The following is a 57329-nucleotide window of genomic DNA, read 5'->3' as shown; positions in this document are numbered from 1 at the left end:
ATTTCACGCGTGTCAGGTTATGGCTTTCGAGACGTCTATCAATATTGAGACGCAAAAGATGCGCCACATCATGAATAAGGGTTCCCAGCAAATCATCATGCTTTGTAATCATATCGATCATTTAATATGCATACATATGATATGCAAGCGACCTGCATTTTAAATTTGTAGAACAGCAGTGTTGTTGTGGGTTTTAAGGAGTGAAATATGCCCCAACCCCGCATTTATAAAAAACATAATCCCCACTTATAAAACCCGTGTCATATTAACACTCGTTCTTTCAGACACGGGACAGGTAGGACGTCATCTGCCGGTTTGAGAGAGGGTGTGCCTATTGGCTCGGTTTGACATCCGGGTTGAGGGGCCCAGCCGCGAGCGCCTGACGGGTTGTGACACCCGCAGTCAAGTAAGGCCGCCGTTGGAGCCGCACCGCCGCGTGGTAGTACAAATGGCGTAAGCCATATGTACACAGCGTCAGGACTTCGCCGCTTGGAAATGGTGGGGTTCGAGATTTGGAAACGTAACGGTATCGCCGACCCATTTCACACTCTCATGCGCTGGACATTCGGATAAAACACTTAGAACTTTGGTCTCCATTCCGGATGCCACCGCGCGGACAGTCCCATTTTCAGGGAAAATACGCCAATGCTGACTCCAAGATGGGCGGTCGCAGGTTCCGCTTGGTTAAATCGCTATCTTACCTCGGACGCAATCATCATAATCCGTGGCAAGGGTCTTTGTGGTCTCGCCAACCACGTAATGCATCCCGTCAATTTCGCGCACGGGCGTTACTTCGGCGGCGGTGCCGACGACGAAACACTCTTCGAAATGCGGCATTTCAGACGGATGGATATCGCGCTTATGCACTTTAATGCCCCGCTTTTCGGCCAGTTTGATGACCGTGTCATGGGTGATACCTTCAAGGAGGATATCATTGGTCGGGGTATGCAATTCGCCGTTTCGGACAAAGAAAATATGCGCACCTGTACATTCGGCAACACGGCCTTTGAAATCATACATCAGGGCGTCATCCCAGCCCGTGGCGGCGGCCTTATCCTTGGCAAGGGTGCAGATCATATAGAGGCCGGCGGCCTTGGATTTACAGGGTGCAGAGCGCGGGTCAGGACGAATCCAATCCGAAATACAGAGACGGATGCCCTTCATCTTGTCCTCAAAATAACTACCCCAATGCCAAGCGGCCACGCCGAAATGGATCTGATTGTTTTTGGAGGCGACACCCATCATATTCGATCCACGCCACGCAAAGGGGCGGAGATAGGCATCGTCCAACCCCGTCTTCGCCAATGTGTCGAGACAGGCTTGGTCAATTTCATCCCGCGTATAAGGAATTTCATAGCCGAGGAGATTGGCCGAATTGATGAGGCGCTGGCTATGGTCAGACAGGCGGAAAATCTTCCCGCCATATGCGCGATTGCCTTCAAATACGCAGGACCCATAATGCAGCGAATGCGTCAAGACGTGAATTTTTGTCTCGCGCCAATCCACAAAATTCCCGTCCAGCCAAATTTCGCCGTCGCGGTCATGATAAGCTTTCTCGATCATTGTCTCTCTCGTCTTTCCAACATGAAGCAAGCCGTGAAGCCCGCCAGTCTTGCAAGCGTCTTCGTTACAAGTCATCTATCGTCTATGCCAAGAAAAATATATGCGAATTTTGGGGAGTTGCACGGATGAGTACCACATATTTGGATCGTTCCGACACGCATGTCCTGATTGTCGATGATGATGACCGGATCCGTGACTTGCTGTCCCGCTACCTCATCAAGCAGGGTTACCGTGCGAGTACAGCCGGCAGTGCCGATGAAGCGCGATTGAAAATGCAGGGTCTGAAATATGACCTGCTGATTTTGGATATTATGATGCCGGGGGAGGACGGCTTGTCCCTGACCAAATCATTGCGGGAACATCACGATGTGCCGATTATCCTGCTGACGGCTTTGGGCGAGGCAGAACAGCGGATTGCAGGTCTGCGGTCCGGCGCGGATGATTATCTGCCCAAGCCGTTCGAGCCGGAGGAATTGCTACTGCGCATCGATAATATTTTCCGCCGGACGGGGAGAGAACTGACAACGGATAAGGTCGTTTTTGGGCCGTATGAATTTGATCTTGCGAAGGGATTGCTGCGCAAAAATGGAAAGCAAATGCGGCTGACGACGGGGGAACAGACCTTGCTCGCTTTGCTGGCTGGGCAATCGGGAGCGGTCGTTTCGCGCTACATTCTGTCCGAGAATATAAAAGCGCAATCGGAACGAGCCGTTGATGTGCAGATGACACGCCTGCGCCGGAAACTGGAAAATGATCCGTCCGAGCCGCAGTATCTTCTCACAGTGCGGGGCGAGGGGTATCGCCTCGTCTCTGATGTTGCGTAAGTTGTGAAACCGAGCTTACGAAATATCCTGCCAAAGTCGATCTTCTGGCGCGCTTTTCTGATTATCATCCTGCCGATTGTCGTCATGCAAATGGCGGTGGCCTGGTTCTTCTTCAACGCGCATTGGGCGCGGGTGACATCGAACCTGTCCGATTCTGTCGCGGCGGATGTCGCGGTGGCGGTGCAGCTATTCCAGCAAGACCCGACAGATGAAAATGCGAAGTCACTGGACGCGCTGCTGCGGCCGGATATGGAGCTCTCCGTGGTGCTTCGCCCGGATGAGCTTCTGCCAACATCTAATCGAAATGCGTTTTTCTCCACGCTGGATAAGACGCTCCGCCGATCCCTGAACGAGACATTGGATGAACCGTTCTGGTTCGACACGACGCGTTATCCCAATCACGTCGATATTCAGGTGAAGGTCGATCAAGGTGTCTTGCGATTTATTGCGGCGCGGGAACGGGTCTTTGCGCCGACGGGATACGTCTTCATCTTCTGGCTGATTACCGCGACGGTCCTACTCTCGCTCATCTCAATTTTATTCATTCGGCGGCAGTCAGACCCGATTAAAGAACTCGCGGATGCTGCGACGAGCTTTGGTAAGGGGCAGGATATTTCCGATTTTAAGCCGCGTGGAGCGTCAGAGGTGCGTATGGCAGGACAGTCTTTCCTCAAAATGCGAAGCCGGATCAGACGGCATTTAGAGCAGCGGACCCTCATGCTGGCAGGCGTGTCGCATGACCTAAGGACGCCTCTGACGCGGCTCAAACTCCAACTCGCCATGCAGGATGATACGGAAGATACGCGCGCAGCTCGGCGGGATGTCGACGAGATGGAGGCCATGCTGACGGGCTATCTCGACTTTGCGCGGGGCATGGGGACGGAAAAGCCAGACACTGTGCGATTAGCTGATTTCGTTACGCAAACAATGAAAGGAAGGGACGATGTTGAGGTGTCTGATTTTGAAGATCGGGATATTTCAATTCGTCCAGTTATGTTGCGGCGGTCGCTCGGGAATCTCATCAATAATGCGCGGAAATATGGGTCGAATGTGGATTTACGCATTGAAGACACGGAAGATTTCCTGATGTTTCACGTCGAGGATGACGGTCCAGGAATTCCTATTGAACAACGTAGTGAGGTCTTCAAGGCTTTCCAGCGATTGGACGGAGCGCGGAACCAGAATATCGAGGGCATCGGTCTGGGCCTGTCCATCGCGCAGGATATCGCGCAATTGCATGGCGGGACGATCCTGTTGGCGGATAGTCCGAAAGGTGGGCTTCGGGCGACGCTGAGATTACCGCTTTAATCAGCCTGCCAATTCCTTCGCCCGCGCAAAGGCGGCGCGCACGGCCTGCAGCATCAAACGGGAAAGGCCGTTTTCCGACATAAGCTCGTCCAAGGCTGCCTGTGTCGTGCCATTAGGGGAGGTGACGTTCTTTCGAAGCGTGCCCGGCGTTTCAGAGCTGTCCTCCAGTAATTTGGCGGAGCCGATGATCGTCTCGCGCGCCAGTTCTGCGGCGATTTCTTTGGGCAATCCCAGATCGCGGGCGGCGGCTTCGAGTGTTTCGACGAGGTGAAAAACATAAGCAGGACCGGAACCGGACACGGCTGTAACGGCATTGAGTGCGGATTCGCTTTCAACGCGTACGACCTTGCTACCTGCGGTGAGAAGGGCTTCAGTGAGATCCAGATGTTCTTCCGAAACAGTTGGATCGGCGAACATAGCGCTTATACCGGCGCCAATTGCGGCGGGTGTATTGGGCATGACACGGATAATTGTACGCTCACCCAGGTGTTTGCGGAGGGTCCGAAGGCTTGTTCCCGCAAGAATCGAAACAATAATCGCTTTCTCAGGCAAGCTTTCGCCGAGTTCAGGGCCTAGCTGTTCAAATATTTGCGGCTTAATCCCAAGCAGGACAGTCCTGACAGATTTCGGGATATCTTGGGGCGCGTGAAGATGCTTCGCGCCTTTCTCAATTGCGTAAACGGCCTCCGTCCCGGGGTTTGGGTCAAGGATGCACAGATTGCGTCGGGACACCAATCCGGATTCAAGCCAGCCCTTAAGTAGTGCGCCGCCCATCTTCCCCGCGCCGATGAGAAGGTGTGTCTGCGCCATTACGGATTTGCCGCCAAGTCAACGAGGGCAGAGGTGAGGGCATCTTCCGGTGATTTGCCCGCCCATGTCACATATTGGCAAGCCGGATAGCCGCGCTCCGCCGCATCCAGGGCGAGAGAGAGAAGGTCTAAACCTTGTTCTAGCCCAAGTTTCGCACCGCCACGCAGGGAGACCGAATCGCGATAAACGAGGCAGCGTGTCTTGTCCCAATAATCAAAGTGTCCGGAGACGAGCCGTTCATTCAACAAGCTCATCAGACGACAAATATCATCAGACCGTCCACCCGGAAGTTTACCATCAAAAACAAGAAAGACCTGAACCTGCTCTGTGGCCGGATTCCAGCTCAGGGACACATCATGCTCGCACCACAGGCCGGGCAGGGTGATGTGAAGCTCGTTTATATCCATACGCTCATTGTCATAACCTTCGGCCAGGCAGATGCGTGTAAACACATCCAGCGGATTTTGGCGCAGGCCCACAGCACTCGACAATGTCGGGTTGGGGCGAATTTGACGTTGGTCAGCGTATGACATCAGGGTCCAATGAATCACTTGTCTCTTTAAGGATAGGCTATGGATGTGGTGGGGGCTGGCAAGATGGATTGTGTCCCTGCGTGTTGATAACCGCAAATCGGTCCGCTTATCAGTGACTATACTCTTAATCTCAACAGGCTGACGGGAGAGGCCGTGTCATTCCGGCGGCGACCAGAGGGGATATTTCTCCATGATCGCTTTGAACAGATCGGATGTGATGCAGTTTTTCAGCCAATCCCGCATCTTGGGAAGTCCTGACTCGTTCGACCACCAATCGGGCTCGACAGCTGCAAATTGGCGGATGAAGGGAAATGTCGCGATGTCTGTGGGACCCATATCGGCGCCCGAGAGAAAGGTCTGTATTTCCAAAGTCCGTTCGAAAGGTTGCAATATTTCAACAGCTTCCGCGCGGTGGCCGAGGTCGACATCGCCGCGTTTCGCTGTTTCGTCATAGCGCGATGCATATTTATAACGGTCCAGATGGTGTTTGAACGGGCCGTCTATTTGCGCGACAAATTCCATCTTCAGGGCGGCATCAGGTATTGCCCAGCGGAGAATATCGAGGCTTTGATCAATGACCTCTTCATTGGACGTCATGAAAACAGGAACAGACCCTTTGGGTGAGGCCTCCAACATGGCCTCGGGCTTGTCGCGCAGGCTGACTTCGCGGTGCTCATATTCCGTTCCCGCGAGATAGAGCGCCATCCGCGCCCGCATCGCATAGGGGCAGCGGCGGAAAGAATAGAGAATATGTCCGCTCATGCCTTGCGCCCGATATGGTCTTCCCCGCGCGATTTGGCGAGGGCAATCTGCTTTTGCCGCTCTGCAAAGCGGGCTTTCTGGTCGTCGCTCATCTCTGCGTGACAGCGATGGCACGATACGCCGAGAAGATACTCGGGACGGTCCATATCTTCGGGCAGGAGCGGGCGGCGGCAGGCAAAGCACTGGTTATATTCGCTCTCTTCCAAGCCATGTGTAACGGCGACTCGCTGGTCGAACACGAAACAATCGCCTTCCCACAGGCTTTCGGATTGTGGCTGGGTTTCAAGATATTTCAGGATGCCGCCCTTGAGATGATAGACATCGTCAAAGCCGTTTTGTTTCATAAAGGACGAGGCCTTCTCGCAACGGATACCGCCCGTGCAGAACATGGCGACTTTAGGCTTGTTTAGGTTGTCGCGATTGGCTTCGACCCAAGCGGGGAACTCGCGGAAGGTTTCTGTTTCAGGATTGACGGCGCCTTTAAATGTGCCGATCTCGACTTCATAATCATTGCGTGTGTCGATCAAGATAGTGTTGGGATCGCTTATCAGCGCGTTCCAATCGGCAGGATCGACATAGGTCCCGACGGTCTCGTTCGGGTCAATCCCGTCCACGCCCATCGTCACGATCTCTTTCTTCAAACGCACTTTCATCCGATGAAAGGGTTGGTCCTTGGCCGTGGAGAATTTGGCTTCGAGATCAGCGAGTCTCGGATCGGCGCGCAGGAATGCGAGCATATCCGTGATGGATTTTTCTGAGCCAGCAACCGTACCGTTTATGCCCTCAGAGGCCAAAAGGATTGTCCCCTTGATCTCCAACAGGTCGCACATATCCTGTAAGATCGGGCGCAAGGCGACGTAATCGGGGAGAGACGTAAATTGGTACAGGGCTGCGACGTGATAGGTCATGAGCGCGACCTAATTTCAGAGCGCCCCGCGGTCAAGGCGAGGACACTGTCGCGAGGCTTTATGAAGACGTCTCTGGTTCGGCGATCCCGGAGATCAGGTCCTGATATATTCCGAAGGATTCGATTTGAGAGATAAAACTGTCGGACACGCCCTGACGCTCAAGCAAGCTCCGCATGCCATCGGAGATAATTTCCGGATCATTGCAGGTTTTCGCAACTGTTCGAAGATCCTGAATACCCTTGCCGTTTTTCAATTCTTTCTCAAGGCTCCCCAATGCGCGGGACGCCGCAAGCGATTGGAACAAGCCGGGCGTTTTGCCCTCTGCTAGCGTTTGGGAGGCCGCCGCCAAAGTCTTGATGGCCCGAGACGCTTTCTTCTCGATTCGCTCGACGGCGCGGTCGGCGCGCGGGGCAATCCATTCCGCCGTGCAGACCTTGGCCGGATTGGGCGTTGAGGCACAGGCCGAGATCATAATCGGCAGGATCGAGAGCGCGGCAATTTTCGAAATAGAGTTCATAACGCTCTGTTATGTCGGACATGCCGACGTAGCAAGCCCACGATATTGAACAACAAATCAGAATCGGGACAATTTTACCCAGTCGATCTGTTGCAAGTCGGAGATTACACGCGTAGGCCTCCATTCAAATAATGTGGGATTTAGGAGCGCTATGTCTGCTGCAATGTCAGCTATGACTGCCATGCCCGGTCCTGATGAAGATGCGCAAGCGGTTCTCGTCAGGCAGGCCTTAGAACTTATCTGCGAAGACGCCCTTTTCCGAGATACAACCCGCATGAAACGTTTCCTGCGCTTTGTCGTCGAGGAAACATTGGAAGGACGCGGCGATCGTTTGAAAGGCTATACAATTGGAGTGGAGGTCTTTGACAGGCCTGACGATTTTGATCCGCAGGCTGACACCATTGTTCGTGTGCAGGCCGGACAATTACGCCGCCGTCTGGATCTTTATTATGCGGAACATGCGAAAGACAGCCAGGTCAGGATATTGATCCCAAAGGGGCGTTATTCACCGATTTTTGAGATGCGTCAAAATATACCCGATGATGCGACGCTTGAGGCCGGGGATGTTGCTAAGGCTGTGACGGATATAAAGACTGATCCGCGTCCGTCAATTGCCGTCCTGTCTCTCGATGATTTAACCCCAAATGAAGGCGAGGGAGCCTACTTCACCGATGGTTTGACCGCAGAAATTGTAAATGCGCTTGTCCAGTTCCGATCAATGCGAATTGTTACAATGACGGCGAGTGTCGCGACGCATTTGAAGGAGCGATCCGTTCGAGAAGTCGCGGAAGAGTCCGGGGCGGAGTTTGTCTTATCCGGAAATGTGCGTCGGGACGGCGATGTTTTTCGCGTTATGGTGCAACTCATACGGGCCGATACAAATGAGCATTTGATGTCGCGCGTCTTTGATAGGGAATATTCACCGGGCAGTCTTTTCAATTTACAAGAGGATATAGCCTCATATACGGCGGCGGCCGTTGCCGCTCCTTTTGGGGCTGTGAATAGATATAATCGGCGACGGCTCATTCGTCAGGATGCGTCTATTCAAGCTTATGAATGCGTCTTGCGGTTCTACGATATTCAACTTCGGCCTACCCGAAATAAAGCGAATGAGTTGCTAAAAACGGTTGAAGCCGCTACTTCAGAAAATCCGGGGTTCTCGTCCGGTTGGGCAATCCAAAGTTTAATGCATGCATTCTTGGTGTCGCAATGTTTTCCTGTCGCGGATCCGGTCAAACATTTGAAAGAAGCTGACCGGTGCGGGCGATTGGCCATTGAACTGGATAATCAAAATGCGCTCGGCTATTTTGCGCTCTATCAGACTTATTATCACCGCGGCGAGTTTGAAAATGCCAACCGTATGATTCGACGAGCTATGGCTCTCAATCCTAATAATTATTCGATTCTTGCTTACCATGCTGTCTGTTTGGCTTTACGCGGTTATAACAAGGAGGCCTTGACGATGCAGGCAGCGGCTCTTCGGCTCATTGGTCGTGCGCCGCCGTGGTTTTATGTGCCGCAGATGATTGTCGATTATCGGGAAGGCCAATATGATGCCGTTGCCGCGTGGTTGGGGCGTGATCCTTTGAATTTACCCGCGGCTTTCCAAGCATTTGGGTTGTCCGCGCTCGTATATCTGGATCGCATTGACGAAGCGAAAGTTCTCATAGCTAAATTAGATGAAGAGTTCCCAGGTTTCCTTATCGAAACGGGGCGGTCTGCTTGTCAATGGCATCTGGCAAGTGATTTGACTGAGAAATTAAAACGTAGTGTGGAAATAGCTGGTCTTGACATGAGAGATATTGCGTCCTCTATATGACAGCGATGTCATACCCGTTAAATTGGGTGTGTATTAGCAACGAGATCGGATAAAATCCGACCGCATAAAGGGACCCCGCCCATGAGCCAAGTGACTGCCGACATAGAAAGTGAAGCTCGTGTGCCCATCCGCATGGGCATGGTTGGCGGGGGTGAGGGCGCTTTTATCGGTGAAGTTCATCGGCTGGCCGCGCGGTTAGATGGGAAGATCGAACTCGTCTGCGGCGCCTTCTCCCGCGATGCGGAAAATACGAAGCGTACAGGTGCGGGACTCGGGCTCGATGCGTCGCGCTGCTACTCAGATTTTGAAGCCATGATGCAGGCCGAGGCGGCTTTACCCGCAGACCAACGGATGCAATTCGTCTCAATTGTAACGCCCAACCACGTTCACTTTCCCGTTGCAAAAGCTGCGCTTGAGGCGGGCTTTCATGTGCTGTCGGACAAACCTGCAACATTGAATTTGAAGGAAGCGAAAGCGCTTCAGAAAATTGTTGAGAAGACTGGGCTGAATTACGGTCTGACCCATACTTACCTTGGCTACCCGCTCGTGAGTGTCGCGAAACATATCGTCAATACGGGTGGTATTGGGCAAGTCCGAAAAGTCTTTGTTGAGTATATCCAGGGATGGCTTGCGACCGAGGTTGAAAACAAACAAGCGGATTGGCGCACGGACCCATCCAAATCCGGGGGCTCCGGTTGTATGGGCGATATTGGTACACACGCGCACAACCTAGCGGAATTTGTCACGGGGAAGCGGATGACGCATGTCGCCGCTGATCTCTCTATTTTCGTGGATAGTCGCCGTCTTGATGATGACGGCTCCGCGCTGTTCCGGATGGAGGACGGCGTGAAGGGCACGTTGTCGGCCTCGCAAATCTGTGTCGGGCAGGAAAACAGTCTGTCTATTCGTGTCTATGGCGAAATGGGCGGCCTCATCTGGAATCAGGAAGAACCGAACACTTTGCTGCGGACTTATGCGGACCGCCCGACTGAAATTATCCGGTCTGCGCAAGGCTATTTGCCAGTGTCAGCGCAAGAGGGGTTCCGCACGCCGCCCGGTCATCCGGAAGGCTATTTGGAAGCCTTTGCAAATGTCTATCTCGACTTCGCGAACTCGCTGAAATCCGATACGCCCGTCACGACGGGTATAGAAGGTGGCGTGCGAGGCATGGCCTTTGTCGAGGCGCTGCTGAAATCATCTTCCAAGAATTCAAAATGGGTGGAAATTAAATCATGAAAACGCTCAAGGGTCCCGGAATTTTCCTCGCGCAATTTATGGGGGATGCACCATTTGATACACTGGATAATGCCTGCGCTTTTATGGCGGATGCGGGCTATAAGGGGGTGCAGCTTCCTTCTGACATGCCGGTTGTTATGGACCTTAAGAAATGTTCGGAAAGCCAGACTTACGCAGATGAACTTAAGGGGCGGATTGCCGAACACGGTTTGGAAATCACCGAGCTGTCCACGCATATTCAAGGGCAACTCGTCGCCGTCCATCCCGCTTATGATGAAGCCTTCGATGCCTTCGCACCGGCGCATCTGCACGGGAAACCGTCAGACCGACAGGAATGGGCGGTGCAGCAGGTCAAATATGCGGCCACCGCGTCTCGCCGACTTGGCCTGGATCGCTCGGTTAGTTTCCCGGGCGCGCTTGTCTGGCCATTTATGTATCCTTGGCCTCAGCGCCCGGCCGGATTGGTGGAAGAGGGGTTCAAAGAACTCGCCCGCCGCTGGCGTCCGATCCTCGATCACTATGAAGACGAAGGCGTCGACGTCTGTTACGAAATCCATCCGGGTGAAGACCTACATGACGGAATAACGTTTGAGATGTTCTTGGAGCAGGTCAACAATCATCCGCGCTGTAACATTCTCTACGACCCCTCGCATTTCATCCTGCAACAGCTCGACTATCTCGACTTCATCGACATCTACAAAGACCGCATCCGCATGTTCCACGTGAAAGATGCGGAATTCCGTCCGAATGGCCGTTCCGGCGTTTATGGCGGCTATCAGGGCTGGGTGGATCGTCCGGGACGATTCCGAAGCCTCGGCGACGGGCAAATCGATTTTGGCGCGATCTTCGCGAAAATGGCGGCCAATGATTTCGATGGCTGGGCCGTCGTCGAATGGGAATGCGCGTTGAAACACAATGAAGACGGCGCACGCGAAGGCGCACAATTCGTCAAAGATCACATCATCCGCGTGACCGATAAAGCGTTTGACGATTTCGCGGGTGGTACGGCGGACAGGGACAGCAATCGCCGGATGCTGGGTTTAACTTAGAAAATAACCGTCACCGGAAATGTCCGGGACAGAATAAAGGGGATTAAAATGGTAGCATCGACATTGGAGCGACAGGCGGAAGCCCTGCCGGCGCAGAGATTATTCCTGTTAAGCTGTATTGCACTAACAGTAACGGCGATGACATTTTCAATTCGTGCTGGAATGTTGGGCACTCTGGGGCAGGAGTTTGCACTTACGGCACGGCAGGCGGGTATTACCGCCGCCATGGCTGGTTTCGGCTTCCCAGTTGCGACCGTTTTAGGGGGACTGATTTACAATCGGGTCGGACCTAAAACTATTATGATTATCGCATTTCTGGGTCACCTATTAGGGCTGGGCTTGACAATTATATCGGGCGGATTTTGGGGGCTGGCGATCTCAACATTTTTTATTGGTTTTGCAAATGGCGCAGTTGAAGCGGCTTGTAACCCGATGATCACCAAAATGTATGATGATAATAAAACAACGATGTTGAACAAATTTCATGTCTGGTTTCCGGGCGGTCTGGCCATTGGCGCATTGGCGGCATTTGCCATCCAAAAAATGTTTGGAGGATCAGGGCGACCTACATGGCAGCTTGAAATCGCGATCATGATTGTTCCCACCCTAATTTATGGGTGGATGGTATTCACGACAAAGTTCCCCGATATCGTTTCCGATAAAACTGATGAGACGGACACAATGCATAATTTGAAGTCTATGTTTTCACCGCTCTTTATCGTTATCGCGCTTATTATGACGGTTACAGCGGCTACGGAATTGGGGACAAATCAGTGGGTCGGATCTTTGCTGGAAGCGTCCGGCGCTGTTCCACTCGTCGTGCTCGCGCTAGTCTCGGTCATTATGGCGCTGGGGCGTTATTTTGCTGGACCGCTCGTTCACCGTTTAAACCCTATTGGCGTTCTTTTAATGTCGGCGATTTTGACTTCAATTGGGATATTCCTACTCTCCGTTGCAACGGGCGGCGTGACCTATCTGGCGGCCATCGTGTTCGCCGTTGGTATCTGTTATTTCTGGCCCACAATGATCGGTGTTATCGCTGAATATAAACCCGAAACAGGCGCATTGGGAATGTCCGTTGTCGGCGGCATGGGCATGGTTGGATTTACAATTTGGACGCCAGTTATTGGCGGCTGGATTGATGCTGCACGCTCTAAGGCCCTGGCTGCAGGCTTGTCAGACGCAGACGTTACTTTGCAAGCAGGACAGGAAACGCTCGGTCAGATACTTTATTTGCCGCTCGGATTGATTGTCGTCTTCGGTATCCTGTTCTTCATGCGCAAAACATTCACGACGGAGGTCGCAAATGACTGATTTTCTTATGATGCAGCGACGGGATGCGCTGAAGAGCCTGCTCGCAATTTCTGCAGCAGGGGCCCTGACGGCTTGCATTGGTGAGGGTAAAGCGGACGGTGCATCCGCACCGAAATTGTCATCGGCTCCATCTCTCTCAACCACTGAAATGGCGCTCGTTTCGGCTCTTGGACAGACAATAATCCCGATGACGGATACGGCGGGCGCGGTTGAGGCCGGTGTTCCGGCCGTTATCCAAGACCTCTTCACCGACTGGGGCGATGAGAATTACCGCACTTATTGGCGGGCGGGACTCGATAAGCTCGAAAAGCACTTTGTGAAAGAGGGCGGGCAAAAATTCGCTGCTATGTCCGCGTCTCAACAGGCGAATCTTCTTGGCAGATATGACGAGAAAGCCTTCGCAGATAATGATTTTGACCCGTTCTACAAGGATATGAAATCGACCATCGCGACAGCCTACTACATGAGCGAGCCGGGTGCGACGGAAGAACTGGCCTATGAAGCCGTCCCCGGTGAGTGGCGCGGATGTGTGCCCCTTTCAGATCAGCCAAAAACCTGGGCGACTTAAGTCATGGCGGATTTTGATGTCATCGTTATCGGCTCCGGCATGTCCGGCGGCTGGGTCGCGAAGGAAATGTGCGAGAAGGGCTTTAAAGTCTGCGTGATTGAACGCGGTCGTGAGATTGTTCCCGAAAAAGATTACACCGATTTCGAAGACCCGTGGCAGCACGAACACCTCAATTTAACGAGTGAGAAGACGAAGGAAGAGTACCCGATACAGTCGCAAGTCTACGCCTTCCATAATTACACCAAACAGTTCTGGGTAAAGGATAAAGACCATCCCTATGAAGTGCCGGACGGACAGCGCTATAACTGGCGTCGGGGTCATCATACGGGTGGACGGTCCATCATGTGGGGGCGTCAATCCTACCGCATGAGTGAAACCGATTTCGCGGCGAATAAAAAAGACGGTCACGGTGTCGACTGGCCCGTGCGCTATGATGACATCAAACCTTGGTATGATTATGTCGAAAAGTTCGCGGGGATTTCCGGTTCAATGGAAGGCCTCGATATTCTGCCCGATGGCGTGTTCCAACCCCCGCATGAATTATCCTGCGCGGAAGCCGAATTGAAAACTCGGATCGAGACCGCTTTTCCCGGCCGGAAACTGATACCCGGTCGCGTCGCCAATCTAACCCAGCCGACGGAAGAACAAATCGCGCTAGGCCGAGGTCAATGCCAGAATCGCGATCATTGCTTTCGCGGGTGTTCCTACGGGGCCTATTTTAGCTCGAATTCCGCGACACTACCTGCCGCCAAACGCACGGGCAATCTGACGATGATGCATAATGTGGCCGTTCATGAACTGGATTATGATCCGGCGACGAAACGCGTGACGGGCATCAAAGGCGTGAATACCGAAACGAACGCGCCTGTTTCTGTCACCGCCCGCACGGTCTTCCTCAATGCATCGACCATTCCGACCGCCATGATCTTGATGAATTCGAAATCTGACGCGATGCCAAACGGTTTGGCGAATAGTTCGGGTCAGGTCGGTCACAACCTCATGGATCACATCATTTGTGGACGTGCCAGTGGTCGCTTGCCCGGGATGGAAGATAAATATCATTACGGGCGTCGTGCGAATGGCATCTATATTCCGCGCTTCCGAAACCATACGGAAGAGGGTGAAGGTTTCGTCCGTGGGTTTGGTTATCAAGGCCGTGCTTATCGTAGCAACTGGCGCGATAGCGCTGATGCCGCAGGTGTTGGTGAAGCTTATAAAGCCAATAACCGCACGCCCGGCGCATGGTGGGTCAGCCTCGTTGGTTTCGCGGAAATTCTCCCAAATTTCGATAACCACGTGCGACTTCACGCGTCAAAGACGGATAAGTGGGGCTTTCCCATCCCAATCCTCGACGCGAAACATGGTGAGAACGAGCTGAAACTCGTCCGCCAAGCCGCGCGGGATGGTATGGATATGCTCCGCAAGGCCGGGTGTGAAGAGGTGACAGGCGCTGACCCTGAAACCGATATCGGCACACCCCCGGGCGAGGGTATACACGAGATGGGCACGGCGCGAATGGGCCGCGACCCTAAGACATCCGTTCTCAACAAATGGAATCAGAGCTGGGATGTCCCGAACCTCTTCATCACGGATGGGTCTTTCATGACGTCCGGCGGCTGCCAGAATCCGTCCATCTCCTACATGGCGTTTTCCGCCCGTGCGGCGGATCATGCCGCGAAATTGATGAAAGCCAATGAGATCTAGTGGCGGAGTTTGACGCCATTGTCGTCGGCTCCGGCATTTCCGGTGGATGGGTGGCCAAAGAGCTGTGCGAGCGCGGATTGAAAGTTTGCGTTTTAGAGCGGGGGAAGCCGACAGACCCGGTCAAAGATTATTCGGACTTTCTCGAACCTTGGGAAACCCAACATTTCGATAAAATTTCTGATGAGGATGTTAAGCGCGATTTCCCGATCACGGGCATTAATTATGCTATGAAGCAGAGCAACCGTCACCTCTGGATGACGGACCGTGCGCAGCCTTATGAACGCGCTCCGGAGCAAAGTTTTAATTGGCGTCGGGGTGCTCACGTTGGTGGACGGTCATTGCTATGGGGCAGGGCGAGCTACCGCTTCTCCGCCTATGATTTCGAAGTCAATAAGGCTGACGGTGAAGGGGTCGATTGGCCCGTTCGCTATAATGATATCGCGCCGTGGTATGATCATGTCGAAAAATTCGCAGGCATTGCGGGCAATCGCGACGGTTTGGATCAACTGCCCGACGGCAAACATTTTCAGCCCGCGTTTGAACATACCTGCGCGGAGCTTGATCTGAAAGAAAAGCTGAAAACGAGCTTTCCCGAACGCAAGCTGATTATGGGGCGTGTCGCGCATCTCACAAAGCCGACCGAAGAACAAACGGCTCTCGGGCGTGGCCGTTGTCAGGCGCGAAACCGGTGCGCGCATGGCTGTTCTTACGGTGCGTATTTTAGCTCGAACGCTGCAACATTACCTGCGGCTGAACGCACGGGAAATCTGACATTAATCCCTAATAGTGTTGTTTCGAAACTCGTCCATAACCCCGTCAACAATCGAATCTCGGGTGTGCAGGTTCTCGATGCCGATACAGGCGTCGGAACGACGCACACGGCTAAAATTGTCTTCGTCAATGCCTCCACAATCGGGACAAGCTTGATTTTGCTGAACTCGGCGACAGAAGCGCATCCGACTGGATTAGCCAATAGCTCCGATCAACTCGGTCGGAACCTGATGGATCATATTGGTGGGTCGCAAGTTGTAGCGCATGTTCCGGGACATCTGGATCGCTATTTCTCCGGACGTCGTGCGATTGGCGCTTACATCCCGCGCTATCGAAATTACCCGAAACAGGAAGAAAGCTATAAACGCGGTTGGGGTTATCAAGTCTATTCTTGGCGCGGGGGATGGGGCGCACCTGCGGGCGTTGGCGAAGGTTTCAAAACCAAGAACCGCACGCCCGGTCCTTGGGGCATTATGCTCGACGCCTTTGGCGAGTGCCTGCCCAATCCCAACAATACGATCAGGGCACATAAAACAAAGACGGATAAATGGGGGCAGCCCATTGCCGTGGTCGATCTCAAACTCGGCCCGAATGAGGAAGCCCTCATGCGGGCCGCGCATCAGGACGCTTTTGAGATTTTGAAAGCCGCCGGATTTAATGGCTTTTATGAAGCCCGTAAGCCCGATGATTATTTAAATGGTGTCCTTGGGCGAATTCACGAAATGGGAACGGCGCGGATGGGGCGGGACCCGAAGACGTCGGTCCTGAACGGGTGGAACCAATCGCATGATATTCCGAACCTGTTTATTACGGACGGGTCTTTTATGACATCTTCCGCGGTTCAGAACCCATCTCTCACTTACATGGCATTCTCCGCGCGGGCGGCCAATCACGCGGCGGACCTGCTGCAAGAAGGAGACCTCTAATGGCAGATTTTGATGCGATTGTTGTCGGCTCCGGCATGTCCGGAGGATGGGTCGCGAAGGAGCTTTGCGAACGTGGTTTGAAAGTCTGCGTTCTCGAGCGCGGGAAGAGCACGAAGCCCACTGAGGACTACACGGATATGATGGACCCGTGGGAATATCCAAACCTGAACCGTGTGTCCAAAGCGGAAGAACAAGAACATTACGCGATCCAATCCTCCATTTACAATTGGTCAGCGGACACGAAACATTGGTGGGTCAAGGATAGCGAGCATCCTTACGAGACCGCCGAAGGTACAGATTACACATGGCGGCGCGGCTACCATGTCGGCGGTCGGTCGCTGATGTGGGCGCGGCAGAGCTATCGCCTCTCAGCCATCGATATTCTGGCCAATAAGACCGACGGACACGGCGTGGATTGGCCAATTCGATATGAAGATCTCGCGCCATGGTATGATTATGTCGAAGAGTTTGCTGGGATTTCGGGACAGGCCGAAGGTCTGGATATTCTACCCGACAGCAAATTCCTGCCCGTCTTTGAATTTACCTGCGGTGAAGAACTTGCACGCGATCGCATCGAAGAAAATTTTCCAACTCGACGTATGATTCATGGTCGCTGCGCCAATCTTCGCCGCGCGACACCTGAGCAACAAGCACTTGGTCGGGGGAGCTGTCAGGTGCGCAATAAGTGCCACAAGGGTTGCTCCTTTGGCGCCTATTTCAGTTCCGTTTCCGCCACACTACCTGCTGCAGAACGCACGGGTAATCTGACGCTGATGACCGATCAGATCGTCGCCGAGTTGGAGCATGATGCCGAGACAAATCGCGTGACGGGTGTGCGTGTCATTGACCGGAATACGAAAGCGACGAAGACGGTCACGGCGAATATTGTGTTCCTCAATGCTTCGGCCATTGCGTCGTCGCTCATTCTGCAAAATTCCAAATCCGCCGAAAACCCGAATGGTCTCGCCAACAGCTCCGGTATGGTCGGGCGCAACCTGATGGATCATGTCGGTGGCGCGTGGGGCAGTGGTCGTATTCCGATGACGCCTGAACTCGCAGATAAATATACCTATGGCCGCCGCCCGAACGGCTTTTACATCCCGCGATTCCGTAATCACACGGAAGAGGGTGATGGCTATGTGCGCGGCTTCGGTTATCAGGGAGGTGTCCATCGCGGCGGTTGGTCAGGTGAGAAATCGGGCGTTGGCAAAGATTACAAGGCCTCCAATCGCTCCCCCGGCGACTGGTACATTTCCATGGGCGCGTTCGGAGAAATCCTGCCGGATGAACGCAACCGCGTCACACCGCATCCGACGAAGAAAGATCAATGGGGGCTCCCGCTTCCGCTCTTTGATGCGAAGATGCGGCAGAATGAAATTAACCTGATCAAACAAGCTTCTACGGATGCGGTCGCGATGCTGAAAGCGGCAGGCGCGGTCGATATCCGCAGTTCAGAAGATTATGATGTTCAACCCTCCCGCCCAGGCAATGCCATCCACGAAATGGGAACGGCGCGAATGGGGCGTGACCCGAAGACATCCGTTCTGAATAAATATTTGCAAACCCATGATATCCCAAACCTATTCATTAGTGATGGGTCGGCCATGACATCTTCGGCCTGTCAGAATCCGTCCCTGACTTATATGGCGCTATCCGCGAAAGCGGCAAAACATGCGGCTGACTTCTATGAAGCGGGCGAAATCTAGTGGCTGACTTTGACGCCATTGTTGTCGGCTCCGGGATGTCGGGCGGGTGGTCCGCCAAGGAACTCTGCGAGCGTGGGTTGAAGACGCTGGTCCTAGAACGCGGCCCTGATATTGATCCGGCCGAAGACTACACCGACATGCTGGACCCCTGGGATAAAAAATATCTCGACCGTGTCCGACCTGAAGAAGCGAACCGCGATTATAAAATTCAGAAGGATGTCTATGTGTTCTTCGAGAGCACGAAACATCTCTGGGCGAATGACCGCATCTATCCTTATACGACTGCGCCGGGCACGGGCTATGAGTGGTTGCGCGGTCATCATGTCGGCGGCCGCAGCCTGCTCTGGGCGCGGATGTCGTTCCGCTTTTCTGATCACGATTTTAAGGCCAATAAAGCGGACGGTGTTGGCGTGGATTGGCCCATTCGCTATGCCGACCTCGATCCTTGGTATGACAAAGTCGAGGAATTTGTCGGCGTGTCCGGTTCCATGGAAGGCCTCGGTCAATTGCCGGACGGAAAGTTCCTGCCGCCGTTTGAAATGGACTGCGCGGAGAAACTCTTGAAATCCAAAATGGCGGAACATTTTCCGGACCGAACGATGATGGTCGCGCGTGTCGCGAATTTGAAAAGAGCTACAGAGGAGCATATCGCTCTGGGCCGTGGGCCCTGCCAGTCCCGCAACCATTGTTTCCGCGGATGTAGTTTCGGCGCCTATTTCAGTTCCAATTCTGCGACATTACCCGCTGCGCGAAGCACTGGAAACCTGACACTCAAGCCCGACTCTATTGTTCACAGTCTCGTCTATGACGATACGACCAATCGCGTGACGGGCGTGCGGGTGATTGACCGCGTGACGAAAGCTACTAAGACCTATACGGCGAAAGTTGTTTTCCTGAACGCGTCGGCTATCCCGACGGCGACAATTCTGCTGAACTCCAAGTCTGAGAAATTCCCGAATGGTCTGGCGAATAGTTCCGATCAGGTCGGACGAAACCTCATGGACCATGTCGCGGGCGCGCAGGTCTATGCCAATATCGATGGGCTGGAAGATAAATATTATTACGGGCGCAGACCGGCTTGCGGGTACATCCCGCGCTACCGGAACTATCCGGAATATAGCGAGGATTACAAACGGGGCTTTGCCTTTCAGGTCTACACAAATCGCGGCAGCTGGAACCCGAATAATGCGGGGATTGGCGCGGCTTATAAAGCGCAACAGGCCAAGCCGGGCGGGTGGAATATCACGCTGGATACCTATGCCGAAGTCCTCCCCAATCCTGAAAACCGCGTGACCTTGTCCAATACCAAGGATCAATGGGGCCTCGCCGTGCCGCATATGAATGCCAGCCACGGCCCGAACGAACTCGCGCTGTTGCAGGCAGGGTCCGATGATGCCGTCGACATCCTCACCAAGGCGGGTTTCCGCGATATTGTGCGCGGCGAAGTCAAAGCGACGAAGCCAGGTAATCGCATCCATGAAATGGGCACGGCGCGCATGGGGTTGGACCGCGAGACGTCGGTTCTCAACAAATGGAACCAAGCGCATGATGTCCCGAACCTGTTTATCACGGACGGCGCTTGTATGACTTCTTCGGCCATTCAAAATCCGTCCATCACCTATATGGCGCTATCCGCGCGAGCGGCGAACCATGCCGCTGACTTACTGGAAAGAGGAGAGCTCTGATGTATTCACGACGTTTATTTATGGGCGGTGCCGCCGCTGCGATGGGCCTTGCGGCATGTGGTTCACCTGCGGTTTCGAAAGTCGGGACGCGGCAGCTTAAGACGTTGGGGCTACAGACTTACACCTTGCGTGAAATTTTCGAACCGGATCCGGCGGGGACTTTGGCGATGCTCAAAGAGCTCGGCTATGATTATGTCGAATTGAACGAGCGGAATTTCACAGACAGAACGGCTGAAGAGCTGATCAGTCTCGTGAAGGATGCAGGGCTTTATGCGCCCGCCACGCATTATAATATGGAAAAAATCCGCAGTGACTTCGGGCAGACGACCCGTGATGCACAGGCGCTCGGCGTTAATTATGTTATCATGCCTTGGACGGATAAGCCGCAGCGGACGGTTGAGGGTTACAAACGCAATGCCGCGATGTTTAACGAACGCGGGCGTCAGGCGCGGGATGCGGGCTTTAGGCTGGCCTATCACAATCATCAATTCGAGTTTGATGATCTGGGCGGCGGTGTGACCGGTATGGATATTATGTTAGAAGAGACGGACCCTGATCTGTTTGATTTTGAATTGGACCTCTTCTGGGCGCGACTCGGCGACGTTGATATTCCGGCCCTGTTCCGCGCTCATCCCGGACGGTTCAAGCTTTGCCACATCAAGGATATGAACGGCTCGCCCGCGCAATATCGTGACAGTCGGGATTACGGCGCGATCGGCGCAGCATTGATGGTCAATGTTGGCGAAGGCAATATTCCGTTCGAAGACTATTTCGCCCTGAATGATGTCTCCGGCATGGAATATTTCGTGATTGAACATGACAGTCCGCCCAAGCCTTTCCGCGCGTCGATGAAGCAGAGCATTGATGATGTGCGGGCGATGCGATTCTAATGTCTACTGGTCCTCACAGATTGCAAGCCTGAGATGACGCAGGCCTTTCCATCGTGACGACGCGTGCTGCATCCCAGATGTTTCAGCGCTAATTCGTACCTTTCCGCTAAAGCTCCGTCTCCGATAATGTGAATATCGGATGCGGGTCTCTGCGATAATGAGGCGGCGCAGTTTTCTCCAATCAGAAGCCCCGAGAGATAATCGCGGGATTCACCCGCAGTCATCTCTCCCGATAATTGCAAGTTCCGGACGGACATCAGCATATGGGTAAGGGCGGGCCGTGGCCGGGATTTCATGATGTCGACCCCGCGCAGGAAAGCCGCCTCCGACCCAGTCTCGTTCTTTCCGCCACGCGTCAGAATGGAATGGCGGTCCAAGACCTCGAATGTTTCGCCCGTGACACCTGTCGAAATGGTCTCAATCGCACCGTCCTTGATTGTCATCCATTTCGTATGTGTGCCGGGAAGGCAGAGGAGGCCATTTCGGAGTCCAGTCAGTGCCACCCACCCAAAGGCCTGTATGTCTTCCCCGCGAACTGTGTCGAAATAACCCTGCACGTTTTTGAGAATGGAGGTGCCTTGCAGGAAATGGCAGGCCAGACCAGAACGTGTGTCTAAGACTGTGGATTTGATATATTCTATCCGCGCTGGTGTTGGCGCATATGTTGTTGTCGTCCAGCCAATATTTGATGTGACCGCCCCGCAGAGCCAGGCTTCCTTGATATCATATGTCTGACGCCAACCTTCCGTCGCAGTTTCAAATTCTTTGGCACAGTCCTCAGTGTCTTTCGCTCCGGATATCCGAACCTCATCGAGAAATTCGGGCTCTAAATCCGTACCCCGAACGCAGAATAAGCGTCCTGAACTGTTCCCCCAGTCCGCGAGAATTACAATGTCGTCCGAAGGCCCCATCCGGCGTTTTACCCCGGTCCGCCTTGGCCCGACGCCATGTCCCGTTCTTCGACAAAAGCATCCGCCATTGTCGTGTAAAATTGCGAGAGTGTCTGTGCGCGGTCATCGTCAATATTCGGGTCCGGCGCGGAGAGGGCGGCATAGGAGACGCCCTTATGCGCTTTCAGCATGTAATCCTTCCAGACATCGACGGGCAGTAATCCGCCCGTGATTTTCCGCATCGGGGAATTGTCATCATTGCCCAGCCAGACCCCTGTCGTCATTTGCGCAGTGAAGCCGATGAACCAGCCATCGCGGTAGTCCTGCGACGTGCCCGTTTTGCCTGCCGCCTGACGACGCCCTAATTGCGCGCCGCGCGCCGTGCCTGTCTCAATCACATCCTGCAGAATGGACGTCATCTGCCGCGAATAGGGCACGGAATAAACGCGTTTTCCGGCCGTTGTCCGTCTTTTATAAAGCGGCTCACCCGCCGTATTCCGAATTTCTGAAATCATATGAGTGGACCTTAAGAGGCCTTCATTTGCGAAGACGGAATAAGCGCGTGTCATTTCCAGCAAGGTCGTTTCCGACGATCCCAGTGCCAGCGAATATTCCGGCCGCATTTCCGACTCGATGCCAAAGCGGTTGGCGAGGGAAGCCACTGTTGACGGCCCGACCTCTGCCGTGATCTGCGCGGCAATTGTATTTATGGAGAGCTTCAGGGCTTCGCGCACCGTCATCGGCCCGCGATAGCGTCGGGTGTAATTCTCGGGTGACCAATTCCCAATCGTTGTCGGTTGATCAATCCGGACGGTTGCGGGTGTGAATCCGGCTTCTAATGCTGCCGCATAGGAAAATGTCTTAAAACTCGATCCTGGCTGACGTTTGGCCTGCGCTGCGCGGTTGAATTTCGACGCATTGTAATCCCGCCCCCCGACGAGGGCGAGGATAGCCCCCGTTTGATTATCGAGAGAGACGAGAGAGCCTTCGCTGACCTTCTTGCTGTCGCCCGATTTGGCGAGAATTTTCTCGAGGGCGGCTTGTGCCAGTTTCTGCTTCTCCACATCAATGGTCGTGCGGATGATGAGGTCTTCCTGTCCCGCGCCGACAAGGGTCGGCGCTTCCTCTGCAATCATGTCAAAGATGTAGCCGAGCGTGGCTTCGGAAATAATGGCCTCGGCCGGCTCCGCAATGACCGGTGGATTTGCCAGCGCTTCGCGTTGCTGCTCCAGCGTTATCATATCATTGACGACCATGCGTTGCAGGACGAGGCGGGAGCGTTCCACAGCCCGGTCATAATGTTCCGTCGGATTATAACGCGACGGCGCCTGCGGCAGACCGGCGAGGAGGGCGGCTTCGGCGAGATTAATATCCGCCGCAGACTTCCCGAAATAACGTTGCGCGGCGGCTTCCACGCCGAAGACGCGCGGGCCCATCGGGATGCGGTTGATGTAAAGCTCGAGGATTTCCGGCTTGGACAGCACGGCCTCCATATCGCGGGCGAGGACCGCCTCTTGGAACTTCCGGCGGTAGGATTTCTCAGGCGACAGGACGATGTTCTTGACGAGTTGCTGCGTCAGGGTCGAGCCGCCCTGTGTTTTCTCACCCGCCCGCGTGTTCTCGAACAGGGCGCGTAGGATCGCCTTATTATCGACCCCAGCATGTTCGTAAAACCGCTCGTCTTCAATCGCGAGGAAAGCATCCCCGACATAGCTCGGCATTTGGCCCAGTTTCATCGGCTTGCCAATATACGGGCCACGGTGCCCGATCTCCCGGCCTTGGTTATCCAAAAGCGTCATATTTGGTTGCAGGTTTAACTGCCACATTGTCCGCTTATCCGGCAGGGACGGGAGGTCATTCATCAGGTAGTAGCGGGTCTGAAAATATCCGAACGCGATCAAGCCCGATAGGACCGCCAAAATGATGAGCGTAATCGTACGCCGCTTGCGCTTGCGGTTGTCATTCGCGACATTGATATCGGCACGATAGGTTGGCATTCTCTCCTCTTGGCCTTAAGTGGCCTCTTATGAAAGCCCCTACGACAGACTCTCCCTTCTGGAAAACCAAAAATATGGCCGAAATGAGCCGCACAGAGTGGGAAAGCCTTTGTGATGGCTGCGGCAAGTGTTGCTGCATCCGCTTGGAAGACGAGGATACAGGCCAAGTCTATATCACGGACGTCGCCTGTAAGCTGTTTAATCCCGAAACCTGTCAGTGCGGGGATTACGCTAACCGTTCAGCGCTCGTGCCCGATTGCGTAACCCTCAGCCCCGTCAATGTCAGTCAACTCCACTGGATGCCACAGACCTGCGCCTATCGTTTGGTCGCGGAAGGCAAAGACTTGCCGAACTATCACCACCTCGTCACAGGGTCTCGCGACTCCATCCACGACGTCGGGATGAGCGTGCAGGACGCAGTGACGAGCGAAGAGTTGGTCGATGAAAATGAAGTCCCTACAAGGATTGTGATTTGGCCGGGTGAACCGGATATCGACTAGGTAAGCGGAAGCTGTGACCGTACATCTTGGGCAACGGCAAGGCATTCAAATTAGTAGCGGAACAGGCCGCAGGGTCAGTATTCGCGACTGGACGCAAAACGCCTGCAATCGTTAATAATTGACGGTCTTCGTTACCTCACCATCCTTCAGTCCCAGATAGAGAGCGCGATCCTATCTCGTGTCTGAACGAACGCGATGAGTATGACATAGCTTGGAAATTGGGGATCATTTTAGCCCCCACCCAAAAAAAGCCCGCCTTAAAGGGCGGGCTTTCATTTCTATTTTACCCAAACTTAAATCGGGTTTCCGTCCGCGTCGATTTCGACCATTTTATAGCCGAGTTCCGCGATTTCGTCATAGACGGTCGCTTTATCACCGACGACCACCATAATCATCTCGTCGAGGTCGAGATGTTTTGCGGCGAGGGCGTCGATTTCGGCTTTCGTCATGGCTTCGAGAATGTCGGCCTGCTCATCCACGAAATCGGGTTCCAGATCATAGGTGGCCATGCGCGAGAGGAAGCCAAGCTTTTGGCGCGGCGTCTCATAAGCGCGGGCATCAGATTGACCGCGGGAGGATTTCGTAAAGGCGAGTTCTTCGGCGGTGATACCGTCGGCGTGATAGCTCTCAATCTCGTTGACAAATTCCACGATTGAGGCGGATGTCGCGTCGGCACGGACACCCGCACTGGCACGGTACCAACCGGCTTTCTCATTCCCGCTAAAGAAGGAGCGTGCACCGTAAGTGTAGCCTTTATCTTCGCGGAGGTTGAGGTTGATGCGGCTGTTAAACGCGCCGCCCAGCGGATAGTTCATGATGTCCGCACGGAAATATTCGCCCGTTGCGTCATAGGGTAGGGCGCGTTTGCCGATGCGGATTTCACTCTGTGCGGCATCCGGCTTGTCCACAAAATAGATGGTTCCGGTATCCAGTTCCGGGAAGGCTGCCATAGATGTCGTCGGCACCTCACCGCCCGTCCAATCGGAAAGCGGGGCAAGGACCTTTTTCATCGCAGCCTCATCCAAATCGCTGACGGCAATGACAGAGGCAATGCTGGGTGAGAAATGTGTGGCATAGAACGCTTTGACATCTTCCAATGTGATATTGGCGACAGTCTCTTCCGTACCTGTATTGGCAAAAGCTGTTGGGTTATCAGTGCCATACATCATTTTGTTAAATAGGTTGGACGCTGTGACAGACGCTTCTTTTTTATTGGCTAAGATACCCTGCAATTGGTTGGCCTTGTCCCGGTCAAAATCCGCTTCAGCAAAGGCCGGCTTGAGCAGCTTTTCCATCGCAATTGCCATTGTCGCGTCGATATTTTTTGTCAGGCTGCGAACACTCATCGTTGTGAATGTGTCGCCGGAACTGAACGAAACAGAGGACCCGAGTTTAGACAATTCGTTTGAGAGTTCTTCGCCCGTCCGCTCCGTGGTGGCTTCATTGAGCAATCCAGCTGTCAGGCTGGCGAGACCGAGTTTATCAAGGCTCTCATGGCTCTGTCCGGCTTTAATCCGCACATTGATGGTTGTGGTTGGCACCTCGGTATTTTGAGCGCCGAGGACGTCAATGCCGTTACCCGTCGCGAATGTATATGTGTCGGGGGCTTTAACTTGCGGGTTATTGTCACCCGCGGGTGGGACCTGGCTCCGATCTAATCCTTCGGGATCTTCCGGACGGGTCCAAGAGAAATCGTCCGAACTGGACATATCTTCGGGAATTGTGCGCTCATAGCGCTCCCATGTGTCCTCTTTTGCAACCATGGCGCCCGCACCCTTTGGCACGATGGACATAATGACGGCGGAGTTGTCTTTGATATATTGGTTATAGACACGCATGACGTCGGCCTTTGTCACGCCTTCATAGCGCGCAATATCGTCCCCAATACCATTTGGATTGTCACGATAGGTCTCGTAGGCTGCCAATTGGCTGACCTTGCCCTGCACAGATTCCAGACCGTAGATTAAGCCGGAGACAATAGAGGATTTCACGCGTGTGAGGTCATCATCCATGACGCCGCGCTCCTCGAACTCGTCAAAGGCGCCGCGGATTTCTGTTTCCAGATCGCCGAGCTGCTGCACTTTGGCCGGATTGGCGAGGGTGAAGACGGTAAAGGTACAGCCGATTTCGCGGCATCCATGACCTGAAGACGTTTGAACCGTCAGTCCTGGCTTCTGAACGTTTTTATACATGATCGAAGTTTGACCCTGACCGATAATATTGGCGAGCACGTCCAGCGGCGCTTCGTCGGGGTGGTTCGCATGAACTGTAGGCCAAGCCATATAAAGCAGGGGAAGCTGCACATTATCTTCTAGGGAAATGTAGCGGTCTTCATCCAGCGTGATTTCTTCATAGACCGGATCCGCCTGTTCTGGACCGGCGGGGATCGTGCCGAAATAGGTTTTGACCCATTCCAGTGTTTGTTCTGTGTCGAGGTCGCCACCAATGGTCAGGACGGCATTATTCGGGCCGTACCATTCGAGGAAGAATTTCTTGAGGTCGTTCAGGTTCGCACGGTCGAGATCTTCCAGATAGCCGATTGTGGACCAACTATAGGGGTGACCTTCGGGATACATGGCTTCGCCGACCCGCTCGAAAAGCAAGCCGTAAGGACGATTATCGACACGCTGCCCGCGTTCGTTTTTCACTGTTTCACGTTGGACTTCGAATTTTTCCTGTGTGACCGAGTCGAGGAAGAAGCCCATCCGGTCAGCTTCCAACCAAAGCATTTTCTCGAGCTGATTGGACGGCACAGTCTCGAAGTAATTTGTTCGGTCCGAGTTTGTGGTACCGTTGAGTGTACCACCGGCTTCGGTGATAATTTTGAAGTGCTCTTCATCGGCAACATTTTCGGAGCCTTGGAACATCATATGTTCGAAGAAATGAGCAAAGCCGGAGCGGCCGACTTCTTCGCGGCCAGAACCAACGTGATAGGTGACGTCAACATGGACGAGCGGATCGGATTTGTCTTCATGCAGGACTACGGTCAGGCCATTGTCCAACTTATATTTCGTGTAAGGAATAACAACTTCGTCGCCTCGGGCGGGGCCAACCCGTTCAACGACTGTGATGCCACTGGGTAAGTTGATGTTTTCTGCCTTGGGCGTATCCGCAGACGTATCGGATGTTCCGCCCGTACAGGCGGCAAGCGCTAATCCTATGGCGGCGGACGCTAATAATGTTTTGAATTGTGATGTCATGGCTGTCTCCTCTTCATATCGTTTTACAATAAGGCGACAGAGAGTAAAGGCGAAAATACGCCTATCTTTGCCAAGGTCCGCGCGGCCTTGTGCCGCGCTGCGGCGGATTTGTGGAACGGGATTGCGTCATTCTGTCCGAACGCGATATGGGCTGACTTCGCGTGCCGCGACGTCCGCCACCAAATTTAACGATAGCGTCGATGCGCTTTTCGATTGGGGGATGTGTTGCGAAGGCTCCTGCGAGGCCGATCTTTGGATTATGCAGTGCCATCTCGCGGATTTCGTCCGGCACGCCTTTCAGCGCGGCTTTACCGGAGATTTTCTCCAAGGCCCGGATCATGGCGTCCGGATCTTTTGTGAGCTCAACCGCACCCGCATCGGCCATATATTCGCGCTTCCTCGATAATGTGAAACGGATGAGCACGGCAAAGAGATAGGCGAGGGCGATGAGCGCGAAAGCAAAGACAATTAGCGCGCCCGCATTTCCGCCCCCACTCCGACGGTGATTATTCGTGCGGCCCAGATTCGTGCGAAAGACACCGCGCACAACACCTTCTCCGACAAAGGCAAAGATGCCGACAAAGATGACGGCGATGATGAGCATCCGAACATCTTTGTGCCGAATATGCGACAGTTCATGCGCAATGACGGCGTTGAGTTCCGCATCGTCCAGGTTATTCATGAGGCCGCGCGTCAGGGTAATCTGATAATTCTTATCGCGAATACCGCTGGCGAAGGCGTTCATCTGATCTGTTTCAATCACCATGAGGCGCGGCATGGTCATCCCGCGACTGATGCAGAGATTTTCCAGCATTTTATAGGCGCGGGGTTCTTGGGATTCTGTAAGCGCTTTAGACTTAACCGAGGCGCTGATAATTTTTTGGTGGCCGAAAAAGGCGATTGTGAACCATGTGCCTGCGCCTGCGAGGGCCATAGAGCCGATGACGGGTAAACGCTCCGCCGCATAGAATAGGCCCTGCTCAAACCGCATATCTTCGGCAAAGCCGAGATAGAGGAGGATCAGCCCATAAGCCAAAACCAGCAATAGAACCGGAAACGCAACGAGCAGGAACACGCTGCGCAGGTTATTATTCCAAATATGGGTCTTTAACCCATAGGCTTCCATCATGAGATGCGGCCTTTATGTGTCGAAATTCACTTCCGGTGGAGTCTGCAATGCGGTGCGACCTTCGGGTGCTTCGAAGAAGTCACGCTCTTTAAAGCCGAATGGACCTGCAATCAGGACGGCTGGGAATTGTTCGCGACCGGTATTATATTCCTGCACCGAGTTATTGTAGAAACGGCGCGCGGCAGAAATTTTATTCTCCACGTCTGACAGTTCGTCCTGTAATTGAAGGAAATTCGTATTGGCCTTCAGCTCCGGATAGGCTTCGGCGAGGGCGAACATTTTCCCAAGCGCGGCGGAGAGCATGCCTTCTGCTTGGGCCTGCCCCTGAACGGAATTCGCGCCCATCGCGGCGGCGCGGGCTTGCACAACTTCTTCAAAGGTGGACTTTTCGTGTTTGGCATAGCCCTTCACGGTATTGACCAGTTGCGGGACGAGGTCCTGGCGTTGCTTGAGTTGGACTTCGATATCCGACCAGGCTTGATTGGTCGTCTGACGCAGCGCGACGAGTCGGTTATAAATGCCGATGATAAAGACGGCGAGTACGACAATAATGCCGAGAATGATAAGTAGCGTGGTCATGGACGGTCCCCTTAATATGCTGACGCTAGGATAGGGCGGAAAGCCCTATCAGCGCAAGCGCTTGTTAATTGAGAAGCGAGCTTGGCAGGCCCGTTGCGAGAGTTGGTACGGCGATTACAAGCGCGATGACCGCAATTTGTATCGCGATGAAGGGGAGGACGCCGCGATAGAGCGCGGTCGTCGTGACTTCGGGGGGGGCGACGCCGCGCAGGTAGAATAGCGCGAATCCGAAGGGCGGGGTCAGGAAACTGGTCTGTAAGTTCAACGCCATAACAATGCCGAGCCAGACGGGATCCATGCCCGAGGCGAGGAGTGGTGGTGCAACGAGGGGCACGACGACGAATGTAATCTCAATAAAATCGAGAAAGAAGCCCAGTATAAACATCATCACCATGACGATTGTAAATGCGCCCCATTTCCCGCCAGGTGCGGCTTCCAATAATTCGGCGACCATCTCGTCTCCGCCAAAGCCTCGAAAAATGAGGGAGAAAATCGTGGCCCCGATAAGGATGACGAAGACCATCGCCGTGATGTGGAGGGTGGAGCGTGAGACGTCGCCAAGCGCGCCTGTACGGCCCAATCTGAATGTTGCTAGCAATGCGCCGACCCCGCCGAGGAGCGCCAAGATACCACCCGCAATGAGCGCGAGGCTTTCGGTTTGCGTTCTTTCCGTCTGTCCCAAACGCAAATCGACACCCGTTAAATCCAGTAGGACAAGGGTGAGTAAAGCTGCGGCCGCGATGAAAGCGAATCTTCGCGCTAGTATTCCGAAGGCCGTCACGGTTTCGATTTTGTAACATGCCAGCAGAATTGCGCCCAGCGCCCCCAAGGCTGCGCCGCGCGTCGGCGTGGCATAGCCTGACAGGATCGATCCGAGGACGGCAATAATCAGAAAGATGGGCGGCAACATCGCGCGGAAGGATGTCCAGAGCAGGCGCCGCACATCCGCATCTTCCGGCCAATCCTGCGCGGGCGCATCTGCGGGACGGATCACCGCGACAAAAAAGATATAGAGCGCGTAGAAGAGGACGAGGATGAGACCGGGCAGGAGAGCCCCCGCGAACAGGTCTCCGACAGAGACAACACCGTTTGTTTCCAAACCATAACTCCGCTGAGCTTCTTGAAACGCATTCGATATTTGGTCGGCGAGAATGACGAGCACAATAGAAGGCGGGATGATCTGACCTAACGTCCCCGAGGCCGCAATCGAGGCGGAGGCTAGGGAGGGCGCATAACCGCGGTTCAACATGGTGGGCAGCGATAGTAACCCCATCGTGACGACTGTCGCACCAACAATGCCCGTACTCGCGGCCAGCAATGCCCCCACAAAAATCACGGAAATGCCAAGCCCGCCCCGCATGGGGCCGAACAATGTGCCCATATTTTCCAGCAAGTCTTCGGCAATGCGGGATTTCTCCAACATCACCCCCATGAACACGAAGAGCGGGACGGCGATCAGGATTTCCCGCGTCATCAACGGGAATATCCGGCCGGGCATGGAGAGCAGATAGACGGGATCAAATGTTCCCGTCAGCACGCCTATCCCGGCAAAAATCAGGGATGTGCCCGCCAATGTGAAAGCCACATTATAGCCCGCCATCAACGCGCCGCAGACGGAGAGGAACATCATCGCGGCGAGGATTTCCGCGCCGCTCATAATGTTTCCTCGCCTGCCGTGCGGAAGAAGGGCGGCACACCTGCGGGGCGGGCGGGTCGGTCCTGACCGGACAGGCACATGGCGGCACGGGTCGCGATGGACAGGCCTTGAATGACCATGGTCACTGCGAAGACCGGAATGAGGGTTTTGAGCAGGTAGATACCGCGAATGCCGTCCGCTTCGCTCGACCCTTCGCGGATCGCCCAGGCGAAACTGACAAAGCCCTGCGACTTCCATGTGAGCAGGATACAGGCGGGCATGAGCAGGAGGAAAAAGCCGATGAGGTCGACACGCGCTTTTGCCACATCCGACATACGTGTGTGGAAAATATCGACCCGCACATGTTGTCCCGCGAGTAGTGTTGCCGCCGCGCCGAGCATGATGACGAGGGCTTGGAAATATTTGGCGGATTCGAGGAGCTTTGTCGTCGTGACGCCAAAGATGGAGAGGGCGAAAACAGACCCTGCGACTGACAGTACGAGGAATGGCAGGAGCCATTTCGTCCACTCGCCAATGCGGAATGTTATCATGTCTATGAGAGAAATCAGGCTCTCGCTAAACCCTCGTACGAAACGATTTTCGCCAAAAGTCAGGTGAATGATAGGCCACACGAGCAGCGGAAGAAACGCCCAACCTATCGCCTGTATGGCTCCCCCAACCACGACTTATTGCCCGAGCGCCGCTTCACGTGCCGCGATGAAACGCCCATCCGACATTTCGGTCCAATAGCGCATTTGATTGCGGGTCTTGAAATAAGCGTCGGCGATACGACGCGTCAGGGCATCGGAATTCGCGAAATCATCGACAACTTGATCGGCAACCTCACCCACACGTTTCAGAATTTCTGTGCTGAAAAATTGAGGTTCGATTCCATGGATAGTTTTCAAAGTTTCAAGCGCTTGCGCATTTTTATAAGTGTATTCGCCAATCGCCGCATCATTGGCCGCCTTGCAGGAAAAACGAACCATATTCTGCTCGCTCTCTGTCAAATCGTTCCAGACACCCAGGTTGACGCCGAGCGAGAGCGAGGCGCCGGGTTCGTGAAAGCCTGGTGCATAATAATACGGCGCTTCGCGGTAGAAGCCGAGCGCGAGATCATTCCAAGGGCCGACCCATTCGGTGGCGTCGATGGAACCGGATTGCAGCGCCTGATAAATTTCTCCGCCCGGCAGCAGAACCGATGTGCCGCCCAGTTCTTTCAGGACTTCGCCGCCCAGTCCCGGCATGCGCATCCGCAGGCCTTTGAAATCGTCCAGCGTTTCCATGCGCCGCTTGAACCATCCACCCGTTTGGTGCCCCGTATTTCCGGCTTGGAAGGCTTTGATATTGAACCGTTTGGACAATTCGTCCCAGAGTTCTTGTCCGCCGCCAAAATCGATCCAGCCCATTATTTCCGCCGCCGTCATGCCCATCGGAATTGCGGTGAAAAATGAGAAGCCCCGTGACTTGCCCTGCCAGTAATATTCAGCGGCATGGTACATATCCGCTGCGCCCGTACTGGTCGCGTCGAAACATTCTGTTGCACCGACAAGTTCGCCCGCCGCAAAGACTTTCACTTCGATGCGGCCATCACTCATCAGGCGCATGGCATCGGCGAAACGGTTTGGCATTTGGCCGAGACCGGGAAAATCTTTTGGCCAGCTCGTCGCCATTTTTAATTCTCGACGATTTTGTGAGAGGTTTGGCGCGGAGAGCGTGTCGCTGCGCTTTGCCTCTGATTTGGCTTTATCCTTCGGTCGCAATGCGCCGACGACACCCGCGCCTGTCGCCAAAGCCGCAGCGCCGACTACGATATCCCGCCTACGGACGCTCATGCAGTGTTGAATTTCGGCAGTGTTTTCCAGCCAATATGGGTGAGGGTTTCACAGGGACGGAAGCGCGCCTTATAGGCCATTTTCGGACTGTCCGGCACCCAATAGCCGAGATAGAGATAGGGCATATCTTCCTCTGCACACATCGCAATATGGGTCAGGATCATGAAATTGCCGAGTGAACGATCTGAATAGTCGGGATCGAAAAAACTATAGACGAGCGACATACCATCAGACAGGCGATCAATGATCATCGCGGCAATGAGTTTCCCGTCCTGCATCCGGAATTCGGTAATCTCGGTCTCGGAAGCGCATTCCTCCACCATCATTTCATAGCGTTCAAAGTCCATATCCGTCATGCCGCCACCGACGTGACGGGAGTTGAGATAGCGCTTGAGCAGGTCGAATTGCTCATCCGTTGCCGCCGCATATTTTGATGTGATAACGAGGTCGGTGTTCTTTTTAATCGTGCGTTTGAAGCTCTTGGTTGGGCGGAAAGCGTCGACATCTACGCGCAGGCTTCGACATTCACGGCAACTCTCGCAGGCCGGGCGGTAGATAACATTCTGGGACCGCCGGAAACCGGCATGGGTCAGGTAGTTGTTTAAGTGTGGGCCGTCCAACGGATCTAACTGTGTGAATATCTTCCGCTCCATCCGGTCTGGCAGATAGGGGCAGGGCGACGGGATCGTCAGATAGAATTGTAACTGGTTCGGGTCGAATAGATGACTCATGGCTTAGGTCTAAAGCTGGAAAAAGACGGGCGCAAGCAGGGTATATGTAATCCAGAGTAGGACGATAAGCGGTCCACCAAAGCGGATGAAGTCACTGAACTTGTAATGACCTGGACCGAGGACGAGAAGATTGGTCTGATAGGCAATGGGTGTCGCGAAACAGCAATTGGCCGCGAAGATGACCGTCAGGACCATGGCGATAGGGTCTATGCCCGTCTGTGCGCTGATCTCTAACGCTATGGGCGCGAAGAGCAGCGCAGCAGCACTGTTACTGATGACATTGGTGAAAAAGGCAATGACGAGGAAGACGGCGGCAATCAGGATTTGGTTGCCATAGGGCATAAACGCATTGACCACGCCTTCGCCGATAAAGGCCGCACCGCCCGTTTGTTCGAGCGAAAGTCCCATGGCGAAGGCCGCACCGATGAGGAGGAATATCCGCATGTCCAAAGCGCGAACGGCTTGGCGTATATTTAAACATCCCGTGGCAATCATACCCAAAGCACCGCCTAATGCAGCAATCTCAATCGGGACTATGGATGTTGCCGCGCAGACGATTGTTGCGATGAATATAATTCTTGCCAGCATCGATTTCCGAATATCAGGGATTTCGACCATGGACCAATCCAGCAGGAGAAGATCTCGATCATTCCTGAGCGCGCGCATATCCCTGTCATATCCGAATAGCAGCAGGACATCGCCGGCTTCCAAGCGAATATCCAACATTCGTTTCCGGATCATGCGGGAGCGCCTTTGTATGCCGAGGACGAGCGTTCCGGTCTGACGCCGGAAACCGATCTGCTCAATATTGCGGCCAATCATACGTGAACCCGGCGCAATGACGGCTTCGGAAATGACAATTGTATCCGCACTGACATCGCCGCCATTATTGAACCCCGCAATATCCAGCATCCCTTTGAGATATTCCGGCTGAGAGGAAAGAAGCTTTGAGAGACTGTTCCGTGTCGCCGCGACAATCAGAACATCACCCGCTTCTAACGGATCCTCAAAGGGCGGAAGCTTAGAAATTTCGCCGCGTTGCACCATACGAACGGTGACATCGCGCAGCGTTGGGAAGAGGCCTGCGACGGGCCGCGCGCCAACGAGCGGATGGTTCTGTGTCACCCTGATTTGCGCGATATATTGATGGCCCGTTGCATTGATTTCAGTCTCCAATCCTTCACGTTCCGGCAGGAGGATGGGGGCCATGATGATAATATAGGCTGCACCCACAATGGCGAGGCAGATGCCCGGCACGAATTGCGTAAAGAAGGACAGCTCAAAATCAGTGGTTCTGACGAGGACATCATTTACAAGTAAGTTCGTTGATGAACCAATCAGGGTCGTCATGCCTGCCAGAATTGAAATGAATGAGAGCGGCATCATGTAACGCGACGCTTTCTTACCCAACCGCGTCGCCATGGCCGCCATAACGGGAATGAACATGACGACGACGGGCGTGTTATTCATGAACATTGAGACGGCGAACGCGACGGCGAAAACGACCAGAAGCGTCAGTCGCGGCGACTTGTCCAGCGACGAGTTCACCTGAACAATCGGGCCTTCCAGCGCCCCTGTCTGGAACATACCTTGTCCAACCACCAGCAGCGCCATGATTGTGACGAGGGCAGGGGCTGCAAATCCTGAGAGAAGCGTCCCTGTATCAAGCGTCGATTCCCGCGCGAAGACGTGGAAGAACAGCATGAGGGCGACGATAATGCCGACACTAATCGACTCAATCGTGAATGTCTCGCGGACATAGAAATAGACGCCCACCGCGACAATCGCGAAAACGGCCCACATCTGCCAGATTTCAGGAAGCGCCAACATCGGGCTTATCGGAGCCGATTCATATGCGGGTGGGTTGTCATGACTTCTATGAACGGCATAGACACGGGTAAGACAAGACAAGAGTTAGGATTTTCAATGGCAAACGTCGCTTTTCTCGGGCTCGGTGTGATGGGCTATCCCATGGCAGGACATCTTCTCGCGCAAGGACATTCTGTCAAAGTCTGGAACCGGACGATGTCTGTAGCTGAAAAGTGGGCGGCTGAATATGAGGGCGAGGCCTGTGACAGTGTAGAAAAGGCTGTCGCATCGGCTGACTTTGTCATGACGTGCGTAGGACGTGATGCGGACGTTCTGGCAGTGGTCGGAAAAGCTGTTCCATCCATGATGACGGGCGCAATCCTCGTGGACCATACAACGGCTTCGGCGCAATGTGCGCGGCAAGTTGGAGAGTTGTGCGTTTCGAAAAATATTGGGTTTCTCGACGCTCCGATTTCCGGAGGAGAGGCAGGCGCTGTGAATGGACAACTCACAGTCATGTGCGGCGGAAATCAGACCCATTTCGATACCGCCAAGCCCGTGATTGACGCCTATGCCAAAGCAGTAAAATTGATGGGACCCGTCGGGTCAGGACAGCTAACAAAAATGGTCAATCAGATTTGCATTGCCGGATTGCTGCAAGGCCTTTCCGAGGCCGTTCATTTTGCGCAGTCTGCCGGATTGGATGTGGACGAAGTTGTCGGCGCTATCGGCAAGGGCGCAGCGCAGAGTTGGCAGATGGATAACCGTGCCTCGACTATGGCGAAGGGCGAGTATGAGTTCGGTTTTGCCGTCGACTGGATGCGCAAGGATTTGGGAATTGTCTTAGACGCGGCAAGTGATTTGGGTGTGGACCTACCCGTGACGAAACTTGTCGATGGGTATTACGCAGACATTCAACAGATTGGCGGAAGCCGTTGGGATACAAGTAGTTTATTGGCGCGGTTAAAGTCTAAAAATTGATTCTTTTTTCTAAGATCGACGTCTTCTCAGTACCTGTTATTTCTTGAGGTAGTATCCACCTATAGACCCGCAAAAAAACACAACTGCAACCATATAATATGAAATCGGTCTGTGCGAGGGAATGAAATTTGCAATCACCCAATTAATGATAAAACAGGCAATTAACATTCCCAATGCTGCGCCAGCACCTATAATCAGGGCGTGTTGAAACCGACTATCGCCATTCATAAAACTTTTCATAAATTTATATGCCTATCTAGTTAAGTCTATATTTTCACTCGAATTTACGCTGACTTCAACTTCTCAGCAACTTCCAAGGCCGCATAAGTCAGAATTCCGTCACAGCCTGCGCGCTTAAAACTCATCAGGGTTTCCATCATGATGCGGTCGTAATCCAGCCAGCCATTCGCGCCGGCCGCTTTCATCATCGCATATTCGCCGGAAACCTGAAATGCGAAGGTCGGGCGGGCGAATTCCTGTTTGATCGCTGAAATCACGTCTAAATAAGGCATGCCGGGTTTGACCATGACCATATCCGCGCCTTCGGTCAGGTCCAACTCGACCTCCCGCAAGGCGATATTCATATTGGCGGGGTTCATTTGATAGGTGCGCTTGTCGCCTTTTAGGGTGGTCGAGGTGCCAATGGCGTCACGGTATGGGCCGTAAAAGCCGGAGGCGAATTTGGCAGCATAAGACATGATTGAAACATCCGCATGTCCTGCATCATCCAATGCATCGCGGACCGCGCCAATACGACCGTCCATCATGTCTGATGGGGCTACAATATCCGCACCGGCTTCCGCCAGCATGACCCCGACCTTTGCTAGGGCTTCCACTGTGGGATCATTCAGGATGGTTTCACCTTCCATCAAACCATCATGGCCGTGGCTTGTATAGGGATCGAGCGCCACATCGACGATCACACCGATTTCCGGTACAGCCTTTTTAATGGCGCGAACGGCTTCTGGGACGATACCTTTAGGGTTTGCGGCTTCTCTCGCATCCTCACTTTTGAATTCCGGCGAGATATTCGGGAAGATCGCGAGGGCAGGGATACCGAGATCGGAGGCCTTGCGGGCCTCTTCTACAAGTGCTTTCACAGATAATCTCTGAACCCCGGGCAGGCTCGGCACGTCCACGCGGTCCAGTCCTGAGTCGGAAACAATGCAGGTCCAGATCAGGTCGGACACGTCCAGCCGCGTTTCCGCCACCATACGCCGCATCCAGTCCGTTTTGCGAAGGCGTCTCAGACGCATTTGCGGGTAGTTCGACATAATTGACCTTCAATAAACTCTACCCTGCGACATAGACAGTCGGTTCGGGTTTTTCCATTGGAAATCTGATGGATATGTCTTATGTGGAGCGAGACTAAATGACTGGCGATATAATGTCCGATACGAAATTCAGAAATGCTTTTGCCAAAGCCGTGAACACGGTGCGGGATGAAGGACGTTACCGCATCTTCCGCGATATCCGTCGCAAAGCCGGTGCTTTTCCACGGGCGACATGGTTCAAGGACGATAATACCGAAAAAGATATCACCGTCTGGTGTTCCAATGACTATCTCGGCATGGGTCAAAACCCTTGTGTCGTTGAAGCGGTGAAGTCTGCAGTGGATGCTGCGGGAACAGGGTCCGGCGGAACAAGAAATATATCCGGAACAACACGTTATCACGTTCAGTTAGAGCAGGAATTAGCGGGGTTACATCAAAAAGATGCCGCACTCGTCCTGACCTCCGGCTATGTCGCGAATGAAGCCACTTTGGGTGTCATGAGTAAAATTCTTCCTGGGCTCATCATTCTTTCTGACGAAATGAACCATGCCTCTATGATCTCTGGTATTCAGCGGGCGCGGTGCGAGAAGCGGATTTTCAAACATAATGATCTCGCCGACCTTGAAGCCAAACTCAAAGATATCCCGCATGATGCGCCCAAGCTTATCGCGTTTGAGTCGGTCTACTCCATGGATGCGGATATCGCGCCGATTGAGGAAATCTGCGATCTAGCGGATAGATATAATGCGCTGACCTACATTGACGAGGTCCATGCGGTTGGCATGTACGGCCCTACAGGTGGCGGTGTCTGCGAAGAACGCGGCCTGATGGATCGGATTGATATTATCCAAGGCACACTCGCAAAAGCCTACGGCATGGTCGGCGGATATATCGCGGCAGACTCTGTCATTATTGATGCCGTACGCTCGATGGCGTCCGGCTTTATCTTTACGACCTCCATTCCGCCATCCACGGCTGCGGGTGCACTACGCTCTGTTAAAGTTCTAAAGGTCACACCGGAAAAACGCGTGTCGCAGCAGGAACGCGCCAACACATTGAAATCCCGTTTGCGAGCAGGGGGATATGACTTCATCGACGGCGAAACGCATATTGTGCCGCTCATGGTCGGTGATCCTGTGAAATGCCAGGCTATTTCTGACCGCCTGATTGAGGATTTCGGGATTTACGCTCAGCCCATCAATTTCCCAACGGTTCCACGTGGAACAGAACGCCTCCGCTTCACTCCAGGCCCGTTCCACACGGACCAGATGATGGATGAATTAATGTCGGCGTTGGACGAAGTTTGGGCAGAATTCGAACTGAAGCGCGAGAAGGTGGCATAGCCCACAGATGTGACGTTTCTTGCCATTGCGGCAGTTAACGAAATTTCCTATCCGCATTTCACAAAACACCCACTAGGGAGCCGGTTATGACCGCCGCCGCAAACGATCAGGGCTTTGCCCATCTCGATAAATATTTCTCCGAAAGCCTCGCTGAGCGTGACCCTGAACTCTTCGCGAGCATGGAGGCGGAGCTTCACCGTCAGCAGCACGAGATTGAGTTGATCGCGTCCGAGAATATTGTCTCCAAGGCTATCCTCGAAGCGCAGGGCTCCGTCCTCACGAATAAATATGCCGAAGGTTATCCGGGCAAACGCTATTATGGTGGATGCGAGCACGTTGACGTCGCCGAGCAATTGGCGATTGACCGGGCGTGTAAGTTATTCGGTGTGGGCTTTGCCAATGTGCAGCCCAATTCAGGCTCTCAAGCCAATCAGGGCGTTTTTCTCGCTTTGCTACAGCCCGGAGACACAATCCTCGGCATGGACCTCGCGGCGGGTGGGCATCTCACCCACGGCGCACCGCCCAATATGTCAGGCAAATGGTTTAATGCTGTAACTTATGGCGTTCTCGAAGATACGCATTTGATTGACTATGATCAGGTTGAAGCGCTGGCAAAAGAGCATAAGCCGAAACTCATCATCTGCGGCGGGTCAGCTTACCCAAGACAGATAGATTTCAAACGCTTCCGCGAGATAGCTGATGCGGTTGGCGCCTATCTCCACTGTGATATGGCGCATTTTGCCGGACTCGTGGCGGGCGGAACCCATCCTTCCCCATTTCCCCATGCGCATGTCGCGACAACGACAACGCATAAGACACTTCGTGGACCGCGCGGCGGGATGATCCTGACGGATGATGCGAAATTGGCGAAGAAGTTCAATTCCGCGATTTTCCCGGGCATGCAGGGCGGACCGCTCATGCACGTCATTGCAGGTAAGGCTGTAGCGTTTGGTGATGCGCTGAAGCCGGAATTCAAAGCCTATTCGCAACAGGTCATCGATAATTGCCGCGCCATGGCGTCTGCACTCGTCGAAGGCGGCTATGCTGTGGTGTCAGGTGGAACGGATGTGCATCTGGCGCTTATCGATCTCTCGCCCAAAGGTGTCAAAGGCAATGCCGCCGAAGCCGCACTCGGACAGGCTTACATCACGTGTAACAAGAACGGCATTCCTTTCGATAAAGAGAAGTTCACAATCACGTCAGGTATCCGTGTCGGTTCTCCTGCAGGTACCACACGGGGGTTCGGCGTTGCGGAATTCCGTGAAATTGGGCAATTGATGGTCGAGGTTCTGGACGGTCTTGCAGAAAATCCGGAAGGCAATTCAGAGGTCGAGGAAAGCGTCAAAGAACGCGTGATCGCCCTGACATCGCGTTTCCCGATTTACAGCTAAGACAGACTTTGAAAACCCTATGTCTTCGCTTGAGCCTATGGATGCGGAAACGTTGAAAACCATTGCCGGGCACGGCGATGATAAATCGGCTATTCGAGATGTCATTCATTACACCTATTTTGAGGAAGAAGCCGAAGCGCGTAGTTTTGCGAGGGCAGTCTTGGCGCAGGGGTTTCACGATGTTGCACTCGGTCAACCGGGTCTGTCTGATGGAGATACGGGATATGTCATACGGGCCCATCATGACGGAACGCTGATCGAGGGTGATATAAGCAAACGTCTTTCGACCATTCGACAATTAGCGGAAAAATTTTCGGGAGATTATGATGGTTGGGAGGCCGCTCTGGTTTTGAAAGACTGAGACTGTACAGCCCCAGTTGGGTCTGATTAAAATTGGCCTTTTCGAGTAAACCTCCTATATCCCCACAATGCGCTGTCCCTTTTGTTCATCCGAAGACACTCAAGTCAAAGACTCCCGTCAGGCGGAGGATAATACCGCCGTGCGGCGTCGACGCCAGTGCGGGAAATGTGCGGGCCGCTTCACGACATTTGAGCGCGTCCAGTTGCGTGAATTGATGGTCATAAAGAAATCAGGTCGGCGCACACCCTTTGATCGGGATAAGTTAGCGCGATCTGTTCTGATTTCCCTGCAGAAACGACCTGTTGAGCCTGAACGCATTGAGCAGATGATCTCCGGCGTTGTGCGCCAGTTGGAAGCGGGTGGAACCTCCGACATTCAATCGGACCGCATCGGGCAACTCGTCATGGAGGGGCTCTCAAACCTCGACAAAATCGCCTATGTGCGCTACGCCTCGGTCTATAAAGATTTTAAAGAGACGGATGATTTCGCGTCCTTTATCACGGATGAGCGTCTTGGCAGTGAGGACGAGTAGCTTTGTCGCGTCCGAAAATTACACTCAAATTGGCAACGTCGCTCGACGGTAAAATTGCGCTCTCCAATGGTGACTCCCAGTGGGTGACCAGCGAAGCGTCCCGTGCGCATGGCCGTTACCTTCGCGCGGAAAATGACGCGATTGCTGTTGGGGCGAATACGGCGGAGCTGGATAATCCCAGACTGACATCCCGCGTGCCGGGTCAGAAAAATCCAACGCGTATTGTTTACGATACGACACTTCGACTCTCTATGAGTTCAAACATTGTGACCTCAGCCAATGAAACGCCTAGCTGGGTTTTTACGCGGGGCGGAGAGTGCGAGAAATCCGAAGCGCTACGGGCTGTTGGCGTTAAAGTCCACGCTGTCACCGATCAGGATGGACTAAGCCTGACAGAGTCCCTCGATATTATGGGGCAGGGCGGTATACGCTCCCTCCTCGTTGAGGGCGGCGGCATGTTGATTGCTAGCTTTGTCCGCGCAGGATTGTTCGACACTATTCATTGGTACCGCGCGCCGGTCCTGTTGGGCGGAGATGGTCGCGACTGCGTGGGTACATTAAGTCTGACAAATATGGGCCAAGCCGTACGCTTGCACCGTATGAAGGTCAGCACGGTCGGTCAGGACCTGCATGAAATTTACGTGAAGAAGGACTAATGTTTACAGGCATAATCACAGATATCGGGACTTTAAAATCCGTCACGCGCGATACGGGCGGCGAATGGGGTGATACACGCATGGACGTGTCCTGCATCTATGACACCTCCACAATCGATATCGGTGCGTCCATTTCCCATGCCGGCGCCTGTATGACCGTCATCGAAAAAGGCCCTGACTGGTATGCATTCGAGGTCTCTGACGAGAGTCTGTCCAAGACGACCATGGGGGACTGGAAAGAGGGGCGGAAGATTAATCTCGAACGCGCTCTGACAGGCGCGGATGAATTGGGCGGACATCTGGTCACGGGTCATGTTGACGGCGTCGGGACACTGACATCCCGTGAGGAAATCGCAGGCTCGATTAAATTGGACTTCTCTGCGCCCGATCACATTGCGTTTGGGATTGCGCCCAAGGGCTCGATCACGGTGGATGGCGTTTCGCTGACGGTCAATGACGCATCGGGCTCAACCTTTTCCGTCAATATTATTCCGCATACCGCGCAGGCGACGACATTGGGTGGATTACAGGTTGGGGATGAAGTAAATCTGGAAATTGACCTCATCGCCCGCTATGTCGCGCGGTACTTGGGTCACATGAAGGCCTCCGGCGCGTAGGGCGCAAATAGAAAGTAAGTTTTGACAGACCTGAATACAGCGACTTTTGACGACGTCTACCAACTTGCGACGCCCGAAGAAATTATCGACGACGCCCGCAATGGTCAGATGTATATCCTTGTCGATGCGGAAGACCGAGAAAATGAGGGTGACCTCATCATACCCGCACAATTTGCGACCCCCGATGCCGTGAACTTCATGGCTAAATATGGTCGGGGTCTGATCTGTCTGTCGCTTGAAGAACAAAAGGCGGATGACCTCGGCCTCGAGCCGCAGAACAAAAATAACGGCTCACGTTTTGAAACGGCCTTCACGCAGAGTATTGAAGCGCGCGAAGGCGTGACAACAGGGATCAGCGCCGCCGACCGCGCACTGACCATCCAAGTCGCCATTGACCCTGACAGCCGCCCGGATGATATTGTTACGCCGGGGCACATGTTCCCCCTTATCGCCAAGGATGGCGGTGTCCTAGTCCGCACAGGTCATACGGAGGCCAGTGTCGATATTTCCCGCATGGCTGGGCTCAACCCGTCTGCCGTTATTTGTGAAATCATGAATGATGACGGAACTATGGCGCGTCTGCCGGATCTCGTTAAATTTGCACAAATTCACGGCATGAAAATCGGGACGATTGAGGACCTGGTCGCTTACCGGTTACAGAAAGACCATTTCGTCAAACATATCGCGACGAGCGATTTCCGGTCCCAAAATGGCGATGAATTTAAAATTCATGTCTATCGGAATTTCCTCGATGGTAAGGAACATGTTGCTTTATCCAAAGGCGAAGCGAAAGCGGGTGAAGAGAGCCTAATCCGTGTCCACAAAATCGATTTCGCCGGCGATGTCCTTTCAGAGGACAGCCCGCGCTCCGGCCTGATCTGGGACGCGATGAAACAACTTGCCGCGCATGATGGGCATAGCGTTCTCGTGCTTATCCGCGAGGGATCAATCGACTCGCTCTTAGAGCGGCTAGGCGCACATAAATCGACAGTTGATCGGAAGACGCAGACCATTCGCGAATATGGGGTCGGCGCGCAAATTCTGTCCCATCAGGGCGTGACGAAAATGCGTTTGATTACAAATGTCATGCCGAAAATCATCGGCCTTGAGGCCTATGACCTCGAACTCGCCGGTATCACACCACTCAAGAATACACGGGCCTAATCCTATGAAAATTCTCGTTATTGAAGCTCGCTATTACGAGTCAATTTCCGAAGACCTGTTGCAAGGTGCGCTCGCTAAATTGCAAGCCGCTGGCGCAGAAGTCGTGAAAGTGAATGTGCCGGGTGCGCTCGAAATTCCGCATGTGATCTCCTACGCTGAGAAAGCGAAGGCCGGATATGACGGTTATGTCGCCTTGGGCTGTGTCATTCGCGGTGAAACGACCCATTATGATTATGTTTGTGAAGAATCGGCCCGTGCGTTGATGGACCTCGCCGTAAATCACCAGCTCGCCATCGGGAACGGCATTATTACCGTTGAAAACGAAGCGCAGGCCATTGCGCGCTCAAAGCCGGACCAGAAAGACAAGGGCGGTTTCGCTGCATCAGCGGTTCTGCGCATGATACAATTACGTGATGAGTTGAATAACACATGAGCGGTGCGAACCCAAAACTCCGTCGTGTGTCCCGCGTGAGTGCGGTCCAAGCGCTCTACCAGATGGACGTCTCCGGCGAGCCGCATAAGACAGTTGTCAAACAATTTCTCGATCACCGTTTTGGCTATGATGATGAACCGGGCATGGTTCACGCGGATGAGCCCTATTTCGAAGATATCATGACAGGCGTCGTGACTTATCAGGCCGATATTGACGCCGCGATAGAGGGTAAGCTCTCGGATAAATGGCCGTTGCGGCGTTTGGATGCGACTCTGCGGGCGCTGCTCCGGTCTGCGACTTATGAGATTATGCGCCGCCCTGATGTTCCGGCCCTTGTGGTCATCAATGAATATATGGCGATTGCGACGGATTTCTTCTCAGGCAAAGAGCCCGGAATCGTCAATGGTGTTTTGGATAAGATCGCGAAACATGTTCGCGCGGCAGAGTTCGGTTTGACGCCGTCTCACGCAGAGGCAGCCCCCGTTTCAGAAGTGCCCGCTGAACCTGTTGACGCTCCCGAAGAAGATGGATGAGCACGGTTTAATCCGAACGCATTTCGCGCCCCTTGCGGGGCCGGGGGGTTTACAACTCTTGGACGACGCGGCGCAGATGACGCCGCCCGCAGGACATGACCTAGTTCTAACGATGGACAGTTTTGTTGAGGGTGTCCATTTTCCGTCCGGTCATTATGGCGGTGACACGGCGGAACGTTTGATGCGGACGAATCTGTCTGATCTGGCCGCCAAAGGGGCCCGTCCTATCGGATACCTTTTATCAGTGGCTTGGCCGAAATCCGTTGAGACAAAATGGATGGCGGGATTTGCCGTCGGGCTAAGGGATATTCAGCAGAGTTTTGATTTTCACCTTTTGGGAGGCGACACCGTCTCCACAGATGGCCCCATGGTCGTCTCCGCAACCCTCATTGGCGCAGTGCCGACGGGTGAAATGGTTCAGCGTAACGGCGCTGCGGCCGGAGATGATATCTGGGTCACGGGATGTTTGGGCGATGCAAAACTGGGTTGCGACATTGCGCTCTCAAAAACCATCGCACCAAAACCCGCGGCGGATGATGCATGGGCGTTTGAGGCAGCATATTGGCGTCCGGATATTCATCTCTTCATACGCAAGGTATTACGTGAAAAGGCATCTGCGGCCGCAGATGTCTCAGATGGTATCTTACGGGACGCAGGGCATATTTGTCGCGCCAGTCACGTCGCGATGAGCTTGAACTTTGACGCCTTGCCGCTCTCTAACGGCGCAGAGCTTTGGGCGGAGGAACAGGATGATGTCTTAAAAGCTAAACAGGCGCTTTTCGGGTTCGGCGATGATTACCAGATTCTGTTCACATCGGCACCTGAACACCGCCAAAGCTGGTTTGAGTCGGCACACAAAACTGGGTTGAAATTATCCCTCATCGGGAATGTCACATCAGGCGAGGGGGTTCGCTGTCTGGACGTGAATGGTGAAGACATGGACTGGTCCGACAAAGGCTATACCCACTTTTAGGACAGCAGAGGCCTATGGCCCGCCACCTCCGCCACCGCTTCCGCCGGGCGTGTTCTGATTGCCGCCACCAAGACGGTCTGTTGGCAACCGACCAATCGTTCCGAAGATTTGCTCGAGGACAGAGAGTTCGCGCCCACGTGTCGGGGTTTTGCGATCAACGTAATTGACGGGAACGCCATCTTCCAACCCATATTCAGCGACTTTCATGACTTGCCCGTCGGCATTGAATTCAATCGCCGTAATAGTTCGGTCTTCCAATTGCGGGCGCAGATAGGCGTAACGCTGTCGGACAGAATTGATGTAATACCACGTGTCTTCTTCCAGCTCTTCGTCGAAGGTTGTCTTGACGGAAGGATTGCCGAGCCGTGCGAGAACAGAGGTCTTCGTATCAGTATCCGGATTGACGGCCTGTGGCTTATCCGCCGTCGGAACATATCCATGCGTTCGAAGTATGGGGTTACACGCGGTCGACAGGGCGGCTGCGGCAATAAGACAGATGATTTTACTTGGCACGTTCATGATGTTCACACGTAACTTAAACAATTGCGATTGACCTAGCCCTCCACCATATGAAGGGCAAGACCACAACTGTGTGAAGATTTGGTCAGACTGACCAACGGCAAGGCCTTAAAAGGACGAATTATGGGATTTTTATCCAGCCTTTTTGGAAAAGAAGACGCTCTGACGCGGGACGCGCGTCGGCTTTATTCCAAACTCATGGCGCAATCGCGCTCGCCTTGGTTTTACGGCCCCGAACGTGTTGCGGACAGCTATGATGGCCGAATCGACGTGCTCACCTTGCATATTTCAGCCATTTTGACGGTTTTGAACACACATGGTGCGAATGGTGAGAAGCTGGGTCAGGCCCTGTTTGATGAAATGAAGGATGATTTTGAGATTGCCTTGCGGGAGGAGGGCTTATCCGATGCAAGCGTGAAGAAACGGATCACACCCATGATCTCGCTCTTTTATGATCGTGTCCGCGGATATTCCGAAGTTCTTCACACCGGCGGGAGTCAAAGTGATTTGGAAACTGTTCTGCGCGAATCATTAGACCCACAAAGCCAAGGCTTCGTGCCGGACCTCGCGGGTTATCTCATGACGTTTTACGCGCTGGTGAAACCACTTTCACTTGGCGAAATTGCGCTTGCAGAACTCTCTTTTCCAGCGGCTGCGGAATCAAGCTAGATAAAGCTGGGCTTGCTTAATCCTGCACCTTATACTGCGTCTCCAATGGGACGTTTTAATGCTTGATGGTTTGATCATATCAATTGATGCGATGGGCGGCGATTTTGCGCCGAAAAGCGTCATAGAAGGAATAGAATATTTCCTCACGCATCAGGGCGAGGGACGCCGCGCGCGATTCCTGCTTCATGGTGACGCTGAAAAACTCGCGCCACTCATGGAAAAAGCCCCGCGTACGCGGGAGCGTTCCGAGGTCTTTCACACGGATAAAGTCGTGGAGATGGAGGATAAACCATCTCAGGCCCTGCGGAAGGGCAAGGGTTCAAGCATGTGGAATGCCGTGGCGTCTGTGAAAGGCGGGCAGGCGGGCGTCGTCGTCTCTGCCGGAAATACCGGCGCATTCATGGCGATGTCGAAATTACAACTCCGCGCGAAACAAGGCGTCCAACGCCCGGCGCTCGCCGCGAGCTGGCCGAATATGTCCGGCAAGATGACCGTCGTTCTGGATGTGGGCGCAAATGTCGAATGTGACGCGTCGCAATTAACAGAATTTGCAGTCTTGGGTGAAGCCTATTTCCGCGCGATTTACGGCGTTGAAGCCCCTTCCGTCGGCCTGCTGAACGTTGGAACCGAAGAGGGTAAAGGCAATGCCGTCGTCAAAGTCGCACATGAGCGTCTTGCGCAATCTCAACTCGGTCTGAATTATAAAGGCTTTGTCGAGGGCTACGATATCTCCAAAGGCGAAGTTGATGTGATTGTCACGGACGGATTTACAGGGAATATTGCCCTGAAAACGGCAGAGGGCACAGCGAAACTCGTCGATAGTTTTGTCAAAAAAGCTTTGCTCGGAAATCTTTGGTCGAAATTTACATCCGGTCTAAACGCCATGGCCCTTCGGGGTTTGCGACGCAGTTTGGACCCCAGGCGCGCCAATGGTGCGGTCTTTCTCGGACTGAATGGAATTGCCGTAAAAAGCCACGGCGGAACCGATAATGTGGGTTTTGCCAATGCCCTCAATATTGCGATTGGCTTGGCGGAAAGCGATTTCCAACAGGCTTTGGATTTGCGGCTCGACGCACTTCATGATGAAGATGACAATATAGGTTTTATCTCATGAGAGCTGTCATACGGGGCATTGGCAGCTATCTGCCGGAACACATCATGCACAATGCCGAAATGGCTGAACGCGTTGAGACGTCTGATGAATGGATTCGCGAACGGACGGGTATTCATCAACGTCATATCGCGGCAGAAGGTCAATTCACATCCGACCTTGGATTTGAAGCCGCGAAAGCCGCACTTGCAGATGCGGATATGACGGCTGATGATCTGGACCTTATCATTGTGGCGACATCGACGCCGGACCTAACCTTTCCCTCGACCGCGACAATTATTCAGGAAAAGCTCGGTATGAATCATGGCGCGGCCTTTGATATTCAGGCTGTCTGCTCCGGCTTTATCTACGGCACCCATGTTGTGAACGCGCTTTTGCGATCCGGCGGGGCAAAACGGGCGCTTCTGATCGGGGCAGAGACATTTTCCCGTATTCTCGATTGGGAAGACCGCGGAACCTGCGTCTTGTTCGGTGACGGGGCAGGGGCGATTGTTGTGGAAGCTGTTGAGGATACAAAAGACGGCATCCTCCATACATTCATCCGCTCTGACGGGCGTCATCGCGATATGCTCTACGTGGATGGCGGGCCGTCCCGCACGCAGACCGTTGGGCATTTACGCATGCTCGGCAACCAAGTCTTTAAACATGCGGTGACGGACATATCCCAGGTTATGCGCGATTGTGCGGAACAGGCGGGCGTGGAGATCGCAGATATAGACTGGTTCGTGCCGCATCAGGCAAACCAACGAATTCTCAATGCGGTCGCTAAAAAACTGAAACTCCGCCCGGGGCAGGTGGTATCGACCGTCGCGCAACATGCGAACACGTCTGCGGCCTCCGTTCCGCTTGCCATGAATGCAGCCGTGAAGGACGGTCGTATTAAGCGCGGCGATCTTGTGATGCTGGAAGCCTTTGGCGGGGGCTTCACTTGGGGGGCTGCCTTGCTGCGCTATTAATGTGCAGGGGGTTATATTTTTTGACTTTTTCCAAAGTCTTAGCTTGCTTTGACCCACTCACTTTTGCTTTAAGGTCGCTATGCCGGCTCCGTCTGACAGCTCCCAAACCGTAACTCGCCAGGATCTGGCGGAAGCGGTTTATCGTGAAATCGGACTTTCGCGCACTGAAAGCTCGGCTCTCGTTGAATCCGTCATCGATCATATTGCGGGCTCTTTGGAAAAAGGTGAGCATGTCAAACTCGCAGGTTTTGGAACATTTTCCCTTCGCGATAAGAAAGAACGCATAGGCCGCAACCCGAAAACGGGTGAGGAAGTACCTATCACATCACGCCGCGTTTTGGTCTTCAAGCCGTCGCAAGTCCTACGCGAACGCGTCGATTCGGCATTATCCACCTAATTGTGTTAGCCTTAAAATCGAAGCCGACCCGATTCGGCGCTATTCGATATGGGCAAGCATGAGCCAGACTAAAACAGCGGCAAAAACCACACGGGCCTTTCGAACGATAAGTGAGGCCGGAGACGAGTTGGGGCTGCAACCTCACGTCCTGCGGTTTTGGGAATCAAAGTTTTCGCAAATTAAACCGATCAAACGCGGTGGCGGAAGGCGTTTCTATCGCCCCGACGATATTGAGTTTTTGCGCGGGATAAAAACACTCCTTCATGATGAGAAACATCCCATCAAAGATGTTCAAAAGCTCATTCAGAAAAAAGGGGCGGCTCGTATCGCAGAGCTAGGGCGGTCTGTTGAGAAAGCTGCGCGGGAGCGTCCTGTTGCGGATACGGATTTATTGCCGGACCGGATCAAGTCGGTAGAGTCCGTTATTCAAACGCAACCGAGAGCGACGACACCAATTGCTAAACCCGAAATTGCTACATCCGTCGTTCAATCCATACCGACGGCTCCGGCGCCTCAACCTACACCACCACCTGCGCCTGTCGATAAATCCGGATTGCAAGACGCGCTGGCCCAACTCGAGTCCCTTAAATCAAAATGGGGCGCATTCCGCGACGGACCTGACGAAGCCTAAAATCCCTTACATCCCGTCTTGCGAAACTCGCATTAGGCTTCTATAGCCCGCGCCTAGAGATGGACGGCGGAGTATGGCGCAGTCCGGTAGCGCACACGCCTGGGGGGCGTGGGGTCGCAGGTTCGAATCCTGCTACTCCGACCATCTCTTCTCTCCCGAACGCTCAAGCCATGTCCAAATTCTGTGCTGGAATAGAATAAGTTAGACGAATGTCTTCAAGCCCTTGAAGTGCCTCCCTATCCCCGCTTCTATGGATGCTGGAGGTATCTTTTGAAATTCTATGATGAAATGTTTGCCGATGAGGCTGTCCCGCACGAGGCTTATGAGCGGTATTATAAATGGTATGCCGCGCAAAACTCGAAGAGCTTGCAAAAGAAAATGCGGGAAGCGGAAGCCGTATTCCGGCGAACCGGTATTACATTCAACGTATATGGCAAGAAAGACGCCGAGGAGCGCCTGATACCCTTCGATATCATTCCCCGTATCATCGCGGCCGATGAATGGGACGAACTGACCAAGGGAATCGAGCAGCGCGTCGAAGCGCTCAATCTCTTCCTTCACGATATCTATCACGAACAGAACGTCATCAAAGACGGCATTCTGCCTGCTCATCTTGTCGCAAATAATGAAGCCTTTTTGCAGAAAATGATCGGTGTGAAACCGCCGGGTGGAATTTACACCCACATTGTCGGCGTCGATCTGGTGCGGACGGCCAAGAACGAGTTTTATGTTCTGGAGGATAATGCGCGGACGCCATCCGGCGTTTCCTATATGTTGGAAAACCGCGAGACGATGCTCAAAATGTTTCCGGATGTTTTCGCCGAAAACCGCGTCAGGCGCGTCAGCGATTATCCGCATGTCCTGCGCAAATCTTTATCCAGCTGCGCGCCTGATGCCTGTACGGGTAAGCCGACGCTCGCCGTCCTGACACCCGGCATCCATAACTCCGCCTATTTTGAACACGCTTTTCTGGCTGATCAAATGGGCGCGGAACTGGTCGAGGGTCATGATCTGAAGATCGAGAATGGCCGCGTCTGCATGCGCACCACGCGGGGTTATGACCCGATTGATGTGATTTACCGCCGTGTCGATGATGAATATCTGGACCCGCTCAATTTCAATCCTGACTCCATGCTCGGTGTGCCGGGTATTTTCGATATCTACCGGTCAGGCGGCATTACGATTGCCAATGCACCGGGGGCAGGGATCGCCGATGACAAGGCCATCTATTCCTACATGCCGGATATCGTAAAATATTACACGGGCAAGGAAGCACTGCTCAAAAATGTCGAGACATGGCGCTGTTCAGAACCGGATTCGCTCACTTATGTATTGGATAATCTCCATGATTTGGTTGTAAAGGAAGTCCACGGCTCCGGCGGATATGGCATGTTGATCGGCCCGGCCGCTAGCAAGAAAGAGCTGGCGGATTTCCGCGCGAAACTGATCGATAATCCTGCCAAATATATTGCGCAGCCAACACTCGCGCTTTCGACAACGCCCGTCTTTGTGAAGTCAGGGCTTTCCCCGCGCCATGTTGATCTCCGGCCCTACGTCCTCGTCGGGGCGAATGGCGTGAATATTACGCCCGGCGGGCTGACACGTGTCGCGATGGAGAAGGGGTCACTCGTCGTGAATTCAAGTCAGGGGGGCGGAACCAAGGACACCTGGGTTCTGGAGGCGTAGGATATGTTAGGAAAAACAGCCGGCAGCCTCTTCTGGATGTTCCGCTATCTCGAGCGGAGCAAAAACCTTGCCCGTCTCATAGACGCGGCCTTCCGGATTACGCTGACCCAATCGCAATCCGCCAATTCCGAATGGGCCTCCGTCATCGCGACGACGGGTGCGCAGCAACGCTATGAGGCGGCACATGACGAGGATTATGAGAGCGGCAAAGTCATCGACTTCCTGCTGCGGGATTCTGACAATCCGTCCAGCGTGATCTCGGTCATGAAATCCGCCCGTAACAATGCCCGCGCCAGCCGCACGGCCCTCACGCGCGACGTCTGGGAGGCCGTGAATGAATCCTGGATCATGCTCTCCGATATTTTGAAAGCCCCCATCGAAAAGAAGAACCTGCCCGATGTCCTTGGCCTCATCCGACGACAGAGTACACAGGTGCAGGGCGCGCTGCACGGTACGATGCTACGCAATGATATCTATGACTTCGCGCGACTGGGGACTTTCGTCGAGCGCGCGGATAATACGGCCCGCATTCTGGATGTGAAATATTACATCTTGCTGCCCGCTGTGACCGATGTCGGCAGTCCGTTGGATAATCAGCAATGGGAAACCATTCTCAGGTCTGTGTCTGCGGAACAATCCTATCGGTGGCATCACCGTGACGAGATTACGCCAAAGGGCATCGCGCATTTCCTCATCCTCGATAAATGCCTGCCGCAATCTCTCGTGTTCAGCGTCAGCGAGCTTGTCTCAACCCTTGGATATCTCGACCGCGAATATGACCAGACCTCCGATGCCAGTGTCCTCGCATCCGGATTTCTGGGCGATTTGAAAAGCACGACGGTTGAAGACATTTTCGAAACCGGTTTGCATGAGTTCATCGCAAAGTTTCTATCTAAAAACGGAGACTTGGCCGCGCAGATCGAACGCGACTTCAAGTTCGTGGCGTAGCGCGTGAGATTGAACGTCTCACACCGAACGGAATATAATTTCGACACGCCACCCGCTTATGGCCTTCAGCAGATAAGGTTGTCACCGAAATCAGGCGTGGGACAGACCGTTCTGGACTGGTATCTGGAGATTGAAGGGGCCGAGATTCAGGCGGGGTTCGAGGATGAACATGGCAATACGACCAAACTGGTCAGTCTGGATCCATCGTCGAATAAGCTCGTCATATCCTCCAGAGGCTTGATCGATGTCGGGGAGGGAGCGTCTGTCTCCCAGTCTCATAAAGGCAGATCTCCGCTCTGGCTCTATTTACGCGAAACGCCCCTGACGCGGAGCGGTGAGAAAATCGAAAATCTGGCGCATACCATAAACGGGTCCAATGACGTCTCGCACTTCCACGCGCTCTCGGCGGATATTCTCGGCTCCGTCACCTATGTGACGGGTATGACAGGCGCGTCCACAACGGCGGAAGATGCCATGACGCTCGGGCAGGGTGTGTGTCAGGACCACGCCCATATCTTTATCTCCGCCTGCCGACGGGCGGGGCATCCCGCGCGCTACATTAGCGGGTATTTGCATATGGACGATCGCGTGGATCAGGACGCCATGCATGCCTGGGCGGAGGTCTGGATAGAGGATCTCGGCTGGACAGGCTTTGATATCTCCAACGGCATATCGCCGGATAATCGTTATGTGCGACTGGCCGTGGGGCTTGATTATAATCAGGCCGCGCCTATTTCCGGCCTGACGATTGGCGGCGCTGGCGAATCGATGAAAGTCGACATTCAAGTCCAGCAGCAACAATAATCCGCCCGCAAACTGAAAAGATAAGAGCCGAATGACCTATTGCGTGGGTATGACCCTCAATTCCGGTATCGTTTTCATGTCCGATACCCGCACAAATGCGGGCGTCGATGATATTGCGTCCGTGAAGAAGATGCACACATGGACGGTCGATGGAGACCGCGTCATTACAATCATGACGGCGGGCAACCTTGCAACGACCCAGTCTTTGATCAGCCTGCTCTCCGAGCGGTCCGTCAAGCCGAAGAAGCGCGATCCTTCGATCCTCAAAGCCCCGACCATGTTTCAGGTCGCGCGTCTGGTCGGGGATACCTTGCGCGAGGTTATCCAATCCAATGCGGGAAGCGGGCAGGAGGCCAGTTCCGCCTTTAACGCGACGGTCATTGTGGGCGGACAGATTAAAGGCATGACGCCGCGCCTCTTCCTCGTCTATCCCGAAGGGAATTTTATTGAGGCCAGTGCGGATAATCCGTTTTTCCAAATCGGCGAAAACAAATATGGCAAGCCGATCCTCGTGCGGGCCTATGATCCGGAAATGAGCCACAAGGCAGCGATGAAACTGCTGCTCGTATCCTTTGATTCAACTATAAAAGCCAACTTGTCCGTCGGCCTGCCGTTGGATTATCAGATTTACGAAACTGACAGTTTCAAACTGGAAAAGCAGGGGCGCATTGAAGCCGACGATCCCTATTTCCTTCAGGTGTCCAATGGGTGGGGCGACGCGCTGAAAGAGGCTTTCCTAGAATTGCCCGAATTTTCATTCGATTAGCCAATATTCGCGTGATGATGAAATGACGCGTCGACTCTCTGAAATAAGACATTATATGAGCGCCCATGACACGCGGACGTATCAAATCAGTCGATTATTGGCTCTTGTTCATGCTGTTTCTTGTAACAGTTATGATTGTGGTGGGCGGAGCGACTCGCCTGACAAATTCTGGTTTGTCCATCACGGAATGGGCTCCGATCCGTGGCGCACTTCCGCCGCTCTCGACAGAGGCTTGGCTGTCTGAATTCGAGAAATACAAGCAAATCCCCGAATTTGAAGCTGAGCATCCGGATATGGATCTGGAAGGTTTTAAGTTCATCTATTTCTGGGAATGGGGCCATCGACAACTCGGGCGCTTTATCGGCCTCGCCTTTGTCCTGCCCATGATTTATTTTTGGATTAAGGGATACCTACCCGTAGGCAAACGTCGGAAGTTCTTTGGCATTGCCGCCCTGATTGGTGTCCAAGGCGGCATTGGGTGGTGGATGGTCCATAGCGGCCTACAAGAAGGTATGGTCAATGTGAGCCAATATCGTCTCGCCACACATCTCGGCATAGCCTTTGTCATCCTCGGTGCGCTTTATTGGGTTTGGAAACGCGCGCGCAGTGGCTGGGCTCCCATGCGGCATGCTTTTGGCGTGAAGCGGTCGGCTCTGCTTGCGGCTCTGATTTATATTCAGATTGTTGCTGGGGCTTTTATGGCGGGAACGCATTCCGGTCGAACCTATAATGAATGGCCGCTTATGGATGGCGATTTCATTCCGTCAGGTTACGGCGTGCAATCTCCGTTCTGGCGCAACATTTTCGAGAATCCGGCAGCCATTCAGTTCAATCACCGGACGCTCGCCTATATCATTCTGATCTTTGCGGCCTGGGTGATCTGGAGTGTTCGTAAGAAATCCGCGATGAAGCCCGCAGCGATCATGCTAATGATGCTTTTACTATGGCAGGTCTTTCTGGGGATATGGACGTTACTGGCTGTTGCGCCTTTAAATCTGTCATTACTGCATCAATTCTCCTCCATCCTCGTCTTCATTGCCGCGCTGAACTTGATGTGGCGGTCCAGAAGTGCGGTAAAATAATACCGAATTTTTAAACTATTGATTTTATTGCTTATTCTTCAATAGGTGGGTGGTTTCTACTGTTGACGGCTTGGTTCTCTCTCCGTAGGTAGCGCCATCGAAAAGCGGTCCACGTCTGGGCCGCTCATTGTTTAAGGTTTATCATGAAAACGACAAAGTTTCTGAAAACCGCCGAGATTGAGAAGAAATGGATCTTGATCGACGCGGAAGATGCTGTCGTCGGACGTCTGGCATCATTTGTTGCTTTGCGTCTGCGCGGAAAGCATCGCCCCGACTACACACCGCATATGGATTGCGGTGACAACGTCATCATCATCAATGCGGATAAGGTCCACTTCACGGGCAATAAGCGTAAAGACAAGGTCTATTACCGTCACACAGGTTATGTTGGCGGTATCAAGGAAACGACAGCGGCCAAAGTGCTCGACGGACGTTTCCCCGACCGCGTGATGCGCAAAGCCGTTCAGCGTATGCTCCCGAAAGAGAGCCCGTTGGCGCGTAAGCAGCTCTCCAATCTCCGTGTTTATGCTGGTGCCGATCACCCGCATGAAAACCTGAAGCCCGAGACTGTGGATTTCAAATCCCTGTCTGAAAAGAACGTGAAGCGAGGTTAAGAACATGGCTGAACAAACTGCACAGTCTCTCGCAGACTTGAAAGACGTTGTTGACGGAACCGTTGGCACAGAAGCCGCCGCAATTGATCCGGCAACATTGCCTGATCCAAAAATTGACGAGCACGGTCGCTCTTACGCGACTGGCAAGCGGAAAAACTCTGTCGCCCGTGTTTGGATCAAGCCCGGCAACGGTAAGATCACTGTCAATGGCCGCGATCAGGAAGTGTATTTCGCGCGTCCCGTTCTGCGTCTCATCATTGCTCAGGCTTTTCAAGTTGCTGATCGCGTCGATTCTTACGACGTTGTTGCGACTGTCAAAGGCGGCGGTCTCTCAGGTCAAGCCGGTGCTGTCCGTCACGGCATTACAAAAGCGCTGACATATTACGAGCCGGCCTTGCGTCCGCCCCTCAAAGCCGCCGGCTTTATCACCCGCGACTCGCGTGTTGTGGAGCGTAAGAAATACGGTCGTGCCAAGGCGCGTAAGAGCTTCCAGTTCTCGAAACGCTAATCTCAGGACAGTATTCAAGGAAAGAGTCGCTATTGCGTTTCGAGTTCTCGAAACGTTAGACTCTTTTTTACAGGAATTACTATTCAGGCGTTTCGGGTTTCCCGAGACGCCTTTTTTGTTGGGGTATGAGTTATGAAAAATGCAGCTGTTCTCGGAGCGTCCGGATATACGGGCGCGGAAGCCGTGCGACTCATCCTCGGTCACCCCAAACTCAACCTTGTTGCACTGACGGCGTATAGTCGTGCAGGCGAGGATTATGCGGATGTATTCCCCAATTTCATCGGGCAGGACCTGCCGGATCTTATGACAGCAGACGAAGTGAATTGGGATGACATTGATGTCGTTTTTGCCTGCCTCCCGCATGGTGCCAGTCAGGAAACGATTGCGAAGATTTACGACCGCGTTGAAACGGTCATTGATCTCTCTGCTGATTTTCGTCTCGCTGATCCCAAGCTTTACGAGAGCACTTACGGGCGACCCCATGAATTCACTGAACTTTTGGGCGAACGGGTCTACGGGCTGAGCGAGTTTGCGAAGGATGATCTGCGCGGCGCAAAACTCGTCGCCTGTCCGGGTTGCTATCCGACTTGTTCTATATTGGCGCTCGTACCTGGTCTTGAAGCAGGTCTAATAGACCCAGCCAATATTATCATTGATGCTAAAACTGGCGTGACGGGAGCCGGGCGGAAGGCGACACTCGCTTTTGCCTATTCCGAGACAACGGACGGCGCACAGGCCTATGGTATCGGTAATCACCGCCATGCCCCCGAAATGGATCAGGCGATTGCGCAATTTGCGGGCAAAGATGCCAAGGTCCGCTTTACACCTCATCTTGTTCCGATGAATCGCGGGATGATCGCGACGTGTCATGTGAATTTGAAAGATGGCACTGACATATCGGACCTACGGAAAACCTATCTTGTTCGTTATGCGGACAGTGCTTTTGTTCAGGTTCTGCCGGAAGGCCAAGTCCCGCAAACCCGCCATGTGCGCGGCAGTAATTATTGCCAGATTGGTGTCTTTGCGGATCGTACACCTCATTCTGCGGTGATTGTCTCCGTGATTGATAACCTCACCAAAGGCTCATCCGGCCAGGCCATTCAGAATTATAATCTTGTACAAGGTTGGGATGAGACAATCGGCCTGACGGGTGTTGGCGTCTTCCCATAAATGTCCGATAA

Annotated in this window: 56 protein-coding genes and 1 tRNA gene (1 of these 57 running past the window's edge); 38 read left to right on the top strand and 19 right to left on the bottom strand. The window is 53.6% G+C overall.

The window, feature by feature from the left end; translation table 11 throughout:
- Both ACP9M6_RS10685 and ACP9M6_RS10680 read right to left on the bottom strand, forming a co-directional pair.
- Positions 1 to 121, bottom strand: the 5' end (the start) of a protein-coding gene (locus ACP9M6_RS10685) for a MarR family winged helix-turn-helix transcriptional regulator (protein ID WP_427450964.1). It extends 407 nt beyond the left edge of the window; only the first 121 of its 528 coding nucleotides appear in the window; it begins with the start codon at positions 119 to 121; its stop codon lies beyond the left edge, outside the window.
- Between the two features lie 563 nt (positions 122 to 684).
- Positions 685 to 1638 carry a branched-chain amino acid aminotransferase gene (locus ACP9M6_RS10680; protein ID WP_427450962.1) on the bottom strand — a complete coding sequence of 318 codons (954 nt, stop codon included), beginning with the start codon at positions 1636 to 1638 and terminating at the stop codon, positions 685 to 687.
- Positions 1639 to 1688: 50 nt separating this feature from the next.
- On the opposite strand from ACP9M6_RS10680, the gene ACP9M6_RS10675 reads away from it, so the two are divergent.
- Positions 1689 to 2387, top strand: a complete 699-nt coding sequence (locus tag ACP9M6_RS10675; RefSeq protein WP_427450960.1) for a response regulator — start codon at positions 1689 to 1691, stop codon at positions 2385 to 2387.
- Positions 2388 to 2390: 3 nt separating this feature from the next.
- The gene (locus ACP9M6_RS10670) at positions 2391 to 3695 is read left to right on the top strand and encodes an ATP-binding protein (protein ID WP_427450958.1); all 1305 of its coding nucleotides are present in this window, start codon (positions 2391 to 2393) and stop codon (positions 3693 to 3695) included.
- Here ACP9M6_RS10670 and proC read toward each other — a convergent pair whose 3' ends face one another.
- The 5 genes from proC to ACP9M6_RS10645 all read right to left on the bottom strand — a co-directional run bounded on the left by proC (position 3696) and on the right by ACP9M6_RS10645 (position 7225).
- Complete coding sequence (gene proC, locus ACP9M6_RS10665) at positions 3696 to 4505, bottom strand: pyrroline-5-carboxylate reductase (protein WP_427450956.1); 810 nt, start codon at positions 4503 to 4505, stop codon at positions 3696 to 3698. It abuts the gene before it with no gap.
- A complete protein-coding gene (locus ACP9M6_RS10660; protein ID WP_427450954.1) occupies positions 4505 to 5038 on the bottom strand; it encodes a YbjN domain-containing protein in 534 nt (177 codons plus the stop codon). Before ACP9M6_RS10660 ends, proC begins: the two co-directional genes overlap by 1 nt.
- A 156-nt stretch (positions 5039 to 5194) precedes the next feature.
- Complete coding sequence (locus tag ACP9M6_RS10655) at positions 5195 to 5800, bottom strand: glutathione S-transferase N-terminal domain-containing protein (RefSeq protein ID WP_427450952.1); 606 nt, start codon at positions 5798 to 5800, stop codon at positions 5195 to 5197.
- The gene (locus tag ACP9M6_RS10650) at positions 5797 to 6708 is read right to left on the bottom strand and encodes a rhodanese-related sulfurtransferase (RefSeq protein WP_427450950.1); all 912 of its coding nucleotides are present in this window, start codon (positions 6706 to 6708) and stop codon (positions 5797 to 5799) included. The genes ACP9M6_RS10655 and ACP9M6_RS10650 overlap by 4 nt, the downstream gene beginning before the upstream one ends.
- A 58-nt stretch (positions 6709 to 6766) precedes the next feature.
- Complete coding sequence (locus tag ACP9M6_RS10645; protein WP_427450948.1) at positions 6767 to 7225, bottom strand: hypothetical protein; 459 nt, start codon at positions 7223 to 7225, stop codon at positions 6767 to 6769.
- Between the two features lie 163 nt (positions 7226 to 7388).
- Here ACP9M6_RS10645 and ACP9M6_RS10640 point away from each other — a divergent pair, with 163 nt between their 5' ends.
- The 10 genes from ACP9M6_RS10640 to ACP9M6_RS10595 all read left to right on the top strand — a co-directional run bounded on the left by ACP9M6_RS10640 (position 7389) and on the right by ACP9M6_RS10595 (position 20893).
- Positions 7389 to 9044 carry a hypothetical protein gene (locus ACP9M6_RS10640; RefSeq protein WP_427450946.1) on the top strand — a complete coding sequence of 552 codons (1656 nt, stop codon included), beginning with the start codon at positions 7389 to 7391 and terminating at the stop codon, positions 9042 to 9044.
- An 81-nt stretch (positions 9045 to 9125) separates the two neighbouring features.
- Positions 9126 to 10280 carry a Gfo/Idh/MocA family protein gene (locus ACP9M6_RS10635; protein WP_427450945.1) on the top strand — a complete coding sequence of 385 codons (1155 nt, stop codon included), beginning with the start codon at positions 9126 to 9128 and terminating at the stop codon, positions 10278 to 10280.
- On the top strand, positions 10277 to 11329 hold the full coding sequence (locus ACP9M6_RS10630; RefSeq protein WP_427450943.1) for a sugar phosphate isomerase/epimerase family protein: 1053 nt from the start codon (positions 10277 to 10279) through the stop codon (positions 11327 to 11329). The genes ACP9M6_RS10635 and ACP9M6_RS10630 overlap by 4 nt, the downstream gene beginning before the upstream one ends.
- 48 nt (positions 11330 to 11377) lie before the next feature.
- Complete coding sequence (locus tag ACP9M6_RS10625; RefSeq protein WP_427450941.1) at positions 11378 to 12643, top strand: MFS transporter; 1266 nt, start codon at positions 11378 to 11380, stop codon at positions 12641 to 12643.
- Positions 12636 to 13211: a gluconate 2-dehydrogenase subunit 3 family protein gene (locus ACP9M6_RS10620; protein WP_427450939.1), complete on the top strand. Its 576-nt coding sequence runs from the start codon at positions 12636 to 12638 to the stop codon at positions 13209 to 13211. The genes ACP9M6_RS10625 and ACP9M6_RS10620 overlap by 8 nt, the downstream gene beginning before the upstream one ends.
- Before the next feature lie 3 nt (positions 13212 to 13214).
- Entirely contained in the window at positions 13215 to 14915 is a 1701-nt protein-coding gene (locus tag ACP9M6_RS10615) for a GMC oxidoreductase (RefSeq protein WP_427450937.1), read from the top strand.
- On the top strand, positions 14915 to 16612 hold the full coding sequence (locus tag ACP9M6_RS10610) for a GMC oxidoreductase (RefSeq protein WP_427450936.1): 1698 nt from the start codon (positions 14915 to 14917) through the stop codon (positions 16610 to 16612). The genes ACP9M6_RS10615 and ACP9M6_RS10610 overlap by 1 nt, the downstream gene beginning before the upstream one ends.
- The gene (locus tag ACP9M6_RS10605; RefSeq protein WP_427450934.1) at positions 16612 to 18318 is read left to right on the top strand and encodes a GMC oxidoreductase; all 1707 of its coding nucleotides are present in this window, start codon (positions 16612 to 16614) and stop codon (positions 18316 to 18318) included. The genes ACP9M6_RS10610 and ACP9M6_RS10605 overlap by 1 nt, the downstream gene beginning before the upstream one ends.
- Entirely contained in the window at positions 18318 to 20003 is a 1686-nt protein-coding gene (locus tag ACP9M6_RS10600; RefSeq protein ID WP_427450932.1) for a GMC oxidoreductase, read from the top strand. The genes ACP9M6_RS10605 and ACP9M6_RS10600 overlap by 1 nt, the downstream gene beginning before the upstream one ends.
- On the top strand, positions 20003 to 20893 hold the full coding sequence (locus tag ACP9M6_RS10595) for a sugar phosphate isomerase/epimerase family protein (protein WP_427450930.1): 891 nt from the start codon (positions 20003 to 20005) through the stop codon (positions 20891 to 20893). Before ACP9M6_RS10600 ends, ACP9M6_RS10595 begins: the two co-directional genes overlap by 1 nt.
- Here ACP9M6_RS10595 and ACP9M6_RS10590 read toward each other — a convergent pair.
- Together ACP9M6_RS10590 and ACP9M6_RS10585 are read right to left on the bottom strand one after the other, a co-directional pair.
- Positions 20890 to 21804 carry a 2-dehydro-3-deoxygalactonokinase gene (locus ACP9M6_RS10590; protein WP_427450928.1) on the bottom strand — a complete coding sequence of 305 codons (915 nt, stop codon included), beginning with the start codon at positions 21802 to 21804 and terminating at the stop codon, positions 20890 to 20892. The genes ACP9M6_RS10595 and ACP9M6_RS10590 overlap by 4 nt on opposite strands.
- 8 nt (positions 21805 to 21812) lie before the next feature.
- Entirely contained in the window at positions 21813 to 23780 is a 1968-nt protein-coding gene (locus tag ACP9M6_RS10585; RefSeq protein WP_427450926.1) for a transglycosylase domain-containing protein, read from the bottom strand.
- 74 nt (positions 23781 to 23854) lie between these two features.
- Here ACP9M6_RS10585 and ACP9M6_RS10580 point away from each other — a divergent pair, with 74 nt between their 5' ends.
- Positions 23855 to 24280 (top strand): YcgN family cysteine cluster protein, encoded by a 426-nt coding sequence (locus tag ACP9M6_RS10580; protein ID WP_427450924.1) that lies wholly within the window; start codon positions 23855 to 23857, stop codon positions 24278 to 24280.
- Positions 24281 to 24573: 293 nt separating this feature from the next.
- Here the strand turns inward: ACP9M6_RS10580 and ACP9M6_RS10575 are convergent, their stop codons facing one another.
- The 8 genes from ACP9M6_RS10575 to ACP9M6_RS10540 form a co-directional block, all read right to left on the bottom strand.
- Positions 24574 to 27480, bottom strand: a complete 2907-nt coding sequence (locus ACP9M6_RS10575; protein ID WP_427450922.1) for a M16 family metallopeptidase — start codon at positions 27478 to 27480, stop codon at positions 24574 to 24576.
- A 61-nt stretch (positions 27481 to 27541) separates the two neighbouring features.
- A complete protein-coding gene (locus tag ACP9M6_RS10570; protein ID WP_427450920.1) occupies positions 27542 to 28609 on the bottom strand; it encodes a M48 family metallopeptidase in 1068 nt (355 codons plus the stop codon).
- Between the two features lie 12 nt (positions 28610 to 28621).
- Positions 28622 to 29188 (bottom strand): LemA family protein, encoded by a 567-nt coding sequence (locus ACP9M6_RS10565; protein ID WP_427450918.1) that lies wholly within the window; start codon positions 29186 to 29188, stop codon positions 28622 to 28624.
- A gap of 64 nt (positions 29189 to 29252) precedes the next feature.
- Complete coding sequence (locus ACP9M6_RS10560) at positions 29253 to 30845, bottom strand: TRAP transporter large permease (RefSeq protein WP_427450916.1); 1593 nt, start codon at positions 30843 to 30845, stop codon at positions 29253 to 29255.
- On the bottom strand, positions 30842 to 31507 hold the full coding sequence (locus tag ACP9M6_RS10555) for a TRAP transporter small permease subunit (RefSeq protein ID WP_427450914.1): 666 nt from the start codon (positions 31505 to 31507) through the stop codon (positions 30842 to 30844). The genes ACP9M6_RS10560 and ACP9M6_RS10555 overlap by 4 nt, the downstream gene beginning before the upstream one ends.
- 3 nt (positions 31508 to 31510) lie before the next feature.
- On the bottom strand, positions 31511 to 32659 hold the full coding sequence (locus ACP9M6_RS10550; RefSeq protein ID WP_427450912.1) for a TRAP transporter substrate-binding protein: 1149 nt from the start codon (positions 32657 to 32659) through the stop codon (positions 31511 to 31513).
- Positions 32656 to 33390, bottom strand: coding sequence for an arginyltransferase (locus ACP9M6_RS10545; protein ID WP_427450910.1), 735 nt, complete (start codon positions 33388 to 33390; stop codon positions 32656 to 32658). Before ACP9M6_RS10545 ends, ACP9M6_RS10550 begins: the two co-directional genes overlap by 4 nt.
- Positions 33391 to 33399: 9 nt before the next feature.
- Entirely contained in the window at positions 33400 to 35220 is a 1821-nt protein-coding gene (locus ACP9M6_RS10540; RefSeq protein WP_427450908.1) for an SLC13 family permease, read from the bottom strand.
- Positions 35221 to 35316: 96 nt separating this feature from the next.
- Between ACP9M6_RS10540 and ACP9M6_RS10535 the strand changes: the two genes are divergently transcribed.
- Positions 35317 to 36180, top strand: coding sequence for an NAD(P)-dependent oxidoreductase (locus ACP9M6_RS10535; RefSeq protein WP_427450906.1), 864 nt, complete (start codon positions 35317 to 35319; stop codon positions 36178 to 36180).
- Positions 36181 to 36464: 284 nt separating this feature from the next.
- Here ACP9M6_RS10535 and hemB read toward each other — a convergent pair whose 3' ends face one another.
- Entirely contained in the window at positions 36465 to 37436 is a 972-nt protein-coding gene (gene hemB / locus ACP9M6_RS10530) for a porphobilinogen synthase (RefSeq protein ID WP_427450905.1), read from the bottom strand.
- A 116-nt stretch (positions 37437 to 37552) separates the two neighbouring features.
- On the opposite strand from hemB, the gene hemA reads away from it, so the two are divergent.
- The 10 genes from hemA to thiL all read left to right on the top strand — a co-directional run bounded on the left by hemA (position 37553) and on the right by thiL (position 45457).
- On the top strand, positions 37553 to 38797 hold the full coding sequence (hemA, locus tag ACP9M6_RS10525) for a 5-aminolevulinate synthase (protein WP_427450903.1): 1245 nt from the start codon (positions 37553 to 37555) through the stop codon (positions 38795 to 38797).
- Between the two features lie 86 nt (positions 38798 to 38883).
- Complete coding sequence (gene glyA / locus ACP9M6_RS10520; RefSeq protein ID WP_427450901.1) at positions 38884 to 40188, top strand: serine hydroxymethyltransferase; 1305 nt, start codon at positions 38884 to 38886, stop codon at positions 40186 to 40188.
- A gap of 19 nt (positions 40189 to 40207) precedes the next feature.
- Positions 40208 to 40549: a ribonuclease E inhibitor RraB gene (locus ACP9M6_RS10515; RefSeq protein ID WP_427450899.1), complete on the top strand. Its 342-nt coding sequence runs from the start codon at positions 40208 to 40210 to the stop codon at positions 40547 to 40549.
- Positions 40550 to 40616: 67 nt separating this feature from the next.
- Complete coding sequence (nrdR, locus tag ACP9M6_RS10510) at positions 40617 to 41081, top strand: transcriptional regulator NrdR (protein ID WP_427450897.1); 465 nt, start codon at positions 40617 to 40619, stop codon at positions 41079 to 41081.
- 2 nt (positions 41082 to 41083) lie between these two features.
- Positions 41084 to 41737 (top strand): RibD family protein, encoded by a 654-nt coding sequence (locus ACP9M6_RS10505; protein ID WP_427450895.1) that lies wholly within the window; start codon positions 41084 to 41086, stop codon positions 41735 to 41737.
- The gene (locus tag ACP9M6_RS10500) at positions 41737 to 42354 is read left to right on the top strand and encodes a riboflavin synthase (RefSeq protein WP_427450893.1); all 618 of its coding nucleotides are present in this window, start codon (positions 41737 to 41739) and stop codon (positions 42352 to 42354) included. Before ACP9M6_RS10505 ends, ACP9M6_RS10500 begins: the two co-directional genes overlap by 1 nt.
- 21 nt (positions 42355 to 42375) lie before the next feature.
- Positions 42376 to 43518 (top strand): 3,4-dihydroxy-2-butanone-4-phosphate synthase, encoded by a 1143-nt coding sequence (gene ribB, locus ACP9M6_RS10495; protein WP_427450891.1) that lies wholly within the window; start codon positions 42376 to 42378, stop codon positions 43516 to 43518.
- Positions 43519 to 43522: 4 nt separating this feature from the next.
- On the top strand, positions 43523 to 43951 hold the full coding sequence (locus ACP9M6_RS10490) for a 6,7-dimethyl-8-ribityllumazine synthase (protein ID WP_427450890.1): 429 nt from the start codon (positions 43523 to 43525) through the stop codon (positions 43949 to 43951).
- A complete protein-coding gene (gene nusB, locus ACP9M6_RS10485) occupies positions 43948 to 44484 on the top strand; it encodes a transcription antitermination factor NusB (protein ID WP_427450889.1) in 537 nt (178 codons plus the stop codon). The genes ACP9M6_RS10490 and nusB overlap by 4 nt, the downstream gene beginning before the upstream one ends.
- A complete protein-coding gene (gene thiL / locus ACP9M6_RS10480; protein ID WP_427450887.1) occupies positions 44477 to 45457 on the top strand; it encodes a thiamine-phosphate kinase in 981 nt (326 codons plus the stop codon). Before nusB ends, thiL begins: the two co-directional genes overlap by 8 nt.
- A gap of 12 nt (positions 45458 to 45469) precedes the next feature.
- Here thiL and ACP9M6_RS10475 read toward each other — a convergent pair whose 3' ends face one another.
- On the bottom strand, positions 45470 to 46000 hold the full coding sequence (locus tag ACP9M6_RS10475; RefSeq protein WP_427450885.1) for an outer membrane protein assembly factor BamE: 531 nt from the start codon (positions 45998 to 46000) through the stop codon (positions 45470 to 45472).
- A gap of 99 nt (positions 46001 to 46099) precedes the next feature.
- Here ACP9M6_RS10475 and ACP9M6_RS10470 point away from each other — a divergent pair, with 99 nt between their 5' ends.
- The 14 genes from ACP9M6_RS10470 (at position 46100) to argC (ending at position 57318) form a co-directional block, all read left to right on the top strand.
- Positions 46100 to 46645: a ubiquinol-cytochrome C chaperone family protein gene (locus ACP9M6_RS10470; protein WP_427450883.1), complete on the top strand. Its 546-nt coding sequence runs from the start codon at positions 46100 to 46102 to the stop codon at positions 46643 to 46645.
- A 58-nt stretch (positions 46646 to 46703) separates the two neighbouring features.
- Positions 46704 to 47759, top strand: a complete 1056-nt coding sequence (plsX, locus tag ACP9M6_RS10465) for a phosphate acyltransferase PlsX (RefSeq protein ID WP_427450882.1) — start codon at positions 46704 to 46706, stop codon at positions 47757 to 47759.
- A complete protein-coding gene (locus ACP9M6_RS10460; RefSeq protein WP_427450880.1) occupies positions 47756 to 48712 on the top strand; it encodes a beta-ketoacyl-ACP synthase III in 957 nt (318 codons plus the stop codon). The genes plsX and ACP9M6_RS10460 overlap by 4 nt, the downstream gene beginning before the upstream one ends.
- A 79-nt stretch (positions 48713 to 48791) precedes the next feature.
- Entirely contained in the window at positions 48792 to 49109 is a 318-nt protein-coding gene (locus ACP9M6_RS10455; RefSeq protein ID WP_427450878.1) for an integration host factor subunit alpha, read from the top strand.
- A gap of 58 nt (positions 49110 to 49167) precedes the next feature.
- Positions 49168 to 49740, top strand: a complete 573-nt coding sequence (locus ACP9M6_RS10450) for a MerR family transcriptional regulator (protein WP_427450875.1) — start codon at positions 49168 to 49170, stop codon at positions 49738 to 49740.
- Positions 49741 to 49807: 67 nt separating this feature from the next.
- A tRNA-Pro gene (locus tag ACP9M6_RS10445) sits at positions 49808 to 49884 on the top strand.
- A 144-nt stretch (positions 49885 to 50028) separates the two neighbouring features.
- The gene (locus ACP9M6_RS10440; RefSeq protein ID WP_427454782.1) at positions 50029 to 51426 is read left to right on the top strand and encodes a circularly permuted type 2 ATP-grasp protein; all 1398 of its coding nucleotides are present in this window, start codon (positions 50029 to 50031) and stop codon (positions 51424 to 51426) included.
- 3 nt (positions 51427 to 51429) lie between these two features.
- Positions 51430 to 52374 carry an alpha-E domain-containing protein gene (locus ACP9M6_RS10435; protein ID WP_427450873.1) on the top strand — a complete coding sequence of 315 codons (945 nt, stop codon included), beginning with the start codon at positions 51430 to 51432 and terminating at the stop codon, positions 52372 to 52374.
- A gap of 3 nt (positions 52375 to 52377) precedes the next feature.
- Complete coding sequence (locus tag ACP9M6_RS10430; protein WP_427450872.1) at positions 52378 to 53178, top strand: transglutaminase family protein; 801 nt, start codon at positions 52378 to 52380, stop codon at positions 53176 to 53178.
- Positions 53179 to 53209: 31 nt separating this feature from the next.
- On the top strand, positions 53210 to 53944 hold the full coding sequence (locus tag ACP9M6_RS10425; protein WP_427450870.1) for a peptidase: 735 nt from the start codon (positions 53210 to 53212) through the stop codon (positions 53942 to 53944).
- Positions 53945 to 54009: 65 nt separating this feature from the next.
- Positions 54010 to 55026: a COX15/CtaA family protein gene (locus tag ACP9M6_RS10420; RefSeq protein ID WP_427450868.1), complete on the top strand. Its 1017-nt coding sequence runs from the start codon at positions 54010 to 54012 to the stop codon at positions 55024 to 55026.
- Between the two features lie 143 nt (positions 55027 to 55169).
- Complete coding sequence (gene rplM, locus ACP9M6_RS10415; RefSeq protein WP_427450866.1) at positions 55170 to 55640, top strand: 50S ribosomal protein L13; 471 nt, start codon at positions 55170 to 55172, stop codon at positions 55638 to 55640.
- A gap of 4 nt (positions 55641 to 55644) precedes the next feature.
- On the top strand, positions 55645 to 56148 hold the full coding sequence (rpsI, locus tag ACP9M6_RS10410) for a 30S ribosomal protein S9 (RefSeq protein ID WP_427450864.1): 504 nt from the start codon (positions 55645 to 55647) through the stop codon (positions 56146 to 56148).
- 132 nt (positions 56149 to 56280) lie between these two features.
- Positions 56281 to 57318 carry an N-acetyl-gamma-glutamyl-phosphate reductase gene (gene argC / locus ACP9M6_RS10405; protein ID WP_427450862.1) on the top strand — a complete coding sequence of 346 codons (1038 nt, stop codon included), beginning with the start codon at positions 56281 to 56283 and terminating at the stop codon, positions 57316 to 57318.
- Positions 57319 to 57329 lie beyond the last annotated feature (11 nt).

The organism is Litorimonas sp. WD9-15 (genome assembly GCF_050271975.1).
GTDB lineage: Bacteria > Pseudomonadota > Alphaproteobacteria > Caulobacterales > Maricaulaceae > Litorimonas.
Note: the sequence above shows the minus strand (reverse complement) of the source record. Positions and strands in the feature narration are given on the sequence as shown.

What these genes read in the sequence shown, in the direction of transcription:
- ACP9M6_RS10680 (WP_427450962.1), bottom strand. Translation starts at nt 1,638, where the DNA reads ATGACTTGTAACGAAGACGCTTGCAAGACTGGCGGGCTTCACGGCTTG.
- ACP9M6_RS10675 (WP_427450960.1), top strand. Translation starts at nt 1,689, where the DNA reads ATGAGTACCACATATTTGGATCGTTCCGACACGCATGTCCTGATTGTC.
- proC (WP_427450956.1), bottom strand. Translation starts at nt 4,505, where the DNA reads ATGGCGCAGACACACCTTCTCATCGGCGCGGGGAAGATGGGCGGCGCA.
- ACP9M6_RS10660 (WP_427450954.1), bottom strand. Translation starts at nt 5,038, where the DNA reads ATGTCATACGCTGACCAACGTCAAATTCGCCCCAACCCGACATTGTCG.
- ACP9M6_RS10655 (WP_427450952.1), bottom strand. Translation starts at nt 5,800, where the DNA reads ATGAGCGGACATATTCTCTATTCTTTCCGCCGCTGCCCCTATGCGATG.
- ACP9M6_RS10650 (WP_427450950.1), bottom strand. Translation starts at nt 6,708, where the DNA reads ATGACCTATCACGTCGCAGCCCTGTACCAATTTACGTCTCTCCCCGAT.
- ACP9M6_RS10645 (WP_427450948.1), bottom strand. Translation starts at nt 7,225, where the DNA reads ATGAACTCTATTTCGAAAATTGCCGCGCTCTCGATCCTGCCGATTATG.
- ACP9M6_RS10640 (WP_427450946.1), top strand. Translation starts at nt 7,389, where the DNA reads ATGTCAGCTATGACTGCCATGCCCGGTCCTGATGAAGATGCGCAAGCG.
- ACP9M6_RS10635 (WP_427450945.1), top strand. Translation starts at nt 9,126, where the DNA reads ATGAGCCAAGTGACTGCCGACATAGAAAGTGAAGCTCGTGTGCCCATC.
- ACP9M6_RS10630 (WP_427450943.1), top strand. Translation starts at nt 10,277, where the DNA reads ATGAAAACGCTCAAGGGTCCCGGAATTTTCCTCGCGCAATTTATGGGG.
- ACP9M6_RS10625 (WP_427450941.1), top strand. Translation starts at nt 11,378, where the DNA reads ATGGTAGCATCGACATTGGAGCGACAGGCGGAAGCCCTGCCGGCGCAG.
- ACP9M6_RS10620 (WP_427450939.1), top strand. Translation starts at nt 12,636, where the DNA reads ATGACTGATTTTCTTATGATGCAGCGACGGGATGCGCTGAAGAGCCTG.
- ACP9M6_RS10615 (WP_427450937.1), top strand. Translation starts at nt 13,215, where the DNA reads ATGGCGGATTTTGATGTCATCGTTATCGGCTCCGGCATGTCCGGCGGC.
- ACP9M6_RS10605 (WP_427450934.1), top strand. Translation starts at nt 16,612, where the DNA reads ATGGCAGATTTTGATGCGATTGTTGTCGGCTCCGGCATGTCCGGAGGA.
- ACP9M6_RS10595 (WP_427450930.1), top strand. Translation starts at nt 20,003, where the DNA reads ATGTATTCACGACGTTTATTTATGGGCGGTGCCGCCGCTGCGATGGGC.
- ACP9M6_RS10590 (WP_427450928.1), bottom strand. Translation starts at nt 21,804, where the DNA reads ATGGGGCCTTCGGACGACATTGTAATTCTCGCGGACTGGGGGAACAGT.
- ACP9M6_RS10585 (WP_427450926.1), bottom strand. Translation starts at nt 23,780, where the DNA reads ATGCCAACCTATCGTGCCGATATCAATGTCGCGAATGACAACCGCAAG.
- ACP9M6_RS10580 (WP_427450924.1), top strand. Translation starts at nt 23,855, where the DNA reads ATGGCCGAAATGAGCCGCACAGAGTGGGAAAGCCTTTGTGATGGCTGC.
- ACP9M6_RS10575 (WP_427450922.1), bottom strand. Translation starts at nt 27,480, where the DNA reads ATGACATCACAATTCAAAACATTATTAGCGTCCGCCGCCATAGGATTA.
- ACP9M6_RS10570 (WP_427450920.1), bottom strand. Translation starts at nt 28,609, where the DNA reads ATGATGGAAGCCTATGGGTTAAAGACCCATATTTGGAATAATAACCTG.
- ACP9M6_RS10565 (WP_427450918.1), bottom strand. Translation starts at nt 29,188, where the DNA reads ATGACCACGCTACTTATCATTCTCGGCATTATTGTCGTACTCGCCGTC.
- ACP9M6_RS10560 (WP_427450916.1), bottom strand. Translation starts at nt 30,845, where the DNA reads ATGAGCGGCGCGGAAATCCTCGCCGCGATGATGTTCCTCTCCGTCTGC.
- ACP9M6_RS10550 (WP_427450912.1), bottom strand. Translation starts at nt 32,659, where the DNA reads ATGAGCGTCCGTAGGCGGGATATCGTAGTCGGCGCTGCGGCTTTGGCG.
- ACP9M6_RS10545 (WP_427450910.1), bottom strand. Translation starts at nt 33,390, where the DNA reads ATGAGTCATCTATTCGACCCGAACCAGTTACAATTCTATCTGACGATC.
- ACP9M6_RS10540 (WP_427450908.1), bottom strand. Translation starts at nt 35,220, where the DNA reads ATGTTGGCGCTTCCTGAAATCTGGCAGATGTGGGCCGTTTTCGCGATT.
- ACP9M6_RS10535 (WP_427450906.1), top strand. Translation starts at nt 35,317, where the DNA reads ATGGCAAACGTCGCTTTTCTCGGGCTCGGTGTGATGGGCTATCCCATG.
- hemB (WP_427450905.1), bottom strand. Translation starts at nt 37,436, where the DNA reads ATGCGTCTGAGACGCCTTCGCAAAACGGACTGGATGCGGCGTATGGTG.
- hemA (WP_427450903.1), top strand. Translation starts at nt 37,553, where the DNA reads ATGACTGGCGATATAATGTCCGATACGAAATTCAGAAATGCTTTTGCC.
- glyA (WP_427450901.1), top strand. Translation starts at nt 38,884, where the DNA reads ATGACCGCCGCCGCAAACGATCAGGGCTTTGCCCATCTCGATAAATAT.
- ACP9M6_RS10515 (WP_427450899.1), top strand. Translation starts at nt 40,208, where the DNA reads ATGTCTTCGCTTGAGCCTATGGATGCGGAAACGTTGAAAACCATTGCC.
- nrdR (WP_427450897.1), top strand. Translation starts at nt 40,617, where the DNA reads ATGCGCTGTCCCTTTTGTTCATCCGAAGACACTCAAGTCAAAGACTCC.
- ACP9M6_RS10500 (WP_427450893.1), top strand. Translation starts at nt 41,737, where the DNA reads ATGTTTACAGGCATAATCACAGATATCGGGACTTTAAAATCCGTCACG.
- ACP9M6_RS10490 (WP_427450890.1), top strand. Translation starts at nt 43,523, where the DNA reads ATGAAAATTCTCGTTATTGAAGCTCGCTATTACGAGTCAATTTCCGAA.
- nusB (WP_427450889.1), top strand. Translation starts at nt 43,948, where the DNA reads ATGAGCGGTGCGAACCCAAAACTCCGTCGTGTGTCCCGCGTGAGTGCG.
- thiL (WP_427450887.1), top strand. Translation starts at nt 44,477, where the DNA reads ATGGATGAGCACGGTTTAATCCGAACGCATTTCGCGCCCCTTGCGGGG.
- ACP9M6_RS10470 (WP_427450883.1), top strand. Translation starts at nt 46,100, where the DNA reads ATGGGATTTTTATCCAGCCTTTTTGGAAAAGAAGACGCTCTGACGCGG.
- plsX (WP_427450882.1), top strand. Translation starts at nt 46,704, where the DNA reads ATGCTTGATGGTTTGATCATATCAATTGATGCGATGGGCGGCGATTTT.
- ACP9M6_RS10460 (WP_427450880.1), top strand. Translation starts at nt 47,756, where the DNA reads ATGAGAGCTGTCATACGGGGCATTGGCAGCTATCTGCCGGAACACATC.
- ACP9M6_RS10455 (WP_427450878.1), top strand. Translation starts at nt 48,792, where the DNA reads ATGCCGGCTCCGTCTGACAGCTCCCAAACCGTAACTCGCCAGGATCTG.
- ACP9M6_RS10450 (WP_427450875.1), top strand. Translation starts at nt 49,168, where the DNA reads ATGAGCCAGACTAAAACAGCGGCAAAAACCACACGGGCCTTTCGAACG.
- ACP9M6_RS10440 (WP_427454782.1), top strand. Translation starts at nt 50,029, where the DNA reads ATGTTTGCCGATGAGGCTGTCCCGCACGAGGCTTATGAGCGGTATTAT.
- ACP9M6_RS10435 (WP_427450873.1), top strand. Translation starts at nt 51,430, where the DNA reads ATGTTAGGAAAAACAGCCGGCAGCCTCTTCTGGATGTTCCGCTATCTC.
- ACP9M6_RS10425 (WP_427450870.1), top strand. Translation starts at nt 53,210, where the DNA reads ATGACCTATTGCGTGGGTATGACCCTCAATTCCGGTATCGTTTTCATG.
- ACP9M6_RS10420 (WP_427450868.1), top strand. Translation starts at nt 54,010, where the DNA reads ATGACACGCGGACGTATCAAATCAGTCGATTATTGGCTCTTGTTCATG.
- rplM (WP_427450866.1), top strand. Translation starts at nt 55,170, where the DNA reads ATGAAAACGACAAAGTTTCTGAAAACCGCCGAGATTGAGAAGAAATGG.
- rpsI (WP_427450864.1), top strand. Translation starts at nt 55,645, where the DNA reads ATGGCTGAACAAACTGCACAGTCTCTCGCAGACTTGAAAGACGTTGTT.
- argC (WP_427450862.1), top strand. Translation starts at nt 56,281, where the DNA reads ATGAAAAATGCAGCTGTTCTCGGAGCGTCCGGATATACGGGCGCGGAA.